Annotated in this window: 42 protein-coding genes, 2 rRNA genes and 5 pseudogenes (1 of these 49 only partly in view); 29 read left to right on the top strand and 20 right to left on the bottom strand. The window is 61.1% G+C overall.

Features of this window, described 5'->3' with window-relative positions; translation table 11 throughout:
* The 6 genes from ACYQ8E_RS07185 to ltrA all read left to right on the top strand — a co-directional run.
* Positions 1–2,364 (top strand): 23S ribosomal RNA (locus ACYQ8E_RS07185) (it extends 593 nt beyond the left edge of the window).
* Between the two features lie 117 nt (positions 2,365–2,481).
* Positions 2,482–2,598, top strand: a 5S ribosomal RNA gene (gene rrf, locus ACYQ8E_RS07180).
* Positions 2,599–2,929: 331 nt separating this feature from the next.
* A complete protein-coding gene (locus ACYQ8E_RS07175) occupies positions 2,930–4,144 on the top strand; it encodes an IS256 family transposase (protein ID WP_066725531.1) in 1,215 nt (404 codons plus the stop codon).
* Between the two features lie 720 nt (positions 4,145–4,864).
* Entirely contained in the window at positions 4,865–6,391 is a 1,527-nt protein-coding gene (gene istA / locus ACYQ8E_RS07170) for an IS21 family transposase (protein ID WP_066723643.1), read from the top strand.
* Between the two features lie 14 nt (positions 6,392–6,405).
* Positions 6,406–7,161 (top strand): IS21-like element helper ATPase IstB, encoded by a 756-nt coding sequence (gene istB, locus ACYQ8E_RS07165; RefSeq protein WP_066723645.1) that lies wholly within the window; start codon positions 6,406–6,408, stop codon positions 7,159–7,161.
* 114 nt (positions 7,162–7,275) lie between these two features.
* Positions 7,276–8,484, top strand: a complete 1,209-nt coding sequence (gene ltrA / locus ACYQ8E_RS07160) for a group II intron reverse transcriptase/maturase (RefSeq protein WP_066727941.1) — start codon at positions 7,276–7,278, stop codon at positions 8,482–8,484.
* Between the two features lie 118 nt (positions 8,485–8,602).
* Here ltrA and ACYQ8E_RS07155 read toward each other — a convergent pair whose 3' ends face one another.
* The 18 genes and pseudogenes from ACYQ8E_RS07155 to glpX all read right to left on the bottom strand — a co-directional run bounded on the left by ACYQ8E_RS07155 (position 8,603) and on the right by glpX (position 28,178).
* Positions 8,603–9,970, bottom strand: coding sequence for a sigma-54-dependent transcriptional regulator (locus ACYQ8E_RS07155; protein ID WP_066727940.1), 1,368 nt, complete (start codon positions 9,968–9,970; stop codon positions 8,603–8,605).
* A gap of 35 nt (positions 9,971–10,005) precedes the next feature.
* The gene (locus ACYQ8E_RS07150) at positions 10,006–12,255 is read right to left on the bottom strand and encodes a sensor histidine kinase (RefSeq protein WP_066727939.1); all 2,250 of its coding nucleotides are present in this window, start codon (positions 12,253–12,255) and stop codon (positions 10,006–10,008) included.
* A 137-nt stretch (positions 12,256–12,392) separates the two neighbouring features.
* Positions 12,393–13,325 (bottom strand): UDP-3-O-acyl-N-acetylglucosamine deacetylase, encoded by a 933-nt coding sequence (gene lpxC, locus ACYQ8E_RS07145; protein ID WP_066727938.1) that lies wholly within the window; start codon positions 13,323–13,325, stop codon positions 12,393–12,395.
* A gap of 195 nt (positions 13,326–13,520) precedes the next feature.
* Positions 13,521–15,212, bottom strand: a complete 1,692-nt coding sequence (locus ACYQ8E_RS07140; RefSeq protein WP_066727937.1) for an ABC1 kinase family protein — start codon at positions 15,210–15,212, stop codon at positions 13,521–13,523.
* 11 nt (positions 15,213–15,223) lie between these two features.
* Entirely contained in the window at positions 15,224–15,532 is a 309-nt protein-coding gene (locus ACYQ8E_RS07135; RefSeq protein WP_459860517.1) for a phasin family protein, read from the bottom strand.
* Between the two features lie 67 nt (positions 15,533–15,599).
* Positions 15,600–16,556 carry a patatin-like phospholipase family protein gene (locus ACYQ8E_RS07130; RefSeq protein ID WP_066727935.1) on the bottom strand — a complete coding sequence of 319 codons (957 nt, stop codon included), beginning with the start codon at positions 16,554–16,556 and terminating at the stop codon, positions 15,600–15,602.
* Positions 16,557–16,688: 132 nt separating this feature from the next.
* A pseudogene (locus ACYQ8E_RS07125) lies at positions 16,689–17,789 on the bottom strand (IS4 family transposase); the annotation flags it as partial.
* A gap of 81 nt (positions 17,790–17,870) precedes the next feature.
* Complete coding sequence (locus tag ACYQ8E_RS07120; protein WP_459860515.1) at positions 17,871–18,125, bottom strand: DUF2905 domain-containing protein; 255 nt, start codon at positions 18,123–18,125, stop codon at positions 17,871–17,873.
* A gap of 2 nt (positions 18,126–18,127) precedes the next feature.
* Entirely contained in the window at positions 18,128–18,667 is a 540-nt protein-coding gene (locus ACYQ8E_RS07115; protein WP_459860513.1) for an epoxyqueuosine reductase QueH, read from the bottom strand.
* 112 nt (positions 18,668–18,779) lie between these two features.
* Positions 18,780–21,137 carry a hypothetical protein gene (locus ACYQ8E_RS07110; protein WP_066727932.1) on the bottom strand — a complete coding sequence of 786 codons (2,358 nt, stop codon included), beginning with the start codon at positions 21,135–21,137 and terminating at the stop codon, positions 18,780–18,782.
* Between the two features lie 177 nt (positions 21,138–21,314).
* A complete protein-coding gene (locus ACYQ8E_RS07105) occupies positions 21,315–21,704 on the bottom strand; it encodes a hypothetical protein (RefSeq protein ID WP_066727931.1) in 390 nt (129 codons plus the stop codon).
* Entirely contained in the window at positions 21,701–23,029 is a 1,329-nt protein-coding gene (locus ACYQ8E_RS07100) for a GGDEF domain-containing protein (RefSeq protein ID WP_066727930.1), read from the bottom strand. Before ACYQ8E_RS07100 ends, ACYQ8E_RS07105 begins: the two co-directional genes overlap by 4 nt.
* Before the next feature lie 48 nt (positions 23,030–23,077).
* Positions 23,078–24,100, bottom strand: a complete 1,023-nt coding sequence (gene ruvB, locus ACYQ8E_RS07095) for a Holliday junction branch migration DNA helicase RuvB (protein ID WP_066727929.1) — start codon at positions 24,098–24,100, stop codon at positions 23,078–23,080.
* A 51-nt stretch (positions 24,101–24,151) separates the two neighbouring features.
* Positions 24,152–24,748 carry a Holliday junction branch migration protein RuvA gene (gene ruvA / locus ACYQ8E_RS07090; protein ID WP_066727928.1) on the bottom strand — a complete coding sequence of 199 codons (597 nt, stop codon included), beginning with the start codon at positions 24,746–24,748 and terminating at the stop codon, positions 24,152–24,154.
* Positions 24,749–24,757: 9 nt separating this feature from the next.
* Positions 24,758–25,261, bottom strand: a complete 504-nt coding sequence (ruvC, locus tag ACYQ8E_RS07085; RefSeq protein WP_066727927.1) for a crossover junction endodeoxyribonuclease RuvC — start codon at positions 25,259–25,261, stop codon at positions 24,758–24,760.
* A gap of 87 nt (positions 25,262–25,348) precedes the next feature.
* Positions 25,349–26,095 (bottom strand): YebC/PmpR family DNA-binding transcriptional regulator, encoded by a 747-nt coding sequence (locus ACYQ8E_RS07080; protein WP_066727926.1) that lies wholly within the window; start codon positions 26,093–26,095, stop codon positions 25,349–25,351.
* A 182-nt stretch (positions 26,096–26,277) separates the two neighbouring features.
* The gene (locus ACYQ8E_RS07075; protein WP_066727925.1) at positions 26,278–27,114 is read right to left on the bottom strand and encodes a cytidylate kinase family protein; all 837 of its coding nucleotides are present in this window, start codon (positions 27,112–27,114) and stop codon (positions 26,278–26,280) included.
* 110 nt (positions 27,115–27,224) lie between these two features.
* Positions 27,225–28,178, bottom strand: a complete 954-nt coding sequence (gene glpX, locus ACYQ8E_RS07070; protein ID WP_066727924.1) for a class II fructose-bisphosphatase — start codon at positions 28,176–28,178, stop codon at positions 27,225–27,227.
* A 164-nt stretch (positions 28,179–28,342) separates the two neighbouring features.
* Between glpX and ACYQ8E_RS07065 the strand changes: the two genes are divergently transcribed.
* The 6 genes from ACYQ8E_RS07065 (at position 28,343) to ACYQ8E_RS07040 (ending at position 32,047) form a co-directional block, all read left to right on the top strand.
* The gene (locus ACYQ8E_RS07065) at positions 28,343–28,738 is read left to right on the top strand and encodes a rhodanese-like domain-containing protein (RefSeq protein ID WP_231875335.1); all 396 of its coding nucleotides are present in this window, start codon (positions 28,343–28,345) and stop codon (positions 28,736–28,738) included.
* The gene (locus ACYQ8E_RS07060) at positions 28,735–29,529 is read left to right on the top strand and encodes a glycerophosphodiester phosphodiesterase (RefSeq protein WP_066727922.1); all 795 of its coding nucleotides are present in this window, start codon (positions 28,735–28,737) and stop codon (positions 29,527–29,529) included. The genes ACYQ8E_RS07065 and ACYQ8E_RS07060 overlap by 4 nt, the downstream gene beginning before the upstream one ends.
* 59 nt (positions 29,530–29,588) lie before the next feature.
* Complete coding sequence (locus ACYQ8E_RS07055; protein ID WP_066727921.1) at positions 29,589–30,233, top strand: HAD family hydrolase; 645 nt, start codon at positions 29,589–29,591, stop codon at positions 30,231–30,233.
* Positions 30,234–30,333: 100 nt separating this feature from the next.
* Positions 30,334–31,500 (top strand): class I SAM-dependent methyltransferase, encoded by a 1,167-nt coding sequence (locus ACYQ8E_RS07050; protein ID WP_066727920.1) that lies wholly within the window; start codon positions 30,334–30,336, stop codon positions 31,498–31,500.
* 106 nt (positions 31,501–31,606) lie between these two features.
* Positions 31,607–31,828, top strand: a complete 222-nt coding sequence (locus ACYQ8E_RS07045; protein ID WP_066727919.1) for a NifU family protein — start codon at positions 31,607–31,609, stop codon at positions 31,826–31,828.
* Between the two features lie 24 nt (positions 31,829–31,852).
* Positions 31,853–32,047 carry a hypothetical protein gene (locus ACYQ8E_RS07040; protein WP_066727918.1) on the top strand — a complete coding sequence of 65 codons (195 nt, stop codon included), beginning with the start codon at positions 31,853–31,855 and terminating at the stop codon, positions 32,045–32,047.
* Positions 32,048–32,105: 58 nt separating this feature from the next.
* On the opposite strand, the gene ACYQ8E_RS07035 is transcribed toward ACYQ8E_RS07040, so the two are convergent.
* Both ACYQ8E_RS07035 and ACYQ8E_RS07030 read right to left on the bottom strand, forming a co-directional pair.
* Positions 32,106–34,079 (bottom strand): monovalent cation:proton antiporter family protein, encoded by a 1,974-nt coding sequence (locus ACYQ8E_RS07035; protein ID WP_066727917.1) that lies wholly within the window; start codon positions 34,077–34,079, stop codon positions 32,106–32,108.
* Between the two features lie 79 nt (positions 34,080–34,158).
* Entirely contained in the window at positions 34,159–35,493 is a 1,335-nt protein-coding gene (locus ACYQ8E_RS07030; protein ID WP_066727916.1) for a replication-associated recombination protein A, read from the bottom strand.
* 222 nt (positions 35,494–35,715) lie between these two features.
* Here ACYQ8E_RS07030 and ACYQ8E_RS07025 point away from each other — a divergent pair, with 222 nt between their 5' ends.
* The 17 genes and pseudogenes from ACYQ8E_RS07025 to ACYQ8E_RS06945 form a co-directional block, all read left to right on the top strand.
* Complete coding sequence (locus tag ACYQ8E_RS07025; protein ID WP_066727915.1) at positions 35,716–36,570, top strand: NAD(+)/NADH kinase; 855 nt, start codon at positions 35,716–35,718, stop codon at positions 36,568–36,570.
* A 59-nt stretch (positions 36,571–36,629) separates the two neighbouring features.
* On the top strand, positions 36,630–37,640 hold the full coding sequence (locus ACYQ8E_RS07020) for an AAA family ATPase (RefSeq protein WP_459860505.1): 1,011 nt from the start codon (positions 36,630–36,632) through the stop codon (positions 37,638–37,640).
* 5 nt (positions 37,641–37,645) lie between these two features.
* Positions 37,646–38,368: a P-loop NTPase family protein gene (locus ACYQ8E_RS07015; protein WP_459860503.1), complete on the top strand. Its 723-nt coding sequence runs from the start codon at positions 37,646–37,648 to the stop codon at positions 38,366–38,368.
* Between the two features lie 37 nt (positions 38,369–38,405).
* Positions 38,406–38,987: an N-acetyltransferase gene (locus ACYQ8E_RS07010; protein WP_459860502.1), complete on the top strand. Its 582-nt coding sequence runs from the start codon at positions 38,406–38,408 to the stop codon at positions 38,985–38,987.
* 51 nt (positions 38,988–39,038) lie between these two features.
* Positions 39,039–39,440: a hypothetical protein gene (locus ACYQ8E_RS07005; RefSeq protein ID WP_459860500.1), complete on the top strand. Its 402-nt coding sequence runs from the start codon at positions 39,039–39,041 to the stop codon at positions 39,438–39,440.
* A 72-nt stretch (positions 39,441–39,512) separates the two neighbouring features.
* Positions 39,513–40,016: a M23 family metallopeptidase gene (locus ACYQ8E_RS07000; protein ID WP_459860498.1), complete on the top strand. Its 504-nt coding sequence runs from the start codon at positions 39,513–39,515 to the stop codon at positions 40,014–40,016.
* A gap of 43 nt (positions 40,017–40,059) precedes the next feature.
* Positions 40,060–40,293: pseudogene (locus ACYQ8E_RS06995) on the top strand (hypothetical protein); the annotation flags it as partial.
* 70 nt (positions 40,294–40,363) lie between these two features.
* Positions 40,364–40,486: a hypothetical protein gene (locus tag ACYQ8E_RS06990; protein ID WP_459860496.1), complete on the top strand. Its 123-nt coding sequence runs from the start codon at positions 40,364–40,366 to the stop codon at positions 40,484–40,486.
* Positions 40,486–40,878 carry a hypothetical protein gene (locus tag ACYQ8E_RS06985; RefSeq protein ID WP_459860495.1) on the top strand — a complete coding sequence of 131 codons (393 nt, stop codon included), beginning with the start codon at positions 40,486–40,488 and terminating at the stop codon, positions 40,876–40,878. The genes ACYQ8E_RS06990 and ACYQ8E_RS06985 overlap by 1 nt, the downstream gene beginning before the upstream one ends.
* A 45-nt stretch (positions 40,879–40,923) precedes the next feature.
* Positions 40,924–41,088 (top strand): preprotein translocase subunit SecA, encoded by a 165-nt coding sequence (locus tag ACYQ8E_RS06980; protein ID WP_459861573.1) that lies wholly within the window; start codon positions 40,924–40,926, stop codon positions 41,086–41,088.
* Positions 41,089–41,345: 257 nt separating this feature from the next.
* Positions 41,346–41,651, top strand: a pseudogene (locus ACYQ8E_RS06975) (preprotein translocase subunit SecA); the annotation flags it as partial.
* A gap of 44 nt (positions 41,652–41,695) precedes the next feature.
* On the top strand, positions 41,696–42,319 hold the full coding sequence (locus tag ACYQ8E_RS06970; protein ID WP_459860494.1) for a preprotein translocase subunit SecA: 624 nt from the start codon (positions 41,696–41,698) through the stop codon (positions 42,317–42,319).
* Positions 42,320–42,758: 439 nt separating this feature from the next.
* Positions 42,759–43,151, top strand: a pseudogene (locus tag ACYQ8E_RS06965) (bifunctional ornithine acetyltransferase/N-acetylglutamate synthase); the annotation flags it as partial.
* A gap of 73 nt (positions 43,152–43,224) precedes the next feature.
* Positions 43,225–43,686, top strand: a pseudogene (locus tag ACYQ8E_RS06960) (bifunctional ornithine acetyltransferase/N-acetylglutamate synthase).
* A gap of 327 nt (positions 43,687–44,013) precedes the next feature.
* Positions 44,014–44,256 (top strand): hypothetical protein, encoded by a 243-nt coding sequence (locus ACYQ8E_RS06955; RefSeq protein ID WP_459861604.1) that lies wholly within the window; start codon positions 44,014–44,016, stop codon positions 44,254–44,256.
* Entirely contained in the window at positions 44,141–44,713 is a 573-nt protein-coding gene (gene deoC / locus ACYQ8E_RS06950) for a deoxyribose-phosphate aldolase (RefSeq protein ID WP_459861571.1), read from the top strand. Before ACYQ8E_RS06955 ends, deoC begins: the two co-directional genes overlap by 116 nt.
* A 96-nt stretch (positions 44,714–44,809) precedes the next feature.
* Positions 44,810–45,000, top strand: a 191-nt coding sequence (locus tag ACYQ8E_RS06945; protein ID WP_459860493.1) for a hypothetical protein, incomplete at its 3' end; no start/stop codon positions are given.

Below are 45,000 nucleotides of genomic sequence, written 5' to 3'. Positions count from 1 at the left end.
GCGCCAGTGTGACCGCGTGCCTTTTGCATAATGAGTCAGCGAGTTACTCTCAGTAGCGAGGTTAAGCCGGTTAGGTGGAGCCGTAGCGAAAGCGAGTCTGAACAGGGCGTTCAGTTGCTGGGAGTAGACCCGAAACCGGGTGATCTATCCATGTCCAGGGTGAAGCGACGGTAACACGTCGTGGAGGCCCGAACCCACTTAGGTTGAAAACTGAGGGGATGAGGTGTGGATAGGAGTGAAAGGCTAATCAAACTCGGAGATAGCTGGTTCTCCCCGAAATATATTTAGGTATAGCCTCGTACGAATCGTTCCGGAGGTAGAGCACTGGATGGGCTAGGGGTCTTACCGGATTACCAAACCTAACCAAACTCCGAATGCCGGAAACGTCTATACGGGAGTCAGACGGCGGGTGATAAGATCCGTCGTCGAAAGGGAAAGAGCCCAGATCGCCAGCTAAGGTCCCTAAGTCTGTGCTAAGTGGAAAAGGATGTGGGAGCGCCCAGACAACCAGGAGGTTGGCTTAGAAGCAGCCACCCTTTAAAGAAAGCGTAATAGCTCACTGGTCAAGTGAACCTGCGCCGAAAATGTAACGGGGCTCAAGCACAGCACCGAAGCTGCGGATTTGTACCTTAAGGTACAAGTGGTAGGGGAGCATTGTGGCAACCGCTGAAGGTCGACCGTAAGGACGGCTGGAGGAACCACAAGAGATTATGCTGACATGAGTAGCGAAAATGCGGGTGAGAAACCCGCACGCCGAAAGCCCAAGGTTTCCTGAGTAAAGGTAATCTTCTCAGGGTTAGTCGGTCCCTAAGGCGAGGCCGAAAGGCGTAGTTGATGGGAAACAGGTTAATATTCCTGTACCACCTGTGAATGCGATGGGGGGACGGAGACAGGTAGGCCAGCCGGGTGTCGGATGTCCCGGTTTAAGCGCGTAGGCGGGAGCGGTAGGCAAATCCGCTGCTCCATTTAAACGCTGAGACGTGATGACGAGGGCTTTAAGCCCACAAAGTGGTTGATCCTATGCTTCCAAGAAAAGCCTCTAAGCTTCAGTTCACAGGTGACCGTACCGCAAACCAACTCAGGTGGGCGGGCAGAAAATGCTAAGGCGATTGAGAGAACTCTGGTTAAGGAACTCGGCAAAATAACACCGTAACTTCGGGAGAAGGTGTGCCCTCATTAGGTGTAGCGATTCGCACGTGAAGCCGAAGAGGGTCGCAGAGAAATGGCGGTAGCGACTGTTTACTAAAAACACAGCACTCTGCAAACTCGTAAGAGGAAGTATAGGGTGTGACGCCTGCCCGGTGCCGGAAGGTTAAGGGGATTTGTTAGCGCAAGCGAAGCTTTGAACCGAAGCCCCGGTAAACGGCGGCCGTAACTATAACGGTCCTAAGGTAGCGAAATTCCTTGTCGGGTAAGTTCCGACCTGCACGAATGGCGTAACGACTTCCGCACTGTCTCAACCAGAGGCTCAGCGAAATTGAATTATCGGTGAAGATGCCGATTACCCGCGGCAAGACGGAAAGACCCCGTGAACCTTTACTACAGCTTGGCAGTGACATTCGGGACAGCATGTGTAGGATAGGTGGGAGACTTTGAAGCTGGCACGCCAGTGTCGGTGGAGTCGTCCTTGAAATACCACCCTTGTTCTTCTGGATGTCTAACCTAGGTCCCTTATCGGGATCGGGGACACTGCCTGGTGGGTAGTTTGACTGGGGCGGTCGCCTCCCAAAGTGTAACGGAGGCGCGCGAAGGTTCCCTCAGGCTGATTGGAAACCAGCCGTAGAGTGCAAAGGCATAAGGGAGCTTGACTGCAAGACATACACGTCGAGCAGGTGCGAAAGCAGGTCTTAGTGATCCGGCGGTTCTGTATGGAAGGGCCGTCGCTCAACGGATAAAAGGTACTCCGGGGATAACAGGCTTATCTCCCCCAAGAGTTCACATCGACGGGGAGGTTTGGCACCTCGATGTCGGCTCATCACATCCTGGGGCTGAAGTAGGTCCCAAGGGTTTGGCTGTTCGCCAATTAAAGTGGTACGCGAGCTGGGTTTAAAACGTCGTGAGACAGTTTGGTCCCTATCTGCCGTGGGCGTAGGAGATTTGAGAGGATCTGTCCTTAGTACGAGAGGACCGGGATGGACGAACCACTAGTGTTCCTGTTGTCACGCCAGTGGCAATGGCAGGGTAGCTACGTTCGGAAAGGATAACCGCTGAAAGCATCTAAGCGGGAAGCCCACCTCAAGACGAGATCTCCCTGGGCGCAAGCCCCTAAAGGTCCGTTGGAGACTACAACGTTGATAGGCCGGGTGTGTAAGCACAGCAATGTGTTCAGCTAACCGGTACTAATTGACCGTGAGGCTTGACCATAAAAAGTTTTAGGTGAAGAAGGGGGGAGGTTCTCCTCCCCCCGACTTCCATGACAAAAAGTGCCGGTAGCGGCCGCATCGTAAAAGTCTTAGGCAATTGGAAACCAGTTTTAAGGTTTTCGGTGGCTATAGCGTAGGGGTCACACCTGTTCCCATCCCGAACACAGAAGTTAAGCCCTACTGCGCCGATGATACTGCACGGGTGACTGTGTGGGAAAGTAGGTCGCCGCCGAAATTATTCAGAAGGCCCGCCTCATTTGAGGCGGGCCTTTTTTTGTCTGGTGCGCCAGGCATGGCGCGTAGCGCCTTGACTGGCGCTGTCTGATTCACTGTGGTGGTGAATCAGTGACTTGGGGGTGAAAGTCCCCTGCGGACCCTGATGGCGGGAACCGCTAGCCGGACGGCAAGGGTGTCCATCGCGAGGTGGAATCTGAAGGAAGCCGCAGGCAAAATCCCGGTCCGACGAACAGAAACCGCATGAGGCAGTCTCATCCGAGCCTGTAAATTGAACTGTGTATCTGCTCCATGAGAGAGTGGGGCAATTCCCCCACCGAGGAGCAGAAACGATGGCGATTAAATCAGACAAATTGGACGAGCTTTTGGTCGACTGCAAAACCCCCGAGGACGTCGACAAACTCTATTCGCGGTTGCTACAGCGCATGATCAACCGCAGCCTGGACGCCGAAATGACCGCGCATCTGGGTTACGGAGCCGGCGAAGCCGGGCCGGCGAAACGCGCCAACACCCGCAACGGCAAGAGCAGTAAAACCGTCAAGGGCACCTTCGGCGAACTGGAGATCGAAACGCCCCGCGACCGGGCGGGGTCTTTCGAGCCGCAACTGGTTCGCAAACGCCAGATTCGCCTGGCCGGGATGGAAGGAAAGATCCTGACCCTCTATGCCAAAGGGATGACGACCCGCGACATCGAGGACGCCCTGAAGGATCTCTACGGCGTGGAGATTTCCCATGCCGTCATCTCCCAGGTGACCGAATCGGTTCTGGACGAGGTCCGGGCCTGGCAGAATCGCCCACTGGAAGCCGTCTACCCGATCCTGTGGCTCGATGGCCTGACGGTCAAGATTCATCACGGCAAGCAGGTGGTCAACAAGTCGGCCCATGTGGTTCTCGGCGTCAACCTGCGCGGCGAGAAGGAAGTTCTCGGCCTGTGGATCGCCGAGACCGAAGGGGCCAAGTTCTGGCTCTCGGTCCTCACCGAACTGCGCCATCGCGGCGTGCAGGATGTTTACATCGCCTGCATGGACGGGCTGAAAGGGCTGCCGGAAGCGGTCAACGCCATTTTCCCCAAGACCCTGACCCAACTCTGCATCGTCCATCTGGTGCGGGCGAGCCTGCGTTACGTCACGGTCAAGGACAGCAAGGCCGTGGTCGCGGCCCTCAAGCGTATCTACCAGTCGGCGACCGCCGAAGAAGCGGCGGCGGAGTTGGAACAACTGGACGCCGATTGGGGCAAGTCCTATCGTTCGGTAATCCGCTTGTGGCGGAGCAACTGGGACAACATCATCCCGTTTTTCCAGTTTCCGCCGGAAATTCGCAAGGTCATTTACACGACCAACGCGATCGAATCGCTAAACATGAGCCTGCGCAAGCTGACCCGCAACCGGAGGATATTCCCCAACGACGAATCGGCGATCAAGGCGCTCTATCTGGCAATCCGGCAGGCGTCACGCAACTGGAAGATGATCCACAACTGGAAGCCAGCGCTGCAGACATTCCAAGTGATGTTCGGCGAAGACCGGGTGCCGTTGAATCTGGTCTATTGAAAGAGCGGATACACAGTTCGTTTGACAGACCCTCTCATCCGGGCGAGAAGGCCAATATCTTCAAAGCCCGATAGCCATCCGGGAGGGTGGGGCTGTAGATGCGGCGGGCAGATGGGAGGAAGGTCACGCGCATTACCCTGGGAGATCTGTCGGTCTGCCTCGTGCTACCGTCACCGTAAGGTGTCGGGACCGGCCGGCAGAAGTCAGCAGAGGCCGTAGTAGCCGGAGTAACCACCCGGCAAAGGGCCGAACATGAGGCGTCGTTTCAGGAGACTCGCGTTTCGATGACGACAAGAGCAGCAGAAGTCCTGGTCGAGATACCGGGAGCCGTCCCGGAGGGCAGCGGCCGGAAGCCGCCAGAGCATGGGAGCGGTGCGTCAAACGTCACGGCAACGAGAGACCCTTCCTGGACGAAAGCGGAACGGGGGCTGATGGAAGACGTCGTCAGCCGCCCGAACATGATGGCGGCCCTTGAATGCGTATTCCGAGCCAAACTTTCCACCGATTCCGATGCAAACTTGCCACTGATTCCGATCCAAACTTGCCAGTCATTCCGACGCAAGGTTTCCACCCGTTCCGATCCAAACTTTCCAGTTTGAGCGGAAGAGGTCGGTGAATCTGTCAGACTGATCAAAGTTCTCGCGACGCTGGGTAACCGCGGGGTACAACCTTCTGGACTTTTTCCAGGAGGTGGTCCCATTGGCACACACGAGGTTATCCATGCGCAAGATCAAGGACGTTCTGCGTCTGCATTACGAAGCCGGCCTGACACAGCGGGCCATCGCCCGCTCCGTCGGCACGTCACACACCACGGTGGGCGAATTTCTGAGACGCGCCGCTCACGCCGGGTTGTCTTGGCCGCTGCCAGAGAATCTGGACGAAACCCGACTTGAACAGTTGCTCTTTCCGCCAGCGCCAGTCATTCCCGCCGACCAGCGCCCCATGCCCGACTGGGCGACCATCCATCAGGAACTCAAGCGCAAGGGCGTCACCCTGGGGCTGCTCTGGGAGGAATACCAGAACAGCCATCCCGAGGGGTATCGCTACAGCCGTTTCTGCGATCTGTACCGTGAGTGGTCCGGCAAACTGCGTCTGTCGATGCGTCAGGTGCACAAAGCCGGCGAGAAGCTGTTTGTCGACTACACCGGCCAGACCCTGCCGATCGTCGACCGCCGCACCGGCGAGATCCGCGAAGCGCAACTGTTCGTCGCGGCCCTGGGGGCGAGTTCCCAGACGTTTGCCGAAGCCACCTGGACCCAAGGGCTGCCGGACTGGATCGGCTCGCATGTCCGGGCCTTCTCCTTCTACGGCGGAGTGCCCGAGATCGTTGTTCCGGACAACCTGAAAAGCGCCGTCTCCAAACCCTGCCGCTACGAACCGGACATCAACCCCACCTATGCGGAGCTGGCCGCTCACTATGGCTGCGCGGTGATTCCGGCGCGGGTGCGCAAACCCAAAGACAAGGCCAAGGTCGAGGCGGCGGTTCTGGTCGCCGAGCGCTTCATCCTGGCGCGGCTGCGCAACCGTACCTTCTTCAGTCTGGCCGAGGCCAACGCCGCCATTCGGGAGCTGGTGGAGCACCTCAACCGGCGCCCCTTCAAGAAGCTTCCCGGCTGCCGCCAGCAGCTCTTCGACACCCTGGAACGTCCGGCTCTGAATCCTCTGCCGGCGACCCCCTATACGTTCGCCGAATGGCGCCATGCGCGGGTCAACATCGATTACCATGCCGAAGTCGACCACCACTACTACTCGGTCCCGTATGTGCTGGTGAAGCAGCAGCTCGACGTGCGCCTGACGGCGACCACCGTCGAATTTCTGCACAAAGGGCAACGGGTGGCCTCCCATGTCCGCTCCTCTGAGCGCGGTCGCCACACCACTCTCGGCGAGCACATGCCCAAAAGCCACAGGGAGTATGCCGAATGGACGCCGCAGCGCCTGGTTTCCTGGGCGGCCAAAACCGGACCGCACACCGCCGCCTTGGCAGAGAAGATCCTGGCCTCACGGGCCCATCCCCAGCAGGGCTACCGCAGCGTCCTGGGGCTGATCCGGCTGGCCAAGACCTACACGCCCGAGCGCCTGGAAGCGGCCTGCCAGCGGGCCCTGGCAACAAACGCCTGTCGCCTCAAGAGCGTCGCCTCGATCCTCAAAACCGGACTGGACCGCCAGTCGCTCCCCGAGTCCACCGAATCCCAACTCTCATTGCTGCCGAGTCACGACAACATCCGCGGCGCCGGCTACTACCACTGACCAAGGAGACCACCATGCTCAGCCACCCCACCGACGACAAACTGCGCGCCCTCAAGCTGACCGGCATGCTCAAGGCCCTTCAGGAACAGCGCCTTAGCGAGACCGCCGATGCCTTGAGCTTCGAGGAGCGCCTCGGCCTGCTGGTCGACCGCGAGCAGACCGAGCGCGACAGCCGCCGGCTCACCACTCGCCTGCGCACGGCCCGGCTGCGTCAGAGCGCCTGCATCGAGGACCTCGACTGGAGGGCACCCCGGGGACTCGACCGCGACCTCGTGCTGGCGCTGGCCGGCGGTCGCTACCTCGCCAAGGGCCACAACATTCTCATCACCGGCCCCACCGGCGTCGGCAAGAGCTACCTCGCCTGCGCCTTGGCTCACAAGGCCTGCCGCCTCGGCTGCAAGACCCTCTACCTGCGCCTGCCCCGCTTCCTGGAGGAACTGGCCCTCGCGCGGGCCGACGGCCGCTACCCCAAGATGATGGATAGAGTCGCCAAGACTCAACTGCTCGTCCTCGACGATTGGGGGCTCGCCCCCATGACCGCCGCCGGTTGCCGCGATCTGCTCGAAATCCTCGAGGACCGCCACAATCTGCGTTCGACCCTGATCACCAGCCAGCTTCCGGTCGAAGCCTGGCACGACTACCTCGGGGATCCGACGGTCGCCGACGCCATCCTCGACCGCCTCATCCACAACGCCTACCGGCTCACCTTGAAAGGAGAATCGATGCGCAAACGGCGATCCCAGCTTGACCCGATCGGCAACTTGGCGTAAGACAAAAACTCCAGCGTCGCTACGCTCCGATCACTGGCAACTTTGCCTTGGAACGAGTGGCAACTTTGCGCTGGAACGGCTGGCAACTTTCATCGGAATCCGCACCTTGAACGAGTGGAAGCCAACAAGGGCGCCCCCGGCATCGACGAGATGACGACGGGCGAGCTACGCGGCTTTCTCAAGGAGAAGTGGCCGACCATCAGGGAAGAGTTGCTGAATGGGACGTATCGCCCCCAGCCGGTGCGGAAGGTGGAAATCGAGAAGCCCGACGGGGGAGTGCGCACCCTGGGAATCCCCACGGTGTGCGATCGGCTCATTCAGCAGGCGCTGCATCAGGTGCTGACGCCGCTATTCGATCCGGACTTCTCCGACAGCTCCTACGGGTATCGTCCCGGACGGAGTGCCTGGCAGGCGGTTAGAGCCGCCCGTCGGCATGTGGCCGACGGCAAGCGCTGGGTGGTCGATATCGACCTGGAGAAGTTCTTCGACCGGGTGAACCACGACATCCTCATGTCGCGGGTCGCCCGTAAGGTCGAAGACAAGCGGGTATTGCTGCTCATCCGGCGGTACCTGCAAGCCGGAGTGCTCGAAGGCGGGCTTGTGTCGCAGAGGGTGGAAGGGACGCCGCAGGGTGGTCCCCTCTCACCTCTTCTGTCGAACATCCTGCTCGACGCGTTCGACAAGGAACTGGAGAGGCGCGGTCACGCCTTCTGCCGCTACGCCGACGACTGCAACATTTACGTGCAGACCAGGCGCAGCGGCCAAAGGGTCATGGCCAGTCTCACCCGGTTCCTGGAGGAGCGGCTGGCACTCAAGGTCAACGTCGCCAAAAGCGCCGTCGACCGTCCTTGGAAAAGGGTCTTTCTGGGTTACAGCATGACCTTTCACAAGAAACCCCGCCTCAAAGTGGCGGAGTCGAGAGTGAAGCGGTTCAAGGCCGGACTCAGGAAGGTCTGCCGACGGGGCAGGGGACGCAGTCTCGCTCAGGTCATCAAAGAAATCACCCCGAAGCTACGGGGGTGGGCCTCTTACTTCCGCCTGGCGGAGGTCAAAGGCATCTTCGAAGAACTGGACAAATGGCTGCGGCGGAAGCTGCGCTGCATTCTATGGCGACAGTGGAAGCGCCCCTATACCCGGGCCAAGAGGTTGATGCAGCGGGGATTGCCGGAAGCCCGGGCGTGGAAATCGGCCACGAACGGGCGAGGCCCCTGGTGGAACTCAGGGGCCTCGCACATGAATGAAGCGTATCCGACATCCTTCTTTCGCTACTTGGGGTTGATCCGCTTGACCGATCAGCACCGCCGCTTTCAGAGCGCCTTGTGAACCGCCGTGTACGGAACCGTACGCACGGTGGTGTGGGAGGACGGCGGGGGCGACCCCGCCTCCTACCCGATCAGGCCGGTTTTTCCCCGCCGCAAAAACATCGCTGCGGGCCTGAACTCTACTTTTTGAATTCAATCCCAAACGATTTGATCTTGCGGTGCAGGTTGGACCGTTCCAGATCAATGGCTTCCGCAGTCCGTGAGATATTCCATTCGTTCTCTTCCAGCTTCTGCAGCAGATATTCCTTCTCAAACTCCTCTTTTGCTTCGCGAAAGGTGGCATTGTCCGCCAGGCCGGAGAGCCCGCTTGCCGGGCGAGGCGCCTGGTGACTGGTGATGCTGCGCGGCAGGTGACGCAGATCGATGGAGCGCTCCGGTGTCATGATCGCCAGACGCTCAATAATGTTCTTCAATTCCCGCACGTTCCCTGGCCACGGATAGGCGGCCAGCGCCTCCTGGGCTTCAGTGGACAGGGTCTTTTTTTCGCGGCTCTCCTTGCTGCAGAAAAACTCGAGGAAATAATTGGCGAGCAGGGGGATATCCTCCCGTCGTTCCCTGAGCGGCTGGACATGGAAGGGGATGACGTTGAGGCGATAAAAGAGGTCTTCACGAAAGCGCCCGGCCGCGATCTCTTCTTCCAGGTCCTTGTTGGTTGCCGCGATCACCCGGACGTCTACCTCAATCGTCCGGCTGCCGCCGACCCGCTCGAACTTGTGCTCCTGAAGGATGCGCAGGACCTTGGCCTGGGTTTTGAGGCTCATGTCGCCAATTTCATCCAGAAACAGGGTGCCTTCGTGGGCCTGATCGAACTTCCCCTTGCGTTGGGCGGTGGCCCCGGTGAAAGCCCCTTTTTCATGACCAAATAGTTCGGATTCGATAAGGTCCTCCGGGATGGCGGCGCAATTGACCTCGACAAAGGGCTTGTCCCGGCGCTGAGACTGGGTGTGAATCGCCCGCGCCACCAACTCTTTTCCGGTCCCGTTCTCGCCGGTAATCAAGACCCAGCCCGAGGTCGGTGCGGCAATGGCAATCTGCTCTTTGAGGAGCCTGATGGCCGGACTGGTGCCGATCATTTCGTAATCCTTGGCGAGCTTCGCCTTCAGGGACCGATTTTCCTCGACCAGCCGACCGACCTTGAGGGCATTGTTTACCACCAACAGCAGCTTGTCGAGGGAGAGGGGTTTCTCGATAAAGTCAAATGCCCCGAATTTGGTCGCCTTTACGGCCGTCTCGATAGTCCCGTGGCCGCTCATCATGATGACCTGCTGTTCCGGGACGAGTTCGCGAATGCGGCGCAAGGTTTCTATGCCGTCGATGCCGGGCATCCAGATGTCGAGAAGAATCAGATCGAAGTTTTCCTCCCGAACCTTTTGCAGCCCCTGCTCGCCATCCGCGGCGTACAGGGTTCGAAACCCCTCGTCTTCAAGGATTCCGCGCAGGCTTTCGCGGATCCCTTCTTCGTCGTCGATGATCAGAATCGTTTTCATGAGTCTCCGAGGCGGAAGGCTATAGCTGGAATAAGTCAGGCCTTTATTGCATTTCCTGTAATTGGCAATTCGATAATAAACCGGGTTCCATGGGGATAGTTGTCTTTGACGCGGATGTAGCCACTATGGTCAGATACGATCGTGGCGACAATGGCCAGACCAAGGCCGGTGCCCGATTTCTTGGTGGAAAAATAGGGTTCAAAAAGACGCGGCTTGTCCTCTGCCGGAATTCCGCACCCCGTATCGGAAATACTGAAGGTTGCCATCTGCAGGGCTGAATTGTAGGCCGACTCGATTTCAACCGCGCCCCCCTGATCAATGGCACCGACGGCGTTATCGAGCAGGTTTATTACCACCCGCTTCAACTGGTCGCGGTCGAGATCGAAGACCGGCAGCCGCGGGTCGGGATGGAAGCTGAAATCGACCTCTTTGTGGGCTTCCTGATAGAGGACCAGGGTCTCCTCGAGGATTTCGTTGAGGCTGTTCGGTGTTGGATTGCTCGCCGGCAACCGGGCAAAACTAGAAAATTCATTGACAAGATTCTTTAATTCGTCGACCTGTTTGATAATGAGCCTGGTCGAATCGTCAAAGACCCTGTCGTCGTCCCCGAATCGATCGAGATAGCGTTTGCGCAGACGTTGTGCCGAAAGTTGAATCGGGGTCAACGGGTTCTTGATTTCATGGGCAATGCGTCGTGCCACCTCGCGCCAGGCGGCCATCCGTTGCGCCTTGATCAGCTGGGTCAAGTCATCGAAAACGACGACGGTTCCCATGAACTCACCCGATTCATCCCGCAGCGTCGTGACATTGACCAGCAGGGTAAGTTTCCCATCCGCCAGGGGGAGGGTGACCTGGCGCCGGATGGAGTCCTTGCCCGATTCGCGCAGGTCAAGCAGAATCTCCTTGATCATTGGGAGGTGTTCGTCGCTGACGACCTCCCGGAAGTTTTTGCCGAGAATCCGGCCCGGCCTGATTTTCAGCATCTTTTCCGCAGACTTGTTGACCGTCGTCAGGTTCCCCTGCTGGTCGACAGAGACCACCCCGGCCGTGACATTTTTCAGCACGATCTCCATGTAGCGGCGGCGTTGTTCAAGCTCCAGGTTCGACCTGCGCAGGTCGCGGTTGGCCTGATCGATCTCGCGCTGATTGAGCCGCAAGTCGCCGGTCATTTTATTGAAGGCAGTCACCAGCAGGCCGATCTCATCGTCGCTCTGGACGTCGATACGCACATCGAGGTCACCTCCAGCCACCCGGCCGGTGGCCAATGCCAACTCCTGGATCGGGCCGGTGATGCCCCGCGCCAGATGGAAGCCGAACCAGGTCGCAAGGAAGGTGATGACCAGGGCGATGAGGCCGAGAAAGACGAGATAGCCCTTTTTGATTCTCCCTTTGAGCAGCTTGGTATTTTTAAACTGGTCAAAGGAATTGGAGATTTCCTGCATTTTATTGACGAGGGAGTAGGGGACGTAGTAGTTCACCACCACTACCCCGACGACGTCTTCCGGATTCCAGTTCGAATAGACTGGCACGATCCCGCGGATGAGGTCGGCCTTGCCCAGAGGGGTAATCCGGCTGAACCGTTTGCCGTTCAGGGCCTCACGAATATTGTTGGAATCGGGATCGGTGAAGTCACTGACCGGTACCTGCGGGTTGCTGGCCCGCACCAGTTCCTCGTTGGTTGAGGAGAAAACTTCAACAATGCCGAGGTTGTATTCCTGCTGCTTCTGGCTGATAACGGCACTCAGACGCGGCAGATTTTCATCGTTGAGAAGTTTTTCCTCCTTGATGATTCTGGCGAGTTGCTCGCCGTAATAGAGGGCATTGGTGGCCGAGTTTTTATAATAGGTCTGGGCTACTTCAAGCGATTCCTGCAGGGAAGATTCAATCTGCACATTGAACCAGTTCTCGATCGAATTGGTGATAAAGGCCGCCGAAACGAAATAGAGCAGCATCGTCGGAATCAGCGAGAGGGCGATGAAGGTGACCACCAGTTTGACGCGGAGCCGCGACCCCGGAACCCCTTTGCGTCGCTCTAGGAAGAGCTTGAGCAGGTTGCGGAATACCAGGAATAAAAAGAGGATGATCAACAGGATGTTGAGGTTGATCAGGGCGAGGATGAGGACGCTGTTGGAGAGCGGAAATTTCTGGGTCAGATCGTAGAGGTGGGTTTCAAAACGGGCCAGGAAGAGAAGCAGGGCAAGGATACCGAGAATGGTCGCCCATTCCCACCATCGTTTGCGGGAGTTCGGCCCATGGGGAAGTTTTGGTTGTGATTCGGTCGTCATCCCGGTCCCTGAAATTGGTTCTAAGTTGGTAATAATAGGCCAAACATGAACGCAATTGCAAGGATTGGCAAGACAGCAACGGAAATAGGCAGCCTTGAGGGCTGCCTATTTTCGTTGCTGACTGGCTTGTGAGAAGGTTAGACCTTGGTCAGGGCAAGGTCGATACCGGCAAATTCAGGAATCCCGGAATGAAGGGCCTCTTCCAGGTCGCGGTCACTGAATTCAACGAGTCGCCAGGCATCAGGGGTTGCAAGCAACTGCTCGACCATCTGATGGTTGATATCGTGGCCCCCCTTGAAAGACTTGATGTGACCGAGGATCGGATAGCCAGCCAGGCTGAAGTCACCGATAGCGTCCAGGATCTTGTGACGAACGAATTCATCCGCAAAGCGCAGGCCCTCGGGGTTGAGAATCCGGTCCTCGCCAATGACAACGGCATTCTCCAGCGAGCCGCCCCGTGCCAGGCCGTTTGCCTTGAGGTATTCCACTTCGCGGAGAAAGCCGAAGGTCCGGGCGCCTGCCAGGTCGCGGCAGAAAAGGTCCGGGGTGACCTTGACCGAGCGATGCTGGCGGGCAATGCAGGGGTGGTCAAAGGCGATGTCGGCAGTGAGGCGGAAAAAACGGGAGGGGATCATGGTGACCCGTTTTTCGCCGTCAATGACGGTGACCGGTTTGCGAATGGCCAGATACTTGCGGCTGCGGGGTAGGCTGCGCAGGCCCGCTTGTTCGAGAAGGGCAATATAGGGGAGAGCGCTGCCGTCGAGAATCGGAACCTCGGGGCCGTCAATATCAATGTGGAGGTTGTCGATGCCAAAGGCCGTCAACGCGGCCATAAGATGTTCTATGGTCGATACGCTAAGGCCACTTTTGCCGATGACCGTCGCCAGGCGCGTATCGACCACATTGGCCGAAAGGGCTTCAATGGAGACGGTGCGGTCGCCCTCGGTCCGATGGAAGATGATTCCAGTGCCTGCTTCGGCCGGCCGCATCGTCATGCTGATGCGTTGCCCCGAGTGCAGGCCGATTCCCGAAATCATGACTGTCTGGTTGATGGTGCATTGGAATATCATGGACTGACCGGCCTCCCACAGATTTCGCATTTCTCAACAGGTTGATTACGGAGATGAGAGAATGCAAAGAGTCTGCCAGTCTTTTTGTTCTGTTTAACTATTTGAAAAACAAGGAGAAAAAAAGAATTGGGGCGGGAGGTGACGGTCTGGTGTTGCAGGGTTGCACCTTTCGTTGTGGCGTCGCCACCACAGGGTTCACAGGCGGCCGGAGCGAAGAATGGCGATCGCCAGCCAGAGGCCCAAAAAGCCGGCTATCGAATAACCGAGAAAGCCAAGCATCGGGAAGCCGAAGAGGAGGGGGCCCTTTTCGGTCTGCATGATCAGGGAAGAACCGACAATCAGGGCTGCAATCAGCAGGCTGAAGGATAGGCGGTTGCTCGACTTGTCAATATCCGCAATCAGCCGTTCAAGGCCCCGGTGTTCCAGGTCGATTTTGAATTTGTTGCGGTTCAGGCGATTGATGAATTCCTTGAGGTCGCGGGGCAGGTTTTTGGCAAGTGCCCCATAGGACTGGGCGGTGCGAAACAGTTCCCGGGAAATGTTGCCGGGGGTCATTCGCTCGTGCAGCAAGCGCTCCATGAAGGGGCGCAGGTGGGCGACCATGTTGAACTCGGGGTCAAGCTGGCGGCCGATTCCCTCCATGGTGACCAGGGCCTTGGCGAGGAGGATCAGGTCGGGTGAAAACTTGATCTGGTACTCGGTCAGAATATCGACAAATTCCCCGAGGAGTTTTCCGGCCTGGATTTCCTGCAGCGGAATTTCGTAATAGTCGTCAATAAACTCGCTAAGGTCTCTTTTCAGTTGCTTGCGATCGACCTCGTCGGTCAGGTCTCCGGAATAGAGCAGTTGGGAGATTACGCGGTCGACATCCCGTTGCAGAACGGATAGCAGTAATTCTGCCAGCTTGTACTTGAGATCCTCGTCGAGCCGCCCGACCATGCCGTAGTCGAGGAGGCAGATAATGTTATTATCGAGGACGAAGACGTTCCCCGGGTGGGGGTCGCCATGGAAAAAACCATGAACCAGGACCTGTTTGAGCAGATAATCGGCACCGTTGCGGGCGATGACCTTCAGGTCGCCCCCCGTTGCCTGCAGACGGTCGAAATCGGAGACCTTGATGCCGTTGACATATTCCATGGTAAGAACGGTCTCTCCGGTCTGCTCCCAGTAGACCTTGGGGACGTGTACCGTGGTGTCGGTGGCAAAGCTGGTGGCAAAGCGATCGATGGTGTGTCCTTCCCGGCTGAAGTCCATCTCCCGGCGGATGATGCGGCGGAACTCCTTGACGATCCCCGTCGGATCGTAGATGTCACCGGCCGGAATATGATTTTCAATCAGGTAAGCAAGGCCCATGAGGATATCAAGGTCGGTTTCAACCAAGCTCGCTACGCCTGGGCGGCGGACCTTGACCACGACCTCGTCACCGTTGTGCAACCGCCCACGATGGACCTGGGCGATTGATGCTGCAGCGAGGGGTTGCGGGTCAAGGTGGGCAAAGTGCACCGACAGTTCGGTGCCGAGTTCCTCTTCGACCTGACGGCAGATCTCAAGGAAGGGGAGTCCGGGGACCTTGTCCTGGAGTTTTCGAAATTCGTCGGCGTACTCACGGGGGATCAGATCGGGGCGGGTGGAGAGAACCTGGCCAAGCTTGATAAAGGTTGGCCCGAGTTCTTCCATGGCCAGGCGCAGTCGTTCCGGCTGGGTCAGCCGCTCGATCTCCTTGGGAGCCGTCCCCAGGGTCACGATGCGACGGCCGAGTTCGAGGTAGTAGTTTATGTTCAGCTGTTCAACGACATGGCCGAAGCCATACTTGATCAGAATGCCAAGAATGGTCCGATAGCGCCGAATCGAGCGAATGTTGCGGTTGATCCGCGAAAAGGTCAGCATGTAATAGAGGCTCAGTCCTTGGGTGTTGACTTGAGCTGTTTTTCGAGTTGAGCGACCTTTTTGGCGAGTTTGTCAAACTCCTCGTGCGTCACCACCCCCATCCTCTCGCAAGCAAGGCGGACTTCCCCGCGTGCCAGCTCTTCCAGTTTTTGCTGATTTTCCCGGGCGTTTTCCTGCAGTCGGGAGAGCAGAACTTTCCCTTCCTCTTCACTGACGTCAAAGCGCTGCTTTAACTCCTGGATCAGCTCTTCTGCCTTTTTCTGGCTGAGGGAGAGCGCTCCCATGCCCGCCAGAAGGGTTTTCTCAAGCAACTCGATCATCCCTGCCTCCTGTAATTGGTCTCTGTTATTTCCCATAGTTGCAAGATTAACATGCTTGAGAAGCGTTTCAATCGCGGCCACACATTTGCATGATGGCCGGCAACCTTTTCCGCGCCTCCGCTTCGCCGGCGCGGATCGCTTCTTCTGCCCGGTTGAACTCAAAGAGGTTGAAGCCATCGAAATGGGGACGCAGTAGCAGGTCGATGTGATTCTGCGCCAGGCGCAGATCATTGATCTGGTTCTCCATGATGGCAATACTCTGCGTGAAAATTTTCAGCAGACCGGGTGGTTTTCGCTCCCGTTCCGGGGGGCTTTCAGCTGGTTTTTTCTCTTTGCCGTTGCCGGGCCAGATCTCCCGGAACAGCCTTTCTACTCCCTGGGCTGTAAAGATCTCCCGCCAGGATCCCTGCCCCTGTTGCTCCGGGGTGGCTTCCAGGTAGGTTTCACGATGCGGTTGCCGCATCGCCGGAATAGCGCAGACGCCGATGACCTTATCGCTGCCGAGCTCGCGGGCGACGTCGACGGGAACCGGATTGCAGAGACCGCCGTCCACCAGGAAGCGGCTGCCAAACCTGACCGGGGTGAATATCCCGGGGAAGGAAATCGCGGCACGGACCGCTTCGAGCAGATTCCCCTGCTTGATAAAAATATCCTCCCCGGTCTCGACATCGGTAGCCGTGACGGCAAAGGGGAAACGCAGCTCTTCGAAACTCTGCACCGGAAGAAGTTCGGCGATGAAACGGGAGACTTTTTTGCCATCGATGAGGCCGGCGCCGGGAAAGACCGGATCGACCAGTCTGGCCAGGTCGCGCCAATCGACCTCGCGGGCAATCTCTTCCATCTGTGCCACGGAGACACCTGCCGCATAGAGGGCCCCGATCAGGGCGCCGATGGAGGTTCCCGAGATTGCCGCGATCGGCACCTTCGCCTCTTCAAGGACCTTGAGGACCCCGATGTGGGCGAGTCCGCGGGCGGCGCCGCTACCAAGGGCCAGACCAATCTTGTCATGCGGGCGGGAACTCATGGTTCTCCTGTCGGGCAGGTCAGCGGCGAAAAATCCAGATTATCAGGGAGAGGCAGTAGTGTCCGGTTAAGAAGTTGCATAGGCTCCGAAGTCCAAGTCAATGATATCGGGAGGCCCTAAGCCTGCGGCCGCATCCTCGGCGGCCTCGTTGCGAATATTGTTGCGAAGCTCACGCACCCTGTTGATGCTGACACGTTCGCCATGCTCTTCGTGGCAGTAGATGGCCAGCAGCAAATAAGTAATCAACCCTGCGAGGATCTGCACCAGCAGGCCGTAGGGACTGCGGGCAATCAGGTGATACACCTTGAGGTGGCGCTTCCACCAGGCGAAGAAGGACTCGATCGTCCAGCGTAGCTTGTAGATCAAGGCAATCTGCTCGGCGGTCAGATCGAAGCGGTCGGTGGCGACCCAATAGGATTTTTGGTCAACCTTGTAGCCGACCACACGCACTTCTCGTTCGGTCTGGTTGACATCTTTGGTGCCGAGCAACACCCTGGCGTCATAGAAAACATGACTGCCGGGGACAACAGGATTGGCGCTCAACTCCGTCTTACGAGAACTGGCTTTGATGCGGCAGACAAAGTGGCGTCCCTGATCCTGCCAGTCGTCAAAGTTTTTGTAACACTGGTAATAGCGGTCATAGACACCTGTCTGACCGGGAGCCACGAGCCGTTCCGCCTGAGGACGCTCGTCGCCCTTGCCGTCGGTTAATGTGACTTTCTGGGGGACACCACGACCGATATCGAACCCCAGGTGAACCTTGGCCTTTTTGGCTCCGTCTCGATAGTCCGCCCAGAGCATGGACAGCGTAGCGTCAATCAGCGAACCATCGACGGCGATCAGATCGCCGAGATCGGAGATGTCTTTGGCGACAGGAATCTTTTGTGAGACCTGTTTCTGCAGGTCTTCGTAAACATGAATCATCTGCTCCAGCCCTCGGGTATTGATCGCCTCAAAGAAGGCGCTTTTCCGGATACCGCCGGGCGGTGCAATATGAGTCGCGGCAAAATCTTCCTGCGTCAGAACCTGAAGCAGATGACGCCCCGAAGAATGCTCTTCGAGGTGATAGTAGGTCAGGATTTTCAACTGATCTTCAAACGTCATCTGAAGTGGCCTGTTGCCTCGGGCCTCAAGAACCGGGGCATGTTCGAGAGCGCCCTTGAACGGGGTAAAAAGTCGGACAATGGAGCGCCTGCTAAGCCGGGTACGGTGGCAGCGAACAAGTAATGACATTTTCGTAAATCCTCATATAAAATAGGTATTTACGAAAATCGCCGCGCCGACTTCACGACGATTTGTCAAGCAAAAAATACGCTAACTTGTGAAAATATTTACAATTATCTGCAACTTTGGGTGAATGCAATTTGCTAACCGGACACTACTGAGGGAGAGGAGAAGTGAAACCAGAATACAGGTGGTGAGGGGGAAATAGAAGGAAAAGTTCTTCGATTCCATGTGAAGATCGCCGGGGAGCCGGCCGAGGGGCGGAATCTTTCCCCCCAGGGAGAGAAAAACCCCGGCACAGACCAATAACAGGCCGATCAGGATGAGCAGCTTGCCGAGGGGCATCTTCAGGTCCGGGCTGGTGGACAGTAGCGTTCCTTCTCCGAATAGATGCAACCGCAGTACTGCTGGCGGTAGAGCCCCATCGCCTTGGAAGTTTCGATCCCCTCGCGCCAGCCAGGCCGGAAATCGTGATAGAGGAATTTGATGCCAAGTTGATGGGCGAGGGACTCGCCATGGCTGCGGATTGTCTCATGCTGCTGATAGCGGCTGTAGAGCAGGCTGGTGCTAAACGCGTCGAAACCCTGGTCGGCAGCGCGCCGGGCGGTCTCTTCAAGACGGGAGTGGTAGCAATAATCGCAGCGCAAGAGCGGGACCTGGGCGACCTGGGCCAGAAACTCCTCCAGCTGGTAGTCCTCCCGATACTGGACCTCGAGTTCCACCCCGGCCGCATAGTCGCGGACCGTTTCCAGCCGTCGCCTGAACTCCTGGTACGGGTGGATGTTGTGGTTAAAGAAAAAACCAGTGACCTGGTGGTTCTGCTCCCGTAGAACCTTGACCGGGTAGATAGCGCAGTTCGCACAGCAAAGGTGCAATAGAACGTTCATGGCGACCTTCTTGATGGAGGGGACATGTTCTCGAATGATAACAGTTTTCTCTGCCAGTTTCAGCAGATTTTATCCATCCTGGCCACCGGCACTACGATGGCCGTTCCCGGCATTACCTCTGCTTGGCGCGAAAGAACTCCGGCGGCGGGAGCGGGAGTCTCTCCCAGAGTTTTCCCGCGACTGCCCTTGCCTGCCGGGGATTGGTGAGCAGAAGGTGGGCCCGGCGTAACAGCGCCTCGTGAAGCGTCTGCAAGTCCTGCAGATAACGGCCGAGAATATTTTGCAATATCAGGGGGTCTGCGGGGAGCAGAACGACTTCCCTGCCGGCGGCGGCGGCCAATTCAACCGCCTGGGCAGCCAGCTCGGAGGAGACTTCAAAGCTGTCGCCGTCGGCGCCGGTCAGAACTACCCGGCCGAAGAATGGCTCTCCTCGCTGTAACGGCAGGCTGAGCCGGTACTCTTGCAGCTCTGGGCGGAAATGGTCAAAAAGATAATGCTCGGGGAAGAGCGGTAGCCCGTCACTGAAGACTTCCCGATAAAGCGTGTTGCTCAGGTCGGCCAAATCAAGAGTCGGCGTGGGCGTAGCCGCCGCCGCAGTGGCCATTGGCTCCTGGTGGTTGGCGACCCTGCCAGTGGCGGAAAGTGGGAGGGCAAACCAGGGGGCGAGTTCGGCATCGATCTCGGCGGTGCTGGGAGTGGCGGGGTGTTCCTCGGCCAGGCGTTGCAACAGGGTCAGGATGTCCCGGTTGGGCAAGGGGAAGGGCCGTTTTCCCCAGGTCGCAGCAAACCTTCTTGGTCCGGGCAGCGGCTGGTTATTGCCGGCCACCTGCCAGAGCAATCGGCCGAGGCTTGAAGCGACAAAAAGGTTCACCCCGGCCTCGAGGTCTTGCGGCGAGTTGCCAGAGGGATCGAGATGGAGGTGGCCGTTCTCAAAAAGGGTCCAGACCGGGTCGGGGAGGTCCAGCGCCAGGGCCCAGAAGAGGGCCGGAGCCTTTCGGGAAAGCTCCCCTTCCAGGTAGCGGTTGTCCCTTCCCGGATTGACAAGGCAGGTGCTATCGGCGCCCCCATCTTTACAGAGGTCGATCTCCATTTGATGGGCGGAGATGCGGCGGATCTCGCCGATCGAGAAATCTTCCCGCAGTGTGTCGAGCAAGACATCGGCAAAGGGGGCGCTGAGCCAGTCCCCGGGGACCTTCAGCCGCAGTTTCCCCTCCCGGGCCGCCAGCCCGGCGAGATGGAGAAGTTCCCACCCCCAGCGGGGTAGATCCGGGGGGAGGCGAAATCTCCGGGTCGGCCACGAGATTCGCAAACCGGCCTGCAGTGCCGCCCGCTCACGGGCGGGGAGCGTGGTCGGGGAGGTCAGGGCCGCGAGGATCAGGGTCGGTGCCGGCGTCCCGGGAAGCTGGAACGGGTCAGCGGCCTGAATCCGCGCCGCCGGCTGCCCTTGCAGATGGCGCAACAGGACAGAGCAGGCCAGCAGGGACGGTGGCGCTACCTCCCAATCTTCAGGGCCTGGGGGAATGTTGGCCAGGTTTGCAATCAACCGCGGTCCGCGGGTTTTCGGGACGGGTGCCGTCAGGGCGTGCTGGCCGAGGGGAAGCTGGTGGTCCTCCCGCAGCAGTTCCAGGACCCGGGCAAGCCGCTGACTGTCCTGACACCCGCCGAGTTGGGCCAGGCGCCGCGACAGGTGGTGGAAGCGGACGGCGATATCGAGAGGAAGTGGGAATTCGCCCGGGAGGGGAGCCAGTGCCTTGCGAAGTTCCGCCGGAAGCGTATCGATGGCAAAAAGCATCGCCCGCTCCAGTCCCTCCGGTTGGACCGCTGTCGGCAGCTGGTCGAGGTGGAGCAGTGCCGCAATCCGCACCAGGGTCAAGAACGCCTTGTCTTGCGCCTGTTGCTCGGGAGGAACGCCTGTCGCACTGCAACGACCTTCGCTGCAGGCGACCCGCATCAGTTCCTTCAGTCCGGGGACAACCTCTGCAAGTCCCCCCAGACAAAGGTTGACAAGGTAATGGGGCGGAAGCTCCTCCGGGGTGAGGGACCCCGCAACGGTGAGATATTTGATCTCCTCCAGGACGGTGGCCAGGGTATGGCGAAAGCTAGTGGCGTCGCTGCCGGCAGGTGGGGCGGCAACCGTCCGGTGCCGGGACAATCCGCCGGGGAGAATTTCCCAGAAGACAATCTCATCCGCCCCCCATACGACAAAATGCCGCAAACCAAGGGCATGGGCGCAAAGGCGTCCCTGCTCCTCACTACAATCGCTCTCCCGGGGCGGGACGAGAATAACCCCCCCGGCCATGCCGCTGTCCCGGTTGATCCAGAGGACCAGATCCGGGTAAAGCGCCCCCTGCGGGGTCAACACCCGTGGCGAAAGGTCGATCCGGCGCAACGGAGAGCGGCTTCGCTCCAGCTGTTCTTCTGCCCAGCGGGCCAACTGGCGGGTAAATTGATCGAGGGAGTCTTTGCTCATCGCAGGGAGAACCAATGGCCAAGGTCCGGAGGGTTGGCAGCCCAGGGTATAAAAAGGGCCGCCACAGTGACGGCCCCGGGGGCGAACTCAGCAGGGCTAGTGCAGGCCCCCCCTTTGAGTGAAAAGTAACATATTGCCCGGTTTTCTAAAACCCCTTTTGTCCGGCGGCGTCCAATCCTATAGGGCCCTTTTTTCCATTTCGACCATGATGCGCTTTAATTCCTGGAGGTCGCGATTAAGCGTCTCATTCTCGCGGACGAGTTTTTCATTGCTATCGATGCATTGTTTGATTTTCTGCTGTTGCTCGGCTGTCTTGCGCTGGAGTTCGGCGGCCGCTGCAGCCTGCCAATCGAGCAGGCTCTGCGCCGGCCCCTTCCAGGGGGAGGCGCCATTCTCCTGAACAAGTCTTTGCAGGGCCGGGCTGGTTCCCGTTGCCAGCAATTCATCCAACCCCTGGAAGAACAATTCCCGCTGCGGTTCGACGATGGCTGTTGCGGCTGGGGCGGGAGGCTGCGCACAGGCCGCCAGGAGGAAAATCAGCAGGCAAGAGAGCAGGAACCGCGTCATAGAACCTTGCGTCGGTTGACAAGTAGATTGCTGCCAGGAAGTTCCTTAAGATGTTCCTTCATCTTAGCACACTCCCTGCTGATCGCCAGGGCTGTTGGTGCCTCAAGAAGGTCGACGCGGATCACTGCGACGGACATGGTCAGCAGGGGAAAGGTCCGTTCGATTCCAAAACGGTCCCGCGCCATGAAAAAACCGGCCTGCCGGTCTTCCTCCGAATAGAAGGAGGGCGCCATCTGGTCGAACTCCGTGAGTAAGGCCCGGGCTATGTTTTCACCCTGCTCGGGGGGGGTGAGAATCACGTAATCGTCACCACCGATATGGCCGACCAGATCTTCAGGCGTACCAAAGTTACGCACCGTTTTGCGGATCAGGTCGCCAACCTGGGCGATCACTTCGCTCCCGGCTTTATAGCCGTAACGGTCGCCGTAAGCTTTGAAGTTGTCAAGGTCGATATAAAGATGGGAAAACGGGATGCCGCTTTCGATCCGGCGGGCAATTTCGCGGTCGATGGCAAGGTTTCCGGGGAGCCGGGTCAGCGGGTTGGCGTCGAGGGACATCTGCTCCAGGTCCTTGAGCTTTAAACCCATCTCATTGAATTCCCGGGCGAGCAGGGTGAATTCGTCGACGCCACTAATGGCAATCGGCTGGTCAAAGCTGCCGCCGGCAATCTGCTTGGTGGCCAGGATCAGGGTGCGGATTGAGCGATGGATGCCGAGGATAACCGTTATCGCCACCGGGGCCGACAGGGCCAGTCCGATGAAAACCAGCAGCAGCGTCACCTTGTAGGCCTGGCTACTGCCGCTGGAGAGGGTTTGCAACGCCTGATCCAGGGTCGCCTGCTGACGATCGGTAAGGGTGGCGAGGGCCGCCAGCAGGGTTTCGCGGCGCGGGCCGGTCTGCTCGTGAGTGCACTGACTTGCCGCTGCCCAGCGCTTGTCGGTCAGCAGCTCCGAACAGGCCTGGTCCGCCTGCATGTAGGACCCGGCAAGGGATCTCAGGTTGGGGGCCGATTCCGGCAGGGGGAGTGCGGCGAGTTTTTCCCAGGTGGCTGCAAACTCCTGGGAACGGTTTGCCGCAAGGTTCAGCATGTCGGAGTCGCGGAGTACCAGGAGCTGCTTTTCCAGCCGTTCCTGGGCCAGCAAGGTGTCCCGCAGATCACGATAGAGATTGAGGAGTTTGAACTCGACGCCGACCAGCTGGCGCGAACGCTGGGTCTGTCGCTGCAAGCTGGAGAGGGCGTAGCCCAGAGCAATCAGGCTGAACAGGACGATGAGAAGGTAGCCGGCCGCGATCTTCTGGGAGACGGTGAAGGCAGGACGTTTCATCGATCGCTCCGCTGCAATGGGTGCCGGAAACCACCCTTCGCTCTTGGGTCAGGCGAACAGGCCACCCTCGGCGGCCGTTTTCGGCAGCCGCTGGAAATGGTGGTAGGCAGCCGGGGTGGCAGTCCGACCCCGGGGTGTGCGATTGAGATATCCCTGTTGCAGCAGGTAGGGCTCGATGACGTCCTCAATGGTGTCCCGTTCTTCGCCGACGGCCGCTGCCAGCGTGTCGAGGCCGACCGGTCCACCCCCAAATTTGTCGATGATCGTCAGCAGGATCCGGCGGTCCATGTGGTCGAAGCCACGGCTGTCGACTTCCAGCCGGGTCAGGGCCAGATCCGCAAGCTCCCTGGTGATCACCCCATCGCCCTTGACCTGGGCGAAATCCCTGGCCCGGCGCAGCAGGCGATTGGCGATGCGCGGCGTTCCACGACTGCGTCGGGCCAGTTCCAGGGCGCCCTGTGCCTCGATGGGAATTTCGAGAATCCCGGCACTGCGGCTGACGATGATCGCCAGTTCCTCGTCGGTATAGAATTCCAGCCGGCTGATGACACCGAAACGGTCGCGCAGTGGCGAGGAGAGAAGACCGGCCCGGGTGGTGGCGCCGACCAGGGTAAAACGGGGGAGGTCGAGCTTGATGGTGCGTGCCGAGGGACCCTGGCCGATCATGATGTCGAGCTGGTAATCCTCCATTGCCGGATAGAGGATCTCCTCGACCACCGGCGAGAGGCGATGTATTTCATCGATGAACAGGACATCCCCGGCCTCGAGATTGGTCAGGATGGCGGCGAGATCGCCGGTCTTTTCAATCACCGGACCGGAGGTGCTCTTGATGTTGACGCCCATCTCGGCAGCGATGATGTTGGCGAGGGTGGTTTTACCGAGGCCAGGCGGGCCGTAGAAGAGGACGTGGTCAAGGGCTTCCCGGCGTCCCCGGGCGGCATCGATGAAAATCTGCAGGTTCTCCTTCGCCTTGCACTGGCCGACGTAATCGGTCAGGGTGCGGGGCCGCAGGGAGACTTCGACGCAGGCATCGTCGCCGGCAATATCAGGTGTGATCAGCCGTTCGCTCATGATTCCCCAGGGTTGGGATACGGTCGCAGCATTCGGTTACCGCCGCCCCGGTTAGCGGAGCAGGATCTTGAGGGCTCCCTTGAGGACCTCTTCCAGGCTGGCGTCCGGTGAGATTTCCATATTCTCAAGGACTTTGCGGGCCTGGGCCTCCTTGTATCCCAGGTTGACCAGAGCCGACTGGGCGTCTTCCAGCGAGGTCGTCTTGGTCGGCCCGGTTTGCGGCGGCACGCGCGGATGAGCGGGGTTGAGTCTGTGGGCCTTGTCCTGCAATTCCAGCACCAGCCGCTCCGCCGTCTTTTTGCCTATGCCGGGAAGGGTGGCGAGGCGCTTGGCATCCCCCTCGGCGAGGGCATCGAGGAGTGCCGGCGCAGGAATATGCGAGAGTATATTCAGGGCCAGTTTGGGGCCGATGCCCGAAACCGAGATCAAGAGCACGAAAAGGTCCCGTTCGGCGCTGGTCAAAAAGCCGAAGAGGAGAATGGCGTCGTCCCGGACGTGGGTATAGACCTGGAAGCGGACACTCCCTTCCTCGGGCAGGGCGTAGAAGGTCGAAAGCGGAATCAGGAGCCGGTAGCCGACGCCGCCGACATCGACAATGACATGATCAATGCTGCGGTAGGCGATGATTCCGTGCAGTGATGCGATCATGCGTTCACCTCAGCGTCCGCGGCGCAGTTGGTCGAGACGTTCATTAAGTCCGTGGCTGTGGGCATGGCAGATGGCAACCGCAAGGGCATCGGAGGCATCCTCCTGGGCAATCTCCGGGAGGTTCAACAAGGCCCGGACCATCTGCTGGACCTGTCCCTTGGCCGCCCGGCCGTACCCGACGACGGCATTCTTCACCTGCAGGGCGCTGTATTCGAAAACCGGCAGCCCGGCATTGACCCCGCAGACCAGGGCGACGCCGCGGGCATGCCCCAGTTTCAGGGCGGAGAGTGCATTCTTGGCGAGAAAGACCTGCTCGACCGCCATGGCATCGGGGTGATAGGTCGCGATGACCTGCTCCAGCCCGCGGTGAATTTCGAACAGACGCAAGGCCAGGGGCGTATCACTGGTGGTGGCAATCGCCCCGTTGTCCACATGCAGCAGGCGATTCCCCTCTTTTGCAATGACCCCATACCCGGTTATCCGGCTCCCGGGGTCGATGCCGAGAATTTTCATAGGCCTGGTGTCCGGTTGCGGGGGCCCGTCTCATAATCCGTGCCCAAGGCTATTAATTACCTGCGCCGGAATCCGGTCTCCCTGGTTTCAGCCCATCGCCTTCTCGATCTCATCATCGGAGATGTCGAAGTTGGCATAGACGTTCTGCACGTCGTCGTTATCTTCGAGCTTGTCCATCATTTTGAGCATCTGCTCGGCAGCTTTTCCCTCGAGCTGGACCATTGTCTGTGGCAGCATCGTCACCTCGGCGCTCTCCCAGTTCAGGCCCATTTCCTTCATGGCCTCACGGACTTCGATGAAATTGGCCGGGTCGGTGATCACCTCGTAGCTATCCCCTTCGTCCTTGACATCCTCGGCGCCCACTTCCAGCGCGGCCTCGAAAATCCGGTCGAAGTCACAATCGGTATTAAAGGCGATCAGGCCTTTGCGCTCGAAGAGGAAGCTGACGCTGCCGTTAACGCCAAGGCTGCCGTTATGCTTGGTGAAGATGTGGCGGACATCGGCCACGGTGCGAGTCCGGTTGTCGGTCATGAATTCGACGATAACCGCCACCCCGCCCGGTCCGTACCCCTCGAAGGTGCCCTCTTCGTATTCGACGCCATCGAGGCCCCCGGTCCCCTTCTTGATCGCCCGTTCAATCGTATCCTTGGGCATGTTTTCGCTCTTCGCCTTGTCGATGGCAGTACGCAGGCGCGGGTTGGTCCCCGGTTCGCCGCCACCGATCTTGGCGGCAACGGTGATCTCCTTGATCAGCTTGGTGAAAACCTTGCCACGCTTGGCATCCTGAGCGCCTTTGCGATGCTTGATGTTTGCCCACTTACTGTGTCCAGCCATACCGATATTCTCTCCTTGTTCGATTCATCCTCCGGACGAAGCCGGAAAAAGCGTCCCATCCTAGCATGATCAGTACCCGTCGACAAGAACCATGAGCGCCAGTGCATGGGGCGGGGCGAGGCCAGGCAAAGAAAAAGCCGGCCCTCGGGGCCGGCTGGAAGATTTGGGTAAGGAATCCGGGGTCAGTGCTCTTCAGGCAGGGAGCGGTACTGGCGGATCTCAAGCTGGTCATCGATCTTCTGGACCCCTTCCACGGCGGCCACCGTTCTTCTCACCGCCTCCCGCTGTTCTTCGGCGTGGACATGGCCGAAAAGGGTTGCGACGCCATCTTTTACCGTGAGGTGAAAGTGGTAGTGGTGGAGTCCTTCGATGACGCCATTGGCCAGAAGGGCGATTTCCGCCTTCTTGGCCACGATCCGGTCCTGCAGTATCTTTTTGCCGGAATCCTTGCTTTCCTGCAGGTTGCGATCCCGGACCCCTTCGCAGATCAGCTTGACGGCTGTTTCTTCGGAGAGGCGCTGGGTGTTGACGATAAGATCGTAACCGAGAGGATCGAGCCAGTCGCGGTCAAAGTAGTATTTGATGAAGCCGGCCCGCTGCTGATCGCTCTTGCGCACCAGGATCCGCGCCAGATCCGGATCGAGCCACTCGCGTTCCGCCCAGCGCTCGACCCGGTCCTCAAAGGGCGCGGTGATCCGGACCCGGAAGACGGAACTGATTCCGCTGAGGAGATCCTGCCCGCCACGGCCATAGACGATGATGTTCCCCTTGAGGGCGTATTCAAGAATGATCAACTCGACGCGGTGGGAGTCGATTTCAACCTGTGCATCGATTTCATCGACAAAGGCCGGCGGCTTTTCGTCCGCCTTTTCGAGGGCTTCGGGGGTCAGGCCGTAGGACGCTGCAACCTTTGCAATCGCCTCGCCATCGACCAGGGTGTAGCCAAGTTTTTCCGCTGCCTTGTGGGCAATGGGAATGCCGCCGCTGCCCATTTCCCGGGAAATGGTAATGATCGCCATACTGTTCCCTTTCGCCGTGCGGTTTCTTTGACTGGAGGCAATAAGCCGAAAAATCCTAACAGTTTCCTGCCGCGATGACAAGCGGGGAAATCGGCCTTCTTTCGCAAGCCTCAGTAAACCGGTTTGTAGTCGAACTGGTGACGCCCTTCAATGAAGCGGATGGTCCGGCTTTTGGAACGCATCACGATAGAATGGGTCTCGGCACCACCGGAAAAATAGCGGACCCCGCGCAACAGGTCGCCATTGGTAACACCGGTCGCGGCAAAAAAAACATCGCCATGGGCCATCTCCTCGCAATTGTAGACACGTTCGAAATCATCGATCCCCATCGACTTGGCGCGCTCCCGCTCCTCCTGGGTCATGAAGACGAGTCGCGCCTGAATGTCGCCGCCCATGCATTTGAGGGCCGCCGCCGCCAACACCCCTTCCGGGGCACCGCCAATCCCCATCAGCAGGTCGACGCCGCTCCCTTCCACGGCCGCCGCCACGGCCGGGGCGACATCGCCGTCGGAGATCAAATGAATACGGGCGCCAGCCTTGCGAATCTCTTCGATGATCTTCTCGTGACGTGGCCGGTCGAGGATTACCACGGTCAGGTCCTCGATATAGCACTCCTTCGCCGCTGCGACCCGCTTGAGATTCTCCGTTGGCGATGCGTTGATATCAATGGCGCCGCATGCGGAAGGTCCGACCGCGATTTTCTCCATGTACATGTCGGGGGCGTGGAGGAATCCGCCCCGGGGGGCGAGGGCGATGGTGGCAATCGCGCCACTGGTCCCCTTGGCGCAGATGTTGGTCCCTTCCAGCGGGTCGACGGCGATATCGACGGCCGGCGCCTGGCCATTGCCGACCTTTTCGCCGATATAGAGCATCGGCGCTTCGTCCATCTCCCCCTCGCCGATCACCACCGTGCCATCTATCCCGACCGAGTCAAGGGTACGCCGCATGGCGTTGGTGGCGGCCTCGTCGGCAGCAAGCTTGTTCCCCTTGCCGACCCAGCGTCCGCAGGCCAGGGCCGCTGCTTCGGTAATCCGAACCAGTTCCAGCGCGAGATTGCGATCCATAGATGATTCTCCTTGCCGACCGCTGCCGGCGGTGGGGTGAGACGGGCGGTATCATTGCATGATTCACCCGGGAAGACAAGTTTGGGCTGGAAGGAATTCGCAAAACTGAATATAGTTGTCCCAAGGGCCGATGGCCCATATTTAACATTGGGGAGGATTCTGTTGTGGCTACTGTGAATCGCGCCTGCTGGTTGCTGGGTTTGCTGCTGCTCCTAACGGCCGAGGCCTGGAGTGCGCCGGTTACGAGCATGATGGCGCCCGAGGCCTTCCAGCTGTTACAGCGCCAACCGGATACTTTTCTGCTCGATGTTCGCACTCCCGGTGAATACCTGCAATTACGGCTGGCGGGCGCCACCCTGATTCCGATCGACCAGTTTCAGGCCCGGTCCCGTGAAGTCCCCAAAGATCGCCCGGTCCTGGTCTATTGCGCCGTTGGCTCACGCAGTTCCCAGGTCGCCAATTATCTGGCCAGCCAGGGGTACCCGGAAGTCTACAACCTGACCGGTGGGATTTGGGGCTGGCAGCTGCGGGGCTACCCGGTCATCCAGGGCCCGCCATGAGTGGCCGCGGGGGAACAGGGCAGCCTCTGCCCGGCGGCGGGACGGAGCGCCGGCTCCTGATCTGGGCCCATCGTGGCGCCTCGGGTCGGGCGCCGGAAAATACCCTGGCGGCCTTCCGTGCGGCCGAAGCGGACGGCGCCGACGGTATCGAACTCGATGTCCATTTGAGCCGGGACGGAGTCCCGGTGGTCATCCACGACGAAACCCTGGAACGCACCAGCGACGGCCGGGGACCGGTGCGGGACTTCACTCTCGCCGAGCTGCGCCGCCTCGACGCCGGCAGCTGGTTCGGCACCCCTTTTGCCGGAGAAGGATTACCAACCCTGGAGGAGGTCTTTACCTGGGCCGAAAACCGGCTACGGATCAATGTCGAGATCAAGGACGCTGCGGCCGGGCACAAGGTCCTCGAACTGCTCCAGGCCTACCCGCAGGTAAGAGTCCTGGTCTCCTCCTTCGACCATCGCCTGCTGGCGCTGATGCGCCAGCAAGCGCCCCGGCTCCCCCTCGGATTCCTTTGCGATACGCTCTTCTGGCATCGCGCCCTCTCCCGCGCTGTCGCTGCCGGCGCCGAAAGTTTTCATCCGCGGGTCGACCGGACCAGCCGGCAGCTGGTCCAGGCCTGTCAGCGGCATGGCCTGCGCGTCTATCCCTGGACCGTAAATAGCCCGCGCCAGGCGCTGCGGTTGCGGCGGCTTCGGGTCGATGGTCTCTTTACCAATTATCCAGCAGAGCTTTCCTCCCTCCGGGTGGGGTGGTGGCAGGCTTTTGACAGGGAGGGCAGGACTGTTTAAAATCGGCGTACGCGCATGCTAATCTGCGGTTGTCCCCCTCCTTCACAGGTTGGTGCCCAATGAGCCTGGCCATCCCCCCGATCCGCTCGATTGTTTTCGACCTTGACGGTACGCTCTACTCGGCGCAACCCATTGCCGACCAGATTCAACGGGCGGCGGAAACCCTGATCGCGGCCACCCGCGGGCTGTCGCTGGTGGATGGCCGTGCGCTGTTGCGGCGGGCGCGGCGGGCGCTGACCGACTCCGGGGACGAGGAACCCACCCTGACCCGTACCTGTCAGGAACTGGGCATAGAGATTGCGGCCCTGCACCGGGCTTTTCAGGAACAGGTGCGCCCCGAGGACTGCCTGGTGCCGGACCCCGTTCTCCGGGCGTTACTCGAGTCGCTCAGTGCGCATTGCCGCCTCTATATCTATACCAACAACAGTTATCCTCTGGCCCAGCGAATCCTTGCCCTGCTTGATGTTTCGGAGTACTTTGAACGCCTCTACACGATCGAATACTGCGGCCAACCCAAGCCCGACCTCGATGCCTTTCGCAAGGTCGTTGAGGACATCGGCGGTCTGCCGGAGAGTTTCCTCTTCGTTGGCGACCGGGAACCGGTCGATCTGCGCCCCGCCGCAGACGCCGGCATGGCGACTCTGTTGGTGCGGGAAACGGCCGACCTGCTGCAGATTCACCGCCTGCTTGGGATCATCCCCTAAAGCCCCGGCACCCTATCTTCCCTATCTTCCCCTTGCCAGCAGACCTTCCCCGGGGTAGAATCCCCGACTTTGAAGCCGCCCAGAGGGGAGACGCTAGCCGATGACCGAAACGAATGGCGACCAGCGACAGGCCGATCTGGCGACCTTTCTGCGACGACGTATCGATGCCGCGGGAGGGATTCCTTTTGCCGAGTTCATGGAGCATTGCCTCTATCACCCGGACTGGGGTTATTACATGGTCCCCCGGTCGCGAATCGGCAAGGAGGGAGACTTTTTTACCAGCTCCAGTGTTCATGCCCTCTTCGGGCGCCTGCTCGCCCGCCAGCTCCGGCAGTGCCTCGAACTGCTCGGCGGCGGCCCGCTGACGCTTGCCGAGCAGGGCGCCGGGGAGGGTCATCTCGCCCTCGATATCCTCGATGCGCTGCGCGAGCTGGCACCCGACCTTTACCACTCTCTGCGCTACCGGATCGTTGAGCTGAGCCCCGACAACCGGCGTCGCCAGGCCGATTCGCTGGCTGCCCATCGCCAGGTGGTCGACTGGTGTTCTCTGGCGGACCTCGCCGGCATGGAAGGGGTCTTCCTCTCCAATGAACTGGTCGATGCCTTCCCTGTTCACCTTGTGGAAAAGCGCGACGGGGAGCTGCGGGAGGTCTTCGTTGTCCGCACGGACGAGGGTTTCGGCGAAGAATTGCGGCCCCTTTCCTCCCCCTCGCTCGCCGCCCACTTCGAGTGGCTCGGTGTCGCCCCGGTAGAGGGAAACCGGGCCGAGGTCAACCTGGCGGCCCCGCGCTGGCTGCGCCAGGTGGCGCAGCTGTTGCGGCGCGGTTTCGTACTGACGATCGATTACGGCTACCCGGCGGCAGAGCTTTACGCCCCGTTCCGGCGTCAGGGAACCCTGCTCGCCTATCACCGACACCAGGCGAGCGACGACCTCTATCGCCTGGTCGGCCAGCAGGACCTGACCAGCCACGTCGACTTCACCAGCCTGCAACAGGCGGGGACGGAAGGGGGATTGACCACCCTTTACTTCGGGGAGCAGTACCGGTTTCTGATGAGCCTTGGGTTTGTCGAGGAACTGATCGCCCTGCAGGCCCGCGAGGAAGACCCGCGCCGGGCCCAGGCGCTGCGCATGACCCTGAAAAACCTGATCCTGCCCGAGGGCGGCATGGGGGAAACTTTCAAGGTGCTGCTGCAGGGGCGAGGCGTCGGTACTCCCGAACTCCTTTGCGCCCGACGTCTGCGGGACCTCCCCCTGCCGTCCCTGTGACGGGAGAACGACGAGGAGACGAAATAGTCCGACTAGCCCGACCCCCTGTTGCGTAGCAGGGAGGTCGGGCTATAATAAGCACACATCACAGAGGAGGATTCATTCAATGCGTGAAGAAGTTCAGAAAGTTCTCGAAATGGTACGCCCGGCGTTGCAGGCCGACGGGGGCGATGTCGAACTGGTCGATATCAGTGCGGACGGTGTGGTCAGCGTGAAATTGAAGGGCGCCTGCGGTTCCTGCCCGATGTCGACCATGACCCTCAAGATGGGGATTGAAAAGACCCTGCGGGAAAAAATTCCCGCCGTCAAGTCGGTGGTACAGGTCTGATTCGTTTACTCCGGGGAGGTGCCGATGATCAAGGTCAAGACCTTTGGTGAACCGCTCGCGGCCTTCAAGGCCCAGCGCGAACTTGGGGAACTGGACGAACGTATCAACGACTTTATCCGCCGGAATAATATCCGCAAGGTCATTTCCGTCAGCGATTCGCCGACCAGCGAGAATGGCTCGACCATCGGCCTGATCCGGGTTCTGGTTTACGAAGAATAGCCGACAACAGCAGCGAAGCAGTTCAGCGGGAGCCTCTTGGGGCTCCCGTTTTCTTTTTTTATACCGGATGCCCGTGCAGCAGCTCCCGCGCTTGCAGCACGTTCTCGGGAGCGCCGAGGAGGAGCAGGGTGTCCCCCGGTTCGAGGACCAGGCTGGCTGCCGGGCTGTAGCGGACCCGCTCGTTGCGGATAATGCCGACGACCATGGTCCCGGTGCGGGTGCGAAAAGCGAGCTCGCCAAGGGACTTGCCAAGGCAAGGAGAGTCGTCCGGGACCGCCTGAAACTCGATCTGCCCCTGTTCCAGCACCGACAGGTAGCCGGAGAGGTTGCTCGGCGTCTTGCCGGGGGACCGCAGCCGGTCATAGTGTTCCCGGCGCAGGGTCGCCATCTGCTTCAGGACCTGCCCTTCGCCGATGCCGCAACGGCGCAGCAGCAGGCTGGAGAGCTGGATGCTGGCCTCGAATTCATCCGGGACGACCTCGTCCGCGCCGAGGGAGGAAAGATATTCAAGCTCGGCCACGAAGCGGGTTCGGACCAGGATGTAGAGATCGGGATTGAGCCCGCGCGCCGTCGGCACCGCCCGGGCGATGGCGGCGGGGTCGTTGATGGCGAGGACCAGCGCCCGCGCCCGGCCGATGCCGACTCCTTCGAGGACCGCCGCCGCGGTGACGTCGCCGAAGACGATCAGCTCCCCTGCCGTGCGTGCCTGACTGACGACGGTGCCGTTGGTCTCGACATGGATACAAGGGATACGCATCTCGCGCAGAGCCCGCCCGACGTTGCGCCCGGAGAGCCCATAGCCGGCGATGATGACATGCCCTTCGAGATTGGCGGTTCGCTCACCGCTGGCGTCGGGAAGCTCGGCGCCGTTCCCCCAGCGGCCGGCAAGGCGCCGCGCCAACGGCTCGGCCCGGGCGGCGAGCAGCGGTGTCGCGAGCAGGGAGAGGGCAATCACGGTTAGGGTCCCCTGGTAAAGGGGCGGCGAGATGAGCTCCAGGGCGAGGGCTTTGCGCAGCAGGACGAAGGCGAATTCGCCGACCTGGAAAAGGAGGAGCCCGGCGGTGAGAGCGGTGCGCAGCGGATAGCGGGCCCAGAGGGCGCCAAGGGTCCCGGTGGCGATCTTGAGCAGGGTCAGCAGCAGGAAGGCGCCGGCGATCAACAGGCCGTGGTCTGCCACGGCATGCAGATCGACCAGCATCCCCATGGAGATAAAGAAGATGGCGAGAAAGGCGTCCCGAAACGGAATGACGTCGGCCAGGACCTGGTGCGCGTAGTCCGATTCCGCCAGGGCGAGACCGGCCAGGAAGGCGCCGAGGGCGAGGGAGAGCCCGGCCTGGGCGGTGATCCAGGTGGTGCCGAGGAGGAGGGTCAGCACCGTCAGGCGAAAGAGTTCCGGGGTCCGGGTGCGGAGGATCCCCCGCAACAGCGGTTGCAGCAGGTAGCGCGAAAAGCCGAAGAGGAGGGCGAGGAGCGCTCCTGCCTGGAGCAGGCCAAACAGGGTGAAGCCACTGTCGCTGCCTGCCAGCAGCGGCAGCAGCAACAGGAAGAGAATGACGCCCAAGTCCTGGAAGAGGAGGGTGGCAAGGGCGATCCGGCCGTGGGCGGCATCGATCTCCCCCCGCTCCGAAAGCAGCTTGAGGACAAGGGCGGTGGAGGAGAGGGCAAGGGCCATCCCCAGGACCCAGGCGGCGGCATTGCCGATGCCGGCCAGGCGCGCCGCGCCGTAGACCAGCAGGGTGGTGGACGCCATCTGGGTCGCTCCGCAGCGAAGCATCAGCCCCTTGATGCGCAGCATCCGGGTAAAGGAGAATTCCAGGCCGATGGTGAAGAGGAGCAGGATCACCCCCAGTTCCGCCATCGCTTCGACCTCGTGGACCCCGCGAACCAGGTTCAGGCCGTAGGGGCCGATGACCAGGCCGGTGACCAGGTAACCGACGATCGGCGACTGGCGCAGGTGGCTGAAGAGCCAGGCGCTGGCGAGGGCCAGGCCGAGCAGGATGAGGAGGTCGAGAAGGAAGGGGAGGTCGTTCATGGGCTCTCGCCGCGGTGGAAGGTGACAAATTGTTTGACGAGTATAGCAGATGCCGGGACCTAGCGGGTGGCGGTGGCGGTCAGTCCTTCTCGTCCGGGTCGGGTTTTGCTCTCCCCTGGCGCAAGTCGGCCCAGTGGGCGAGACGCTCGCCGATCAGCTTCTCGTAGCCCCGCGCGGTCGGCCGGTAGTAGCGCTTGCCGCGCAGGGCGTCGGGGAGATGATCCTGGGGCGCGATCCCCTCGGCATGGTCATGGGCGTACTGGTACCCCTTGTGGTAGCCGAGCTCCTTCATCAGCCGGGTCGGGGCGTTGCGGATATGCAGCGGCACCGGCAGCGCGCCGCTCTTGCGCACCTCGGCCAGCGCCTGGTCGATGCCGAGGTAGCTGGCGTTGCTCTTCGGTGCGGTGGCGAGGTAGGTGACCCCCTGGGCGAGATTGATGCGTGCCTCGGGCAGGCCGACGAAGTGGACTGCCTGCTGCACCGCCAGGGCGATCTGCAGCGCCCGCGGGTCGGCGTTGCCGACATCCTCGGAAGCGAAGACCACCATCCGCCGCACGATGAAGAGAGGGTCTTCCCCCGCCTCTAGCATCCGCGCCAGCCAGTAGAGGGCGGCGTCGGGGTCGGAACCGCGCAGGCTCTTGATGAAGGCGGAAATGACGTTGTAGTGCTCCTCTCCCCCCTTGTCGTAGAGGAGGGCCTTCTTTTGCAGCGCCTGCTGGGCATCCGCCAGCTCGATGCGCTCCTCGCGGCTGGCGGCCGCCGCCACCTCCAGGGCGCCGAGAGCGATGCGGGCGTCGCCATCGGCCTGGGCGGCGATGAAGGCGAGGGCATCGTCCGCGACCTGCAGCTCTTTCGCGATGAGGCCGCGCGGGTCGGTCAGGGCCCGTTGCAGCAGCAGGAGAATCTCCTCGGGGGCGAGGGGCTCAAGGACGAAGACCCGCGAGCGCGACAGCAGCGCCGAGTTGATCTCAAAGCTCGGATTTTCGGTGGTGGCGCCGATGAGGATGATGTCGCCGCTTTCGACGAAGGGGAGGAAGGCGTCCTGCTGGGCCTTGTTGAAGCGGTGAATTTCGTCGACGAAGAGGAGGGTGCGGCGGCCGTGGTAGGCCTTTTCCTCCTTCGCCCGGGCGACGATCTCGCGCACCTCCTTGACTCCCTGGAGGACGGCGGAGAAGAAGACGAAGCGGCTTTTGGTGGTGCCGGCGATGACCCGCGCCAGGGTCGTCTTGCCGGTCCCCGGCGGCCCCCAGAAGATCACCGAGGCGAGCTGGTCGGTCTCAATCAGCCGCCGCAGCAGCTTCCCTTCGCCGAGCAGCTCGCGCTGGCCAACGACTTCGTCGAGGGTGCGCGGGCGCATCCGCTCGGCGAGCGGGGCGTCGGAGGATTCGCTGGCGGCCTGGGTGAAAAGGTCCATTGGTTGTCTCCAGTGAAACGCAGGCTCGACTCTAGCACATGGGGGTGCCGGGCTCAACTGTGTCGCAACCACCGCCCTCATAGCTTCTCTGTGGCAACGGCCGCTGGGTCAAAGACTGAGCTGCGTGTACCTGGGGAGCGCGCCGGCGTCAGTAGTTGTATGGACTCCGTGCCCGAGGTGTGGTAATAACGTGGTGCAATGGACAGGCCGAGGGAGTGGAAAATGCAGCAGGTCGGTATCTATGCAAAAAAACAGCACCCGGACGCTGTTGTCTTTGGCCGCGAGGTGATGGAGTGGCTGCTATCCCGGGGGCTTGAGGTTCTCCTGGAGGAGGATCTGGCCCAGAGCCTGGGGGTGACCCGCGATTATGCCGATAACGAGATTCCGCAGCGGGCCGACCTGATCGTGGTCCTCGGCGGCGACGGCACCCTGATCTCGGTCGCCCGCCACGTCGGTGCCCAGATGAAGCCGATCCTGGGGGTCAATCTCGGCAGCCTCGGTTTTTTGACCGAGATCACCCGGGATGAGACCTTCGCCACTCTCGAGCGCGTCCTGCAGGGGGATTTTCGGGTCTCCCGGCGGCTGATGCTCGATGTGGTGGTTCGCCGCCAGGGGGACGAAATTGCCCGCTACGCGGTCCTGAATGACGCCGTCATCAACAAGGGGGCTCTGGCCCGGATTATCGATATGGCGGTCTGGGTCGATGACGTCTACCTGACAACCTTCAAGGCCGACGGCCTGATCGTTGCCACGCCGACCGGGTCGACCGCCTACAACCTGGCCGCAGGCGGGCCGATTATCGACCCGGGCGTCGCCTGCCTGGTCATCTCGCCGATCTGTCCGCACATGCTGAGCAATCGGCCACTGATCGTCTCGAGCGAAGCGGTGATCCGCATTGAAGTCAAGTTCCAGGATCAGCACGTGGTTCTCACCGCCGATGGCCAGGTCGGGATGCAGCTGCAGGGGGGGGATCTGGTCGAACTGCGCCAGGCCCGGGAGCGTACCCTGCTGATTCAAAGTCCGACCCGGGATTATTTCGAGGTCTTGCGCACCAAGCTGCGCTGGGGGGAGAGATAGTGCTGAGTGCTGAGTGCTCCTCTTTTATCGGCCACCAATAACCAATCGGTCTTGTCACCATGCTCGTCGAACTGCAGATCCGCAATCTCGCCATCATCGACCAGCTACAGGTCCAGTTTGCCGCCGGGTTCAACGTCCTGACCGGCGAGACCGGCGCTGGCAAGTCGATCATTATCGATGCGGTCGGTCTGCTGCTCGGTGACCGGGCGCGGCCGGAACTGATTCGCAACGGCGCCGATGAGGCGAGTGTCGAGGCCCTGCTCGATCTCTCCGGGCAGACCGGGCTGCAGCAGGAATTGCAGCAGGCCGGGTTCGACGGCGAGGGGGAGCTGCTGGTGCGACGGGTCGTCTCCCGCGCCGGCAAAAACCGGGTTTACGTCAACGGCTCGCTGGCCACGCTGGCCCAGTTGCAGGCCTTCAGCGGACAGCTGGTGACGATCTACGGTCAGCACGAGCACCAGACCCTGCAGCGGGGCGAGACCCACCTCGCCCTGCTGGACAGCTTCGCCGGCCACGGGCCGCTTCTTCTCGATTATGCCACCCACTATGCAGCGCATCGCCAGCTGCAGCAGCGGCTGGACGGGCTGGAGGCCGCGGAGCGGGACCGGCAGCAGCGGCTGGAGGTGCTCGCATTCCAGCAGCGGGAGATCGCCGCCGTCGCGCCCGTTCCCGGGGAGGACGAGGAACTGGCCGCCGAACGGCTCCTGCTGCAGCATGCCGAACGGCTGGCCACCGCCGCCAGCGGCGGTTTCGAGACCCTCTACGGTGGTGAAGCCGCCGTTTGTGGCGAACTGGCGCGAGTGGCGGCGGACCTTGAAGGTCTGGCCGCGATCGATCCATTGCTCGGCAGTCTGGGCGAATCGCTGCGCAGCGCCCAGTACAGCGTTGAGGACTGCGCCGCAGCAGCTGCTACGCGGGATTCCGGCGGCGCGTCGAGTTCGAGCCGCAGCGGCAGAGGAGGAGGTCGAGAGCCGCCTCGCCCAGCTCAGCCAGCTCAAGCGCGAGTATGGGCCAACCATCGCCGCCGGTCCTGGAGCATCGTGATCAGGTCGAAAGCGGGAACTCGCTGAGCTCGGTGACCTTGCTGCCCACCCGGGAGGAGCTGATGCGGCGGCTCGATGCCGCCGCGGCGGCCTTGCGCCAGAGTGCGGGGAAACAGGTCGACTGTGCCCGCGGGCGTGCCGCCCGCAGTGCGCCCCTGAGCCAGGCGGTCGAGGCGGAACTGGCCGACCTCGCCCTGGCCAGAGCGCGGTCTGTGGTCCAGCTTTTTCCCTTGGCAGCGCCTGGTAGCCAGGGGCTCGAAGCGGGTCGAGTTTTATCTCGCGCCCAGATCCCGGTGAGTGAGCCGAAGCCCCTGGCGCGCATTGCCTCGGGCGGGGAGTTGTCCCGGGTCATGCTGGCGCTGCGGCGGGCCGCACCGATGGCCGAAGGGGTGCAAACGCTGATCTTCGACGAGGTCGATGCCGGCGTTGGCGGCGCGGCGGCGACCGCTGTCGGCGAAAAGCTGCGCAAGGTGGCCCGGGGGTTGCGGAGTGCTCTGTGCTTACCCGTCTCCCCCAGGTGGCGGCCTTTGCCGATCACCATTTCCGGGTCAAGAAGGTGGGGTGCGAGGGGCGGAGCAGTGACGACTATACCTTCCCCCTCGAACGACACGCGCGCGGTCGGGGAAATGGCCCGGATGCTCGGCGGGGCGCGGGTTACCGAGCGGACCTCAGGAGCGCGCCCGGGAGGTCGATCGGCCGGATCGTCCCGAGCCTGCGAGCCGGCCCGGCGCCGGCTTCGTTCAAGATCTTTCTGAGGAGTTCGTTCATGGTGCGCAAAGCGCGCATTGTCCGATGCCCAGGGCAGATCCACGAGCTGTTGCTTGGCTATGCCCGCGAAGGGATCATGCTCTCCCGGGTCCCTTGCCGCGGGATATCTATGAGAACATCCGCGACTTCTATGTATTTGAAGAGAATGGCGAAACCGTCGGCACCGTCTGCCTGCATATCTGCTGGGAGGATCTTGCCGAGGTGCGCAGCCTCGCCGTCTCCGCCGATTGCGAAGGGCGCGGTCTCGGTCGCGAACTGGTTGAGGCCTGCCTGGTCGAGGCCCGGGATCTGGGGATGAAGCGGGTCTTCGCCCTCACCTACAAGCCGGTTTTCTTTGCCAAGCTCGGTTTTCATGAAATTGAAAAATCGGAACTGCCGCAGAAGATCTGGGGCGACTGCATGAAGTGCGCGAAGTTTCCCGAATGTGACGAGGAATTTGCCATCGCAGGACCCCCCTGTAATCCGCCAAAAGGCGTTGAGAAAAAGCTTGACACTTCCTCAGAGGAAGTTGCCGTATTAATCGCTACGGTGCCAGATTCGGCTTGTGTCATTTCAAGGTGTTGCGGAGGTTTTCGGTCTTGTCTGCCAAAAAGTACACCATCCTGATTATTCCGGAGGGCTCCCATCAGGTCCGCCGGTTCAATCTCCCGCCGCAGCGTGCTGCAGTGGCTGGCGGGGGTCAGCGTGGTGTTGCTGGTAACAGTCGGCCTCTTCGCCGTCGATTACTTCCGCAACAATCTCGACCGCCATGAATTTGCCCGCCTGAAGAAAGAGAATCGCAGCCAGCAGATGGAGTTGCAGCGCCTGGTGGCGAGCCTGCAGGATTTGCGGCAGGAGATGGTGGTGCTGGCCCAGAACGATGCCAAAGGTCCAGCGTCCTGGCCCAACTTCTCCAAGCCGCGCAGCGACACCCCTCGCCGGGGTGGGCGGACCTCCCCGGGGAGGAGGGTTCTGGTGATCGCTTCTCGGCCTTGCGAGCAGCAGATCGACGGCGAGTCCGCCAAGGCGATCGACCTGCGCCGCCGAAGACCAGGAGGAGGTCCAGGGGTTCCTCAATGACCAGCGCTCGCTGCTCGCGGCCGAGCCCCAGGGGTGGCCGGTCGAGGGTGATGGACCGCCTCCGGACTCGGCATGCGCGATTCCCCCTTCACCGGCAAGCGCAAGATGCACGAGGGGCTTGACATCGCCGCTCGCACCGGCACGCCGGTCTATGCCTGTGCCGACGGGATCGTCAGCCAGGCGGAAACGGCGCCCGGCTACGGAAAGCTGGTGGTCATCGATCATGGCTATGGCTACAAAACCTACTACGCTCACAATTCGAAAATCTTCGTCAAGGTCGGGCGAGCGCGTCAAGCACCAGGGGCGAACACATTCGGGCGGTCAGGAAGATCCGGGCAGTTCCACCGGTTCCCGCGTGCCCATTACGGAGTTCCGGCGCGACGGAGTTCCGCTCTCAATCCTGCGCAAATACCTCTAATCACCACTTTGTCGCGACTGTCTACAAGCCCCGGTTTTCCGGGGCTTTTTTGTTTCTGCCTGGAGAGGTTCGGGTGGCCCTTTCGGACTTGTGGCCGGCTCCGGCTTTGTGCTAAACTTCCAACCTTTGCCGGAGGTTGCCGGCACCCAGCACAGTGACCCGGGGCGGCTGGCTAGCGCCCCTTATCACGGAGTGATATCGATGATCGGAAGTCTGGTCAGAAAAGTTGTCGGCAGCAAAAACGATCGTGAACTCAAACGTCTGCAGCCCATCGTCGCCCGGATCAATGGCCTCGAAGAGACGATGGCGGCCCTTGACGATGCCGGTCTGCGCGGCAAGACCGTCGAATTCCGCGCCCGCCTGGCCGCGGGCGAGACCCTCGACGACCTGCTGCCGGAAGCCTTTGCCGTGGTGCGGGAGGCGGGGAAGCGGGTGCTCGGCATGCGCCACTTCGACGTCCAGCTGATCGGTGGCATGGTCCTTCATTCCGGGGAAGATTGCCGAGATGAAGACTGGGGAGGGGAAGACGCTGGTCGCCACCCTGCCATCCTACCTCAATGCCCTCGCCGGCAAAGGGGTCCACGTCGTCACCGTCAATGATTACCTGGCCAAGCGTGACTCCGACTGATGGGCGGAGTCCATCACTTTCTCGGCCTCACCGTCGGCTGCATCGTCCATGGCCTCACCAATGCGCAGCGCAAGGCGGCCTATGGCTGCGACATGGCCTACGGCACCAACAACGGTTTCGAGCTGGACTACCTCGGCGACGACGTGAAGCTCGATCTCGCCGACTACGTGCAGCGCGACTTCTTCTTCTCCATCGTCGACGAGGTCGACTCCATCCTCATCGACGAGGCGCGTACCCCGCTGATCATCTCCGGCCCCTCGGAGGCTTCGAGCGAGCTCTACTACACCGTCAACCGCATCATCCCCATGCTCAAGAAGGGGGAGATCGTGGAAGCCGGGACGGCAAGCTCAGCCAAGCCCGGAAGAACGCTACCGGCAGTTCACTGTAGATGAGAAGGCCGGAAAACCGCGACCCTCACCAAAAAGGGGGTCAGCCGGATCGAAAAGCTGCTGGACCATCAAAACCTCTACGGGCAAGGCGACATCAAGACCCTGCACCACGTCAACCAGGCGCTCAAGGCCCATGCCCTGTTCAAGCGCGATGTCGACTACGTGGTCAAGGACGGCGAGGTGATGATCGTGGACGAGTTCACCGCCGGCTGATGCCCGGGCGGCGCTGGAGCGACGGCCTGCGCCGGGCGGTGGAAGCCGAGGAAGGGGTCAAGATCAAGAGCCGAGGACCGAACGCTCGGCGACCATCACTTTCAACTACTTCCGGCATGTACGAAAAAGCCCGGGATGACCGGTACCGCCGATACCGAGGCGGCCGAGTTTTCCGGAATACAAGCTGAAGGTGATGGTCATCCCGACCAACCGGCCAATGGTCCGAATTGACCAGTCCGACGTGATCTACAAGAAGACTGGAGCGGGAGAAGTTCAAGGCGGCGATCGAAGATATTGTCGAGCGCCACGCCAAGGGGCAGCCGACCCTGGTCGGGACGATCTCCATCGAAAAGTCCGAAGAGCTGTCGGAGATGCTCAAGAAAAGGGGCATCCCGCATACCGTTCTCAATGCCAAGCACCACGAAAAGGAGGCGGAGATCGTCGCCCAGGCCGGCCGCAAGGGGGCGGTGATGATTGCCGCCCAACATGGCGAGCCACGGTACCGACATGACCTCGGCAGCAACCCCGAGATGCTGGCCCGGCGCAAGCGGCCACCGCCAGGATCCGGAAGCTCCTTCCCGGCGGCGCTCGAAAAGTTCCGTGCCCAATGCGCCACCCAAAGCCCGGTGCTGGAGCGGGCGGCCTGTCCTTCGGCACCGACCGCCGCGAGTCGCGTATCGACAACCAGCTGCGCGGACGTTCCGGGCGTCAGGGGGATCCCGGGGAGAGCCGCTTCTACCTCTCCCTCGAGGATGACCTGCTGCGGATCTTCGGCTCGCACCGCGTCGCCTTCGTCATGGAGAAACTGCGCATCCCCGAAGGGGAACCGATCGAGCACGGCATGATCTCCAAGGCGATCGAGAATGCCCAGAAGAAGGTCGAGGGACACAACTTCGAAATCCGCAAGCACCTCATCGAGTATGATGATGTCATGAACAAGCAGCGCGAGGTGATCTATACCCAGCGCCGCGAAGTGCTCGCCGGGGAGAGCGTTCGCGAAACGGTGACGGGGATCATCAGCGAAGCGATCGAGGACATGGTGGCGACCTTCTGCCCGAAGACCCTGCCGGCGAAGCTGGAACTGCAGTGCCTGGCCGAGCTCCATGGCCAGTTTTCCTTTCCGGTTACTACTCCCCACCAAACCCAACCGCAGCCTGACCCGGGAGGATCTGGAGGCGAACCTGCCGCTGCCAGGTCGAGCACCAGCTTTGCCGACGCGAAGAAGAAGTAGCCACCCCGGTTCTCGAACACCTGATGAAGGTCCTGCTGCTGCAGAGCGGATCAACCTGCAATCGAAAGACCATCTCACCTTTTCCATCGATCATCTCAAGGAAGTAACTGGCTGGCTATGGCCAAGCGCAATCCCAAGGACAAACGCGAGGCTTACAAGCTCTTCATGGCGATGATGGGGCGGGTTCCGCTTCGAGGTCATCAACAGACTGTTCAGCATCCAGCTCGCCCGCGAGGCGATCTCGAGCGCATGGAGGCGGAACAGCGTAAACGGCGGGTCGTCCCTCAACCGGGCCGGCGGGGACGATCAGCCAGCCAAGCCGGTGACCCGCGAGGAGGAGAAGGTCGGGCGCAACGACCCCTGCCCTTGCGGCGGAGACGACAAGAAGTACAAGAAGTGCTGTGGGCGGTGACTCAAGCCTTGTCGGGAACGGCAAGGAGTGGTTCCCCTCGCGAAGCGGAGTGACGACGATGGACGGGACGAGCGGATCGAAGTCGAGGATTCCGGTTTGCCGCGCAGGCGGCGGGGTGAAAAGTGGGGGAAGCTCGACCTGGGACTGATCGTTTCGGCGGTGCCGGCAACGAGCGCCGGGGTCTTCACCACCAACGAGGTGGTCGCGGCGCCGGTGCTGGTGACCTTCACCCGCGAGTTCCTCCGGCATGCCAGGCGATACCTCGTCGATCGCGGCAATACCAACGCCTGGCCCGGTGAGGCCGGCCTGCGCGACGCCATCGCCTGTGGCCGCCTCGCGGCGCAGGCACTCGGCATCGCCGAAGAACTGGTGGCGGTCTCTTCCACCGGGGTGATCGGCCAACCGCTGGCGATGGAGCGCTTTCCACCGGGATTCCCGCCCCTGGTGGCCCGCATGGACGACTCCGGTGCGGCAGCGGTTGCCCACGGCAATCATGACCACCGATTCCTTTCCCAAGCTGGTCGCCACCCGGGGCTCTGCCGGCAAGCAGGACTACACCCTGCTTGCCCTTCCAAGGGCGCCGGGGATGATCCATCCGAACATGGCAACCATGCTGCACTTTGTCCTCACCGATGCCGAAGAAGTGGCCGCCGACTTCCTCGACCAGGCGCTGCGTCGCGCGGTCGATGGCTACTTCAACGACGTCACCGTCGATCGCGATACCTTCGACTGACGGACATGGTCCTGATCACCCTCGCCGACGGCATGGCCGAGACGCCGGAGATCGTCGCCGAACGCCCCGGAGGCGGCGGAGCTGCAGCATCTGCTCGACGAGATCCTCCTCGACCTGGCGAAGATGATCGTGCGCGACGGCGAGGGGGCGACCAAGCTGGTCAGGATCCACCTGCAGGGTGCCCGGGACGCGGCCCAGGCCCGTCGACCGCGGTGGCCGTGACCACCTCCAACCTGGTCAAGACCCGCTTTTTCGGCGAGGATGCCAACTGGGGGCGAGTGCATCGCCGCGGTCGGCTACTCGGGGGCGGAGGTTGATCCCGACCGAGGTCGCGATCCGCTTCGACCAGGTTGCTGTTGTCGAAAATGGACTGCGTACCGGCGAAGGAACTCGAAGCGGAGCGACGCGGGTTCTCAAACGGCCCGAGTTTACCGTCACCGGTCGATCTTCGACTTTGGCGACGGCGACGCTGACTACTACACCTCAGTATGACCTACGACTACGTCGAAGTCAACACGTCCCTCCGCGCCTGGACCCACATCTGGAACCATGACTTCCGCGCCCTTCATCGTCGTACCCTACTTCGAGCGGTTGCGACGACGAGCGGATATCCACCACCTCTGCGAAGAGGCGGTGGAGTACGGTTTTGCTGCGGTCTGCATTACCCCCCGTCTACGTGACCCAGGCGGCGAGTCTCCTGTACGGTTCGGGGTCGCGGTGGCGACGGTGGATGGATTTCCCCTCGGCTACCAGCCGCCGACCCAGAAGGCGGCGGAAGCCGCCGCGGCATGAGCGCGCCGGCGCCGGCGAGGAGATCGACATGGTGATTCACCTCGGCGCCGTTCGCGAGGGGCGCTTCGACGCCGTGACTCAAGAGATCCGGCAGGTGGTCCGCGCCGCCCGCGGCGCCGTCGTCAAGGTGATCATCGAGTGCTGCTACCTGGGCGACGATCAGAAACGGACCCTGGTCGATTGCGTGGTGGCGGGCGGGGCCGCCTATGTCAAGACCTCGACCGGCTTCGGCAGCGGCGGGGCAACTCTGGACGATGTCCGGTTGCTGGTGACTGCCGCCGCCGGCCGGATCCAGGTCAAGGCTGCCGGCGGAATTCGCGACTGGTCCGCTTGTCAGCCCCTGCTCGCTGCCGGGGCGACCCGCATCGGCACCAAGTACCGGGATAGCCATCGTGGCCAGTTGGCCAGCCAAGCCTGGGAGGGTGCCGGTCAGCCCACCCTTCCCGGGCCGTGCTGATTACCCTCGACGGCATGCGCATCGGGGCCTTTCCGGATGCGGCAGCCTACGGTAACACCCGGGGCCAATACGCTGCCGAGCATGTCGCCGCCACCTATGGCAGCCTCTATCTCCCCCACCTGCAGTCGCTGGGACTTGGCGATCTCCTCGATCTTCCTGGGGTGCCGCCTGTTGCAGCGCCCCGGGGCCGGCTTCAGCCGCGTGCTGGAACAGTCAGCCAGGAAGGGTGCCGACTACGGCCACTGGGAGCTGGCAGGCGTTGTCCAAGCCGCAGCCCTTTCCGACCT

This window comes from Desulfuromonas carbonis (assembly GCF_054658035.1).
The sequence above is the reverse complement of the archived record's forward strand: the minus strand, read 5'-3'. Positions and strand labels throughout refer to the sequence as shown.

Bases quoted from the DNA above. Each gene is read 5' to 3' on its own strand.
- ACYQ8E_RS07175 (WP_066725531.1), top strand. From the start codon at position 2,930: ATGGCGATTAAATCAGACAAATTGGACGAGCTTTTGGTCGACTGCAAA.
- istA (WP_066723643.1), top strand. From the start codon at position 4,865: ATGCGCAAGATCAAGGACGTTCTGCGTCTGCATTACGAAGCCGGCCTG.
- istB (WP_066723645.1), top strand. From the start codon at position 6,406: ATGCTCAGCCACCCCACCGACGACAAACTGCGCGCCCTCAAGCTGACC.
- ACYQ8E_RS07155 (WP_066727940.1), bottom strand. From the start codon at position 9,970: ATGAAAACGATTCTGATCATCGACGACGAAGAAGGGATCCGCGAAAGC.
- ACYQ8E_RS07150 (WP_066727939.1), bottom strand. From the start codon at position 12,255: ATGACGACCGAATCACAACCAAAACTTCCCCATGGGCCGAACTCCCGC.
- lpxC (WP_066727938.1), bottom strand. From the start codon at position 13,325: ATGATATTCCAATGCACCATCAACCAGACAGTCATGATTTCGGGAATC.
- ACYQ8E_RS07140 (WP_066727937.1), bottom strand. From the start codon at position 15,212: ATGCTGACCTTTTCGCGGATCAACCGCAACATTCGCTCGATTCGGCGC.
- ACYQ8E_RS07135 (WP_459860517.1), bottom strand. From the start codon at position 15,532: ATGATCGAGTTGCTTGAGAAAACCCTTCTGGCGGGCATGGGAGCGCTC.
- ACYQ8E_RS07130 (WP_066727935.1), bottom strand. From the start codon at position 16,556: ATGAGTTCCCGCCCGCATGACAAGATTGGTCTGGCCCTTGGTAGCGGC.
- ACYQ8E_RS07120 (WP_459860515.1), bottom strand. From the start codon at position 18,125: ATGCCCCTCGGCAAGCTGCTCATCCTGATCGGCCTGTTATTGGTCTGT.
- ACYQ8E_RS07115 (WP_459860513.1), bottom strand. From the start codon at position 18,667: ATGAACGTTCTATTGCACCTTTGCTGTGCGAACTGCGCTATCTACCCG.
- ACYQ8E_RS07110 (WP_066727932.1), bottom strand. From the start codon at position 21,137: ATGAGCAAAGACTCCCTCGATCAATTTACCCGCCAGTTGGCCCGCTGG.
- ACYQ8E_RS07105 (WP_066727931.1), bottom strand. From the start codon at position 21,704: ATGACGCGGTTCCTGCTCTCTTGCCTGCTGATTTTCCTCCTGGCGGCC.
- ACYQ8E_RS07100 (WP_066727930.1), bottom strand. From the start codon at position 23,029: ATGAAACGTCCTGCCTTCACCGTCTCCCAGAAGATCGCGGCCGGCTAC.
- ruvB (WP_066727929.1), bottom strand. From the start codon at position 24,100: ATGAGCGAACGGCTGATCACACCTGATATTGCCGGCGACGATGCCTGC.
- ruvA (WP_066727928.1), bottom strand. From the start codon at position 24,748: ATGATCGCATCACTGCACGGAATCATCGCCTACCGCAGCATTGATCAT.
- ruvC (WP_066727927.1), bottom strand. From the start codon at position 25,261: ATGAAAATTCTCGGCATCGACCCCGGGAGCCGGATAACCGGGTATGGG.
- ACYQ8E_RS07080 (WP_066727926.1), bottom strand. From the start codon at position 26,095: ATGGCTGGACACAGTAAGTGGGCAAACATCAAGCATCGCAAAGGCGCT.
- ACYQ8E_RS07075 (WP_066727925.1), bottom strand. From the start codon at position 27,114: ATGGCGATCATTACCATTTCCCGGGAAATGGGCAGCGGCGGCATTCCC.
- glpX (WP_066727924.1), bottom strand. From the start codon at position 28,178: ATGGATCGCAATCTCGCGCTGGAACTGGTTCGGATTACCGAAGCAGCG.
- ACYQ8E_RS07060 (WP_066727922.1), top strand. From the start codon at position 28,735: ATGAGTGGCCGCGGGGGAACAGGGCAGCCTCTGCCCGGCGGCGGGACG.
- ACYQ8E_RS07055 (WP_066727921.1), top strand. From the start codon at position 29,589: ATGAGCCTGGCCATCCCCCCGATCCGCTCGATTGTTTTCGACCTTGAC.
- ACYQ8E_RS07050 (WP_066727920.1), top strand. From the start codon at position 30,334: ATGACCGAAACGAATGGCGACCAGCGACAGGCCGATCTGGCGACCTTT.
- ACYQ8E_RS07045 (WP_066727919.1), top strand. From the start codon at position 31,607: ATGCGTGAAGAAGTTCAGAAAGTTCTCGAAATGGTACGCCCGGCGTTG.
- ACYQ8E_RS07040 (WP_066727918.1), top strand. From the start codon at position 31,853: ATGATCAAGGTCAAGACCTTTGGTGAACCGCTCGCGGCCTTCAAGGCC.
- ACYQ8E_RS07035 (WP_066727917.1), bottom strand. From the start codon at position 34,079: ATGAACGACCTCCCCTTCCTTCTCGACCTCCTCATCCTGCTCGGCCTG.
- ACYQ8E_RS07030 (WP_066727916.1), bottom strand. From the start codon at position 35,493: ATGGACCTTTTCACCCAGGCCGCCAGCGAATCCTCCGACGCCCCGCTC.
- ACYQ8E_RS07025 (WP_066727915.1), top strand. From the start codon at position 35,716: ATGCAGCAGGTCGGTATCTATGCAAAAAAACAGCACCCGGACGCTGTT.
- ACYQ8E_RS07020 (WP_459860505.1), top strand. From the start codon at position 36,630: ATGCTCGTCGAACTGCAGATCCGCAATCTCGCCATCATCGACCAGCTA.
- ACYQ8E_RS07010 (WP_459860502.1), top strand. From the start codon at position 38,406: ATGCCCAGGGCAGATCCACGAGCTGTTGCTTGGCTATGCCCGCGAAGG.
- ACYQ8E_RS07000 (WP_459860498.1), top strand. From the start codon at position 39,513: ATGCGCGATTCCCCCTTCACCGGCAAGCGCAAGATGCACGAGGGGCTT.
- ACYQ8E_RS06990 (WP_459860496.1), top strand. From the start codon at position 40,364: ATGAAGACTGGGGAGGGGAAGACGCTGGTCGCCACCCTGCCATCCTAC.
- ACYQ8E_RS06985 (WP_459860495.1), top strand. From the start codon at position 40,486: ATGGGCGGAGTCCATCACTTTCTCGGCCTCACCGTCGGCTGCATCGTC.
- ACYQ8E_RS06970 (WP_459860494.1), top strand. From the start codon at position 41,696: ATGCGCCACCCAAAGCCCGGTGCTGGAGCGGGCGGCCTGTCCTTCGGC.
- ACYQ8E_RS06955 (WP_459861604.1), top strand. From the start codon at position 44,014: ATGACTTCCGCGCCCTTCATCGTCGTACCCTACTTCGAGCGGTTGCGA.